Source organism: Bacillus sp. UNC41MFS5 (genome assembly GCF_000686805.1).
In genome coordinates this window covers 1-54,133 of record NZ_JMLP01000025.1, presented here as the reverse complement: position 1 = coordinate 54,133, position 54,133 = coordinate 1, and the positions used below count along the sequence as shown (strand labels likewise).

General features: G+C 38.9%; 47 protein-coding genes and 3 pseudogenes. 43 read left to right on the top strand and 7 right to left on the bottom strand.

Going from position 1 to position 54,133, the window contains the following annotated elements; genetic code table 11:
- The 3 genes from BR30_RS35895 to BR30_RS0113265 all read right to left on the bottom strand — a co-directional run.
- Positions 1-590, bottom strand: a 590-nt coding sequence (locus BR30_RS35895) for an IS110 family RNA-guided transposase (RefSeq protein WP_231507711.1), incomplete at its 3' end; no start/stop codon positions are given.
- A 128-nt stretch (positions 591-718) separates the two neighbouring features.
- Entirely contained in the window at positions 719-898 is a 180-nt protein-coding gene (locus BR30_RS37855; protein ID WP_035445531.1) for a hypothetical protein, read from the bottom strand.
- 900 nt (positions 899-1,798) lie between these two features.
- Positions 1,799-2,761 carry a helix-turn-helix transcriptional regulator gene (locus BR30_RS0113265; protein WP_026565436.1) on the bottom strand — a complete coding sequence of 321 codons (963 nt, stop codon included), beginning with the start codon at positions 2,759-2,761 and terminating at the stop codon, positions 1,799-1,801.
- Positions 2,762-2,872: 111 nt separating this feature from the next.
- Here BR30_RS0113265 and BR30_RS0113260 point away from each other — a divergent pair, with 111 nt between their 5' ends.
- From BR30_RS0113260 to BR30_RS0113090, 35 genes and pseudogenes are all read left to right on the top strand, one after another.
- Positions 2,873-3,352, top strand: coding sequence for a GyrI-like domain-containing protein (locus BR30_RS0113260; protein ID WP_026565435.1), 480 nt, complete (start codon positions 2,873-2,875; stop codon positions 3,350-3,352).
- Positions 3,353-3,364: 12 nt separating this feature from the next.
- Positions 3,365-3,829, top strand: a complete 465-nt coding sequence (locus BR30_RS0113255) for a hypothetical protein (protein ID WP_026565434.1) — start codon at positions 3,365-3,367, stop codon at positions 3,827-3,829.
- Between the two features lie 385 nt (positions 3,830-4,214).
- Complete coding sequence (locus BR30_RS0113250; protein WP_026565433.1) at positions 4,215-4,412, top strand: hypothetical protein; 198 nt, start codon at positions 4,215-4,217, stop codon at positions 4,410-4,412.
- 280 nt (positions 4,413-4,692) lie between these two features.
- A pseudogene (locus BR30_RS37850) lies at positions 4,693-4,839 on the top strand (amino acid permease); the annotation flags it as partial.
- Positions 4,840-5,039: 200 nt separating this feature from the next.
- Complete coding sequence (locus tag BR30_RS35220) at positions 5,040-7,976, top strand: fibronectin type III domain-containing protein (RefSeq protein ID WP_051633610.1); 2,937 nt, start codon at positions 5,040-5,042, stop codon at positions 7,974-7,976.
- Between the two features lie 287 nt (positions 7,977-8,263).
- Positions 8,264-9,766, top strand: coding sequence for a pectinesterase family protein (locus tag BR30_RS0113235; RefSeq protein ID WP_231507710.1), 1,503 nt, complete (start codon positions 8,264-8,266; stop codon positions 9,764-9,766).
- Between the two features lie 25 nt (positions 9,767-9,791).
- Positions 9,792-10,589, top strand: coding sequence for a rhamnogalacturonan acetylesterase (locus tag BR30_RS0113230; RefSeq protein WP_026565430.1), 798 nt, complete (start codon positions 9,792-9,794; stop codon positions 10,587-10,589).
- Positions 10,590-10,647: 58 nt separating this feature from the next.
- Positions 10,648-12,006 carry a glycoside hydrolase family 28 protein gene (locus tag BR30_RS0113225; RefSeq protein ID WP_035445529.1) on the top strand — a complete coding sequence of 453 codons (1,359 nt, stop codon included), beginning with the start codon at positions 10,648-10,650 and terminating at the stop codon, positions 12,004-12,006.
- A gap of 124 nt (positions 12,007-12,130) precedes the next feature.
- Positions 12,131-14,734, top strand: coding sequence for a right-handed parallel beta-helix repeat-containing protein (locus BR30_RS33440; protein ID WP_051633609.1), 2,604 nt, complete (start codon positions 12,131-12,133; stop codon positions 14,732-14,734).
- 181 nt (positions 14,735-14,915) lie between these two features.
- Positions 14,916-15,863 carry a carbohydrate ABC transporter permease gene (locus BR30_RS0113215; protein ID WP_026565428.1) on the top strand — a complete coding sequence of 316 codons (948 nt, stop codon included), beginning with the start codon at positions 14,916-14,918 and terminating at the stop codon, positions 15,861-15,863.
- Position 15,864: 1 nt separating this feature from the next.
- The gene (locus tag BR30_RS0113210) at positions 15,865-16,698 is read left to right on the top strand and encodes a carbohydrate ABC transporter permease (RefSeq protein WP_035445528.1); all 834 of its coding nucleotides are present in this window, start codon (positions 15,865-15,867) and stop codon (positions 16,696-16,698) included.
- A gap of 52 nt (positions 16,699-16,750) precedes the next feature.
- Positions 16,751-18,094: an ABC transporter substrate-binding protein gene (locus tag BR30_RS0113205; RefSeq protein ID WP_026565426.1), complete on the top strand. Its 1,344-nt coding sequence runs from the start codon at positions 16,751-16,753 to the stop codon at positions 18,092-18,094.
- 200 nt (positions 18,095-18,294) lie between these two features.
- Positions 18,295-19,410: a glycoside hydrolase family 88/105 protein gene (locus BR30_RS0113200; RefSeq protein WP_026565425.1), complete on the top strand. Its 1,116-nt coding sequence runs from the start codon at positions 18,295-18,297 to the stop codon at positions 19,408-19,410.
- A 21-nt stretch (positions 19,411-19,431) separates the two neighbouring features.
- Entirely contained in the window at positions 19,432-20,742 is a 1,311-nt protein-coding gene (locus tag BR30_RS0113195) for a pectate lyase family protein (RefSeq protein ID WP_026565424.1), read from the top strand.
- A gap of 179 nt (positions 20,743-20,921) precedes the next feature.
- Positions 20,922-22,721, top strand: coding sequence for a sensor histidine kinase (locus tag BR30_RS0113190; RefSeq protein WP_026565423.1), 1,800 nt, complete (start codon positions 20,922-20,924; stop codon positions 22,719-22,721).
- Positions 22,714-24,294, top strand: coding sequence for a response regulator transcription factor (locus tag BR30_RS0113185; protein WP_026565422.1), 1,581 nt, complete (start codon positions 22,714-22,716; stop codon positions 24,292-24,294). The genes BR30_RS0113190 and BR30_RS0113185 overlap by 8 nt, the downstream gene beginning before the upstream one ends.
- Before the next feature lie 318 nt (positions 24,295-24,612).
- Complete coding sequence (gene uxaC / locus BR30_RS0113180; protein WP_026565421.1) at positions 24,613-26,043, top strand: glucuronate isomerase; 1,431 nt, start codon at positions 24,613-24,615, stop codon at positions 26,041-26,043.
- A gap of 91 nt (positions 26,044-26,134) precedes the next feature.
- Positions 26,135-27,133: a LacI family DNA-binding transcriptional regulator gene (locus BR30_RS0113175; RefSeq protein WP_026565420.1), complete on the top strand. Its 999-nt coding sequence runs from the start codon at positions 26,135-26,137 to the stop codon at positions 27,131-27,133.
- A gap of 72 nt (positions 27,134-27,205) precedes the next feature.
- Positions 27,206-28,675: a tagaturonate reductase gene (locus tag BR30_RS0113170; RefSeq protein ID WP_026565419.1), complete on the top strand. Its 1,470-nt coding sequence runs from the start codon at positions 27,206-27,208 to the stop codon at positions 28,673-28,675.
- A gap of 19 nt (positions 28,676-28,694) precedes the next feature.
- Complete coding sequence (locus tag BR30_RS0113165) at positions 28,695-30,188, top strand: UxaA family hydrolase (protein ID WP_026565418.1); 1,494 nt, start codon at positions 28,695-28,697, stop codon at positions 30,186-30,188.
- Between the two features lie 105 nt (positions 30,189-30,293).
- Positions 30,294-31,124, top strand: coding sequence for a 5-dehydro-4-deoxy-D-glucuronate isomerase (gene kduI / locus BR30_RS0113160; protein WP_026565417.1), 831 nt, complete (start codon positions 30,294-30,296; stop codon positions 31,122-31,124).
- A 55-nt stretch (positions 31,125-31,179) separates the two neighbouring features.
- A complete protein-coding gene (gene kduD, locus BR30_RS0113155; protein ID WP_026565416.1) occupies positions 31,180-31,962 on the top strand; it encodes a 2-dehydro-3-deoxy-D-gluconate 5-dehydrogenase KduD in 783 nt (260 codons plus the stop codon).
- Positions 31,963-32,049: 87 nt separating this feature from the next.
- Positions 32,050-32,895, top strand: a complete 846-nt coding sequence (locus tag BR30_RS0113150) for a sugar phosphate isomerase/epimerase family protein (protein ID WP_026565415.1) — start codon at positions 32,050-32,052, stop codon at positions 32,893-32,895.
- Positions 32,896-33,101: 206 nt separating this feature from the next.
- Positions 33,102-33,455, top strand: a complete 354-nt coding sequence (locus tag BR30_RS0113145) for a Na-translocating system protein MpsC family protein (RefSeq protein ID WP_026565414.1) — start codon at positions 33,102-33,104, stop codon at positions 33,453-33,455.
- 143 nt (positions 33,456-33,598) lie between these two features.
- The gene (locus tag BR30_RS0113140) at positions 33,599-34,636 is read left to right on the top strand and encodes a Nif3-like dinuclear metal center hexameric protein (protein ID WP_026565413.1); all 1,038 of its coding nucleotides are present in this window, start codon (positions 33,599-33,601) and stop codon (positions 34,634-34,636) included.
- Positions 34,637-34,650: 14 nt separating this feature from the next.
- Positions 34,651-35,706, top strand: coding sequence for an ABC transporter substrate-binding protein (locus tag BR30_RS0113135; protein WP_231507709.1), 1,056 nt, complete (start codon positions 34,651-34,653; stop codon positions 35,704-35,706).
- Positions 35,707-35,725: 19 nt separating this feature from the next.
- Positions 35,726-36,502 carry an ABC transporter ATP-binding protein gene (locus BR30_RS0113130; protein ID WP_051633612.1) on the top strand — a complete coding sequence of 259 codons (777 nt, stop codon included), beginning with the start codon at positions 35,726-35,728 and terminating at the stop codon, positions 36,500-36,502.
- Between the two features lie 10 nt (positions 36,503-36,512).
- The gene (locus tag BR30_RS0113125) at positions 36,513-37,370 is read left to right on the top strand and encodes an ABC transporter permease (RefSeq protein WP_231507708.1); all 858 of its coding nucleotides are present in this window, start codon (positions 36,513-36,515) and stop codon (positions 37,368-37,370) included.
- A 157-nt stretch (positions 37,371-37,527) separates the two neighbouring features.
- Positions 37,528-38,022, top strand: coding sequence for a MarR family winged helix-turn-helix transcriptional regulator (locus tag BR30_RS33435; protein WP_051633607.1), 495 nt, complete (start codon positions 37,528-37,530; stop codon positions 38,020-38,022).
- A gap of 223 nt (positions 38,023-38,245) precedes the next feature.
- Positions 38,246-38,701 carry a CBS domain-containing protein gene (locus BR30_RS0113115; RefSeq protein ID WP_026565409.1) on the top strand — a complete coding sequence of 152 codons (456 nt, stop codon included), beginning with the start codon at positions 38,246-38,248 and terminating at the stop codon, positions 38,699-38,701.
- 99 nt (positions 38,702-38,800) lie between these two features.
- Positions 38,801-39,541 (top strand): GTP pyrophosphokinase, encoded by a 741-nt coding sequence (locus BR30_RS0113110; RefSeq protein WP_026565408.1) that lies wholly within the window; start codon positions 38,801-38,803, stop codon positions 39,539-39,541.
- A 129-nt stretch (positions 39,542-39,670) separates the two neighbouring features.
- Complete coding sequence (locus tag BR30_RS0113105) at positions 39,671-40,216, top strand: HD domain-containing protein (protein WP_026565407.1); 546 nt, start codon at positions 39,671-39,673, stop codon at positions 40,214-40,216.
- 79 nt (positions 40,217-40,295) lie between these two features.
- On the top strand, positions 40,296-41,264 hold the full coding sequence (locus tag BR30_RS0113100; RefSeq protein WP_026565406.1) for an MBL fold metallo-hydrolase: 969 nt from the start codon (positions 40,296-40,298) through the stop codon (positions 41,262-41,264).
- Positions 41,265-41,683: 419 nt separating this feature from the next.
- Positions 41,684-42,142: a hypothetical protein gene (locus BR30_RS0113095; protein ID WP_026565405.1), complete on the top strand. Its 459-nt coding sequence runs from the start codon at positions 41,684-41,686 to the stop codon at positions 42,140-42,142.
- 183 nt (positions 42,143-42,325) lie between these two features.
- Positions 42,326-43,432: a lactonase family protein gene (locus tag BR30_RS0113090; protein WP_026565404.1), complete on the top strand. Its 1,107-nt coding sequence runs from the start codon at positions 42,326-42,328 to the stop codon at positions 43,430-43,432.
- A 10-nt stretch (positions 43,433-43,442) separates the two neighbouring features.
- On the opposite strand, the gene BR30_RS0113085 is transcribed toward BR30_RS0113090, so the two are convergent.
- The 3 genes from BR30_RS0113085 to BR30_RS0113075 all read right to left on the bottom strand — a co-directional run bounded on the left by BR30_RS0113085 (position 43,443) and on the right by BR30_RS0113075 (position 46,092).
- The gene (locus BR30_RS0113085) at positions 43,443-43,694 is read right to left on the bottom strand and encodes a hypothetical protein (RefSeq protein ID WP_026565403.1); all 252 of its coding nucleotides are present in this window, start codon (positions 43,692-43,694) and stop codon (positions 43,443-43,445) included.
- 486 nt (positions 43,695-44,180) lie between these two features.
- On the bottom strand, positions 44,181-45,455 hold the full coding sequence (locus tag BR30_RS0113080) for an IS110 family RNA-guided transposase (RefSeq protein WP_026565402.1): 1,275 nt from the start codon (positions 45,453-45,455) through the stop codon (positions 44,181-44,183).
- Positions 45,456-45,708: 253 nt separating this feature from the next.
- Complete coding sequence (locus BR30_RS0113075; protein ID WP_026565401.1) at positions 45,709-46,092, bottom strand: hypothetical protein; 384 nt, start codon at positions 46,090-46,092, stop codon at positions 45,709-45,711.
- Positions 46,093-46,331: 239 nt separating this feature from the next.
- Between BR30_RS0113075 and BR30_RS0113070 the strand changes: the two genes are divergently transcribed.
- The 6 genes and pseudogenes from BR30_RS0113070 to BR30_RS33420 all read left to right on the top strand — a co-directional run bounded on the left by BR30_RS0113070 (position 46,332) and on the right by BR30_RS33420 (position 51,836).
- Positions 46,332-46,790, top strand: coding sequence for a DinB family protein (locus tag BR30_RS0113070; protein ID WP_026565400.1), 459 nt, complete (start codon positions 46,332-46,334; stop codon positions 46,788-46,790).
- A 129-nt stretch (positions 46,791-46,919) separates the two neighbouring features.
- The gene (locus BR30_RS0113065; RefSeq protein WP_026565399.1) at positions 46,920-47,249 is read left to right on the top strand and encodes a hypothetical protein; all 330 of its coding nucleotides are present in this window, start codon (positions 46,920-46,922) and stop codon (positions 47,247-47,249) included.
- Between the two features lie 353 nt (positions 47,250-47,602).
- The gene (locus BR30_RS33430; protein ID WP_035445526.1) at positions 47,603-48,862 is read left to right on the top strand and encodes an Nramp family divalent metal transporter; all 1,260 of its coding nucleotides are present in this window, start codon (positions 47,603-47,605) and stop codon (positions 48,860-48,862) included.
- 177 nt (positions 48,863-49,039) lie between these two features.
- Positions 49,040-49,600, top strand: a complete 561-nt coding sequence (locus BR30_RS0113055) for a CBO0543 family protein (RefSeq protein WP_051633606.1) — start codon at positions 49,040-49,042, stop codon at positions 49,598-49,600.
- A gap of 295 nt (positions 49,601-49,895) precedes the next feature.
- Positions 49,896-50,614 (top strand): annotated as a pseudogene (locus BR30_RS33425) (MBL fold metallo-hydrolase).
- 175 nt (positions 50,615-50,789) lie between these two features.
- Positions 50,790-51,836, top strand: a complete 1,047-nt coding sequence (locus BR30_RS33420; protein WP_231507707.1) for an endonuclease/exonuclease/phosphatase family protein — start codon at positions 50,790-50,792, stop codon at positions 51,834-51,836.
- 255 nt (positions 51,837-52,091) lie between these two features.
- On the opposite strand, the gene BR30_RS0113040 is transcribed toward BR30_RS33420, so the two are convergent.
- Positions 52,092-52,658, bottom strand: coding sequence for a TetR/AcrR family transcriptional regulator (locus tag BR30_RS0113040; protein ID WP_026565397.1), 567 nt, complete (start codon positions 52,656-52,658; stop codon positions 52,092-52,094).
- Between the two features lie 165 nt (positions 52,659-52,823).
- Here BR30_RS0113040 and BR30_RS0113035 point away from each other — a divergent pair, with 165 nt between their 5' ends.
- Positions 52,824-53,432, top strand: coding sequence for an NAD(P)H-binding protein (locus tag BR30_RS0113035; protein ID WP_026565396.1), 609 nt, complete (start codon positions 52,824-52,826; stop codon positions 53,430-53,432).
- A gap of 12 nt (positions 53,433-53,444) precedes the next feature.
- Positions 53,445-53,788: pseudogene (locus BR30_RS38865) on the top strand (DoxX family protein).
- Positions 53,789-54,133: the final 345 nt, after the last annotated feature.

Here is a 54,133-nt window from a genome sequence, read left to right as displayed (position 1 = left end):
GGAAATCGATAACTCCAAGCTGCTTCTACAAGCAACCGACGAACATGACGATTACCTGTTTTGGTAATTTTACCTTGCCTTCTGATTTCACCACTAGAACTTTCACTTGGAATTAACCCAACGTAAGACATTAATTTTTTGGGAGAAGTAAATCTCTTAAATGATCCTATCTCAGCCACAAGACTAGTAGCTGTAATCGTAGCTATTCCCCTTAATGATTGTAGTGCTTGAATCATTGGCGCATGGTAACCTTCGGTTGATTGTAATTTTATTTCTTCCTCTAATCGTTTTACCCTTTGCTCAATTTCTTGTAGATGGTGCAGATATTCTTGAAATACTACTTTAGATGTGGAACGTTCAAACTTTAGAGTATTTAACCATTCACGATATCTACGAGTCCACTTTTTCCCATTGAAAGGAGGGTCAATATCGTTCCGTAAAAGGAATTTAGATAATCGATGTTTAGCTCTTAATTCATCCTCTTTGGCATCTTCCCGAGCCCGAACTAAATCCCGGAGGGCTTCATCATCTTCTGTTGGCACATAAACAGGTGTTAATTCGCCGGCGCGAAATAACTTTGCTAGTTTAATCGAATCCCTACGGTCTGTTTTGATGCGCTCTCCTGGTTTTTTTAGGGATTAAAGATGGGGCGATCACTTCACACTCAATTCCTAGGCTAAGAAAAAGTCGATATAAACCATAGCCAGTTGGTCCAGCTTCATAGCACACTCGAAGATTCTCTTTTTTCTCCAAGTTTTTTTACTAACTTTCTAATGGATTCCGGAGTGTTGGGAATCATTCCCCAATACCTTGGCTCATCACGACCTTCATCTGCAATGGCAACGGCAATTTTTTCTTTTGAAACGTCTAAACCTACATATTTTATGGTATCCTGCATAATAACTAGCTCCTTCCGTAATGTAGCTCTGATTTGGTTTGTTTTTTCCAGTAAACAGTGTAACCAAATTAACCTACGGTGTTACGAGTAAGGAGCTAGTTTCGTTCATGATAACTTAAAGTAAAGGGTGCTTTAACATAATAAGAAATAATAATAAAGAGCCAATAATATGCAAGTTTTTATGCACTGCTTGCGTATTTTGGCTCTTTTTACATTCATAAAACATACTGCCATTCCTAGCATTTTTTAATTGCCGAATACAGGTTTAGCAAACAAAATGACGGACAAACATTCCGTTTTTACTTAATCATATCAAAAGTTAGGTAGCCCTTTCTCAACAAAGAGAAGGGCTTTATCCTTAATATAAATTGAATTCATAATATTGGTTAATAAATAATAATCAAATAATCCCTTCCTCATTTATAATTAAATTATGCTAAAAACGAATATATGAATGAGGGGAATATACATGAGGTTTTCAGATGCTTTTATAGACATGGATAAATTTTTACTTAAAAACTTAAATTCGATTACTTGCAATGAAATTTTTCAAATCAAAAAAGACTTTTATAATATCGTTCGAACACTTAGTGGTAGTACAGCCAACCTAACTGGAATTACTGAATTATTAGTGTTTAGATTTCTATACCATGTCCTTGGGATGATAGGAGAAGTAATAGAAAAGTCAGTTCATAATAATAACCATAGTTCACTCCTCGAATAGGGAAGAATAATTAAAAGTCCTGTTCCGATCTTTTTGCGTGAGCAAATATTCATCTAATGTAAACAGCACCATCCACACAAAATGGAATGGTGCTGTTTCTATTTAAAGAGATTACCTCACTTGATTTTGTCACGGTTCACTGTAACGCATCTATATGTGGTTTTAACTAGTGGTAATTATGGGGAATATAGGAATAATCTCTCTTTTATACCATCCAAGACTTCTTCCGGCATTTCCCTGACCTTGATATCCCCACCAAGGAAAAGCAGCCAATTGGTTATTTCGGCCATTTCTTCTGTGTTATTAACATTGATAAACGTCTTTAGAACGGCTGTGGTTTGGTATGGATTTGTATAGGAAATGGATACTTTTAAAGGATGGTATTTTTTGAACTGGGCAATCGCCCTTGGACCCAATTCAAGGACCAGATTGATTATATTTTCCTGCTTGTTAAGTCTTTCCAAAATCCTTTTCTCACTTAGTCCTTGCTTCGTTGTGTATGGTTCTACATTGGTGAGATTGTCGACAGGAAAAATTCGTTGCTTCTCTTCCATTAAGTCAAAGCCTTCAATCAGCCAAAAGCTTTTTTCACGATACAGGTGTAAAAGATAAATGGGGTAAGACTTTATTATTTTCTCTTCTTCAATAGTAATTAATAAATAACGATCCACCAGCAGGAGTTGGATTAGTTTTTCTAACATCGGATGGGGAAGGTCTGACAGATCAAGCAGGTCGGGATTATGGGGGTTCGTCCCTTCAAAAAGCAAGATTTGATTTAACACTACAAGGTCTTCTTGCTGGTTTTCTGAGATGAGGCCAAGTAATTTTTCAGCTAACGACTGTCGACTCTTTAAATAGGGGAGTTGTTGATTTCTTGTGGCCATAAAGGCGATAAAAAGAGCTCTGATTTCATTATCCGTAAAGCGAACTGTGGGAAGGACAGAGTTGCTCATGACAAAATAACCCCCATCCCTTCCAACTTCAGCGACTAGCGGCATCCCCATGGCTTCAATTTCTCTGATATCCCGAATAGCAGTTGAACGAGAGATGTTAAATTCCTGCATAATTTCAGTAATGGTAAAGTGGGCACGGTTGTTGATATACCGCATGATGGTATTAATCCGTTCAACTTTTTTCATCGTGGCCTCCAAAACAGTATCATTTTTTGACATGATTTAACGCTATTATAAACTCATCAAGTGAAAAGAGAAATCATTTGATTCCATTATAAAAAAAGGAAGGTTTTGAATATGACAAATTATACTATAGAAGAAAAAGACAGCTTTACCGTGTTAGGTTTTGGAACAGAGCTTAAGAGTGATTACACGGACTATGCGGGCATAACCAAAGAAAAATCGGACTTTTGGCAGGCCGTCAAACAAAATGGCAGGCTTGTCACGTTAAAATCTGTTGCGACAAATGACTACATTTTTGCTGTGAACGAAGCGGTGAATAACAAGATGATGCATTATGCCGGCGTTATGACAGAGACTTCGCTGCCAGAGGCAACCAGAATGATCCAATTTCCTAAAGGGGAATACCTAGTTGTTAAAGGGGAAGGGAACAGTGCGGAAGAGTTGAGCAATATGCTTACTGGTATTGCTTTCGGTCAAGTTTTGCCAGAAGCAAAGAATTTTGCCTATGTTGGCGGGCCAAATACGTCGGTTGTGATGGGGCAGCGAAACGGTTTGGTATTTGGTGAAATGTGGATTCCTGTTGTCAGGAAATAAGGAGGGACGGAAATGTCCTATCGTGTTGATTTTAAAAATGTATCTACGGTGGGTTTAGAGTCTTCACCAGTCGCAGAAGCGCTTGCTGGATTACGTGCGAATGAAGCCCGTTACTTTATGAATAAATACAAGCATGAATTTACGGTAGAACCAGCTAGCGAAAGCCAAGAAACCCTTGATTATGTGAACCAAATTTTAAAAGAACGTGCTATTGAGTTTGCGGCCAAACCATTAGAAACGTCGCTTTTTCAAGTGGAAAATATCAAATGGGCCTACGTCTTTTATGAGGATGGGCTAAGTGTCAATGTCTTGTATACGATTGATGGCCCTAAGCCGAAGCGGGCCGTTGGTTTTAAGCTTTCTGAGGGGATGGAGGTACCAAAGGAGTTAGAGGGGAAGTTTAAGTTTGCCAGGCAGAAGTCTAAACTAGCTGGAACGATTCGGGGTTCGTTTTTTGTCATTAAAGGAGAATATTAAAGTAAATAAATACAACAATTCATATAGCAGCGCTCTCTATCAAATAGAGGGTGGTTCAAGTAGTTCCTCTGACATTGAGTTAAACAAGGTATGGGGAGTACATGGACCTGTACGTTTATCTTATATCATTGTTTCAGATTTATAAACTATAAATTAAGAGTTCCAGATTCCTTAATAATGGGTTTGGAACTCATTTTTTATCGTTCTCCGACAGAAGACTCCTACTTCAATTTTGTAAAGGACGTAGCTGTGAGAAGGAGTGTATAAATTCAAAATATTGACAAATTTTAAAATGATTTATAGCTATATACATCATATAATTAAAGTAAGAAAGGAGAGCAAAGATTCAATAATTTCACCTAATCTATGAAAGAAGGTGCTGGAAATGTCACTAGCTCACTTTGATGATATCATTGAAATCTGTTATGGAATGATGGAAGAGGAAGAAACGTTAACCAAGGCAAAGCATGTGAATGAACGGTTAGATCTTATGAAAAATCGTATTCCAGAGGACCATCGGTGGTGGGAAGAGGCAATTAGAGAGAATTTAAATGAAAAAGAAAGAGAGGTATTTTATGTTTAAAAAGAAAAAGAATATAAGTTAATGATCCCTCGTTTGTTCCGAATCAAGGAAGATGGGGGATTATTTTTTTGTTGCTGTACCTAGCAAGCTGAACGGAACTGGATGGCAATCAGCTATTACCAGACACCTTCAACGGTACCATGAGGTTTTTAACGAAAAGGGACATCCTAAAATTATAAATGCAGACATTGGAAGATTTGCTGCATTTCCAAGTAATTTTCTAAAGCTTAAATTAGCCAGCATATGCCGAATCAATATAAAATAAAACTTAATAGACGGGGCATTTATTGGTTCAAAGGTTGACTGGTATGGTGTCTTGGTTTCTTATATTGGACTACCTCTATTCTTAATTGGTTATTTAGGCTATAAAAGTATTAACAAAACAAAAATCGTGCCATTAAAAAAGGCCGATTTCAGCAGAGATTAAGTATATATTTTTCATCTTTAGAGGAACACCTTGAGACTTCAAGGTGTTCCTGCTATTATAAGTTAATTTAAAATAAAAAATTCATAAAGATTTTTTGTAAAAATCTAAAAATATTTGATTATCCGAGAAAACGTTTTCAATTATAATGAACTATCAGGAGGGAGGAAGCTAAAAAAAATATAAGAAAGGTGGAAACATAGTTGAAGAGTCTCAAAATCAGTATCTCTATCATTTTAGTAACATTACTAGTATTCAGCCAACTTGGTGCAACAGCTCTTGCTGAAAAACAATTGGCTCCCAATGCACCCGCATCGCCAGTAAACTTACAGATTCCAAATCTGGCTTTTGACGAAGACAGCATCACCATTGTGTGGGATAAGCCAGAGAACTATCGTGATATTGTGGATTTTAATGTCTATATGAATGGGAAGAAAATTGGGAGTGCTTTAAAAGATAACGGCGGCCCTGCGAAGGCTTATATCGATAATTTCTATAAAAATATTGATAAAGATAATTTCCACGTTGATATTCTCATTCATAATTTTACCGTTGAAAATCTTAAACCGAATAAATCTTATAAATTTTATGTAACCTCCGTAAATGCAGATGGTATCGAATCGGCTCCATCTAACAAAATTACCGGAAAAACAACAGCTGTACCAGAGGTTTTCAATATTATGGATTTTGGTGCCACACCAAATGATGACACAAAGGACACGAAAGCCATTCAGGCAGCAATTGATGCGGCTACACCTGGAGCGAAAGTGTTAGTTCCGGAGGGGAAATTTATTTCTGGAGAAATATGGCTTAAATCTAATATGACGCTTCAGGTTGATGGGTATTTGCTTGGTTCTCCTGATGCAAAAGATTACAGCAGAAATTTCTGGGTATACGACTATTCAACAGATGAACGTTCCTATTCTCTCATCAATGCCCATACCTATGATTACGGCAGCCTTAAGAATATTCGTATCGTAGGAAAAGGAACAATCGATGGGAATGGATGGAAGTTGGATTCCAATTCTCCTACCATTGATGAAGCAGGAAATGAGCTTCCGCGCCTATTATCAGGTAGTAACACAAAGGTGACAGGCAATGTAACCGTTCAAGATGGACATATGAGTTCATTAGATTCGGCTTCTGATTCTACATATGGGATATTAGCAGCCGCTCAAACATATGCAGCTCAGGTGGATGGTATGAATGCAAAGTCTGCCTATTCTACACGCTCTAATCTAATTACGGTACGTGGTGTGGACGGAATGTATTATGAAGGAATTACGCAGCTTAATCCTTCCTTTCACGGGATTGTTAACCTTCATAGTAAAAACATTGTGGTAAATGGAACAACAGCCAAAACCTATGATGCAAACAATGCTGACGGGTTTGAGTTTGGTGATTCGCAAAATATAATGGTGTTCAATAACTTTGTGGACACCGGAGATGACGCGATTAACTTTGCTGCAGGCATGGGACGGGCAGCAGCAGATGAGGAACCTACCGGAGAGGCTTGGATTTTTAATAACTATATTCGCGAAGGCCACGGCGGGGTTGTCACAGGAAGCCATACGGGAAGCTGGTTCGAGAACTTTTTAGTGGAAGATAATATTATGTATAAAACAGACGTGGGACTGCGTGCCAAAACGAACACACCAATGGGCGGAGGAGCAAGAGACATCCTTTTCAGGGATAATGCTTTAGAAGGCATTGATGGGGATGGACCGTTTGTATTCACCTCTTCTTATGAAGATGCTAATGCTGCGATTCTTTATGAGCCGGCACAGCAAATTTCTCAATTTAAGGATATTCGGATTGAGAACACTACAGTGCGTAATCAAGGGGGCAGTAAGAAACAAGCAATCTTGGTAAAAGGAAATAACGACGTAGGGGAAGTCTATCACGAAAATATTACCTTCGAAAATGTTAAATTTGACAATGTTTTTTCCGCGAATATGGATTACGCGAAAGATTTTACATTTAAAAATGTTTCCTTTACAAACGTCAAAGATAATGGCGGAAACCCATGGAGAATTACCAATTCTACAGGACTTGTCTTTGAAAATACAACAGGAGCACCTTTAGATGCTGCACAAAAACCAGAATGGGCTAAAACTGCAGCTGTACAAGCTGTATCGTCCGACGATGGAAAGAGTGTTACCTTAACCTGGAATGGAGCTTCCGATAATATCGGAGTATCAGGTTATACCATTTATAAAGATGGAAAGAAAATTGGCACAGGATACACGACAACCAAAAACACAAGCTTTACAGTTAACGGTTTAACACCTGCAAAAGAGTACACATTCAAAGTGGAGGCAACCGATACAATAGGAAATCGCACCTCTGATGGTCCGGAAGTCAATGTAACAACAAAGGGAGAAGCAGATGTAACGGCACCAACGCTTCCAGAAGACACTAAGATTAAAGAATCAACCACGACGATTCCTGCAAATGAAACTTTTAGCGGCAAAGAAGTAGACGTTGTTTACCCTGGATTCACTTGGGCGTCGCTGGACTGGGAATCAGCAAGTGATGATACCGGTGTGGCCGGCTATAATGTGTATGCAAACGGGGAATTTCATGGCTTTTCTGAATCCAGCAACTATACGTTAACAGAACTTCAGCCAGGTACCAAATATGTAGTGGAAGTGGACGCTGTCGACCTCGCAGGCAATAAAACAAAATACGGCTCCTCCATGGATGTCAAAACAGCTGCCCCGTACGCGATGGGTGCCCCATCTTTTACTGGCGGGCTGAAAGCTCAGATTGGAAGGGATGGTACAAGTGTGTCCCTCTCTTGGAACAAGGCAGCCGCTAGGAACCAAGATGTTATTGGATACCGTGTTTATGTAAACGGAAAACCTGTTAAGCCTGAAGGGGTTGAGTTTTCACCAATTAATGGGGAAATGACAACAGCTGAAATCCATTACACGGTTACTGGCCTTAAACAAGGTAAACAGTATACATTTAAAGTGGAAGCTGTCGGACAGGGGATCAAATATTCAAAAAGGGAAAGATTATCCGATGTCATTCCGAACGGGCTTGAAAAGGTTTTAGGATATCGCTGGAGCGGCTTTGGACCAAGCGAAACCGTTCATTTAATACCTGGTAAGGCTATTAGTGAACAGGCAAAATAAGAATATCTATATAATAGAAGAAACAGGGTGTGATTTTAGAATCACACCCTGTTTTTAATGAATTTATCCCAATTTCAGGTCTTTATCAAAATGGGTGAGTAATTATGACTATAAATCAGGCTGTTGCAACCGAAACTATTTTCCTAATCTCTAAAACAGTTAAAAATATAAAACAGTTTTCTAAAAATTTTATATTCTCAAACAAAGACCTCACTTTCATAATTAGCCTTAGACTTTAAGAAAGGAAGGTAATCGAATTGGTTGTCTTTAAAAAGGGAAACAAAAAAATGATTCTCTCTTCAGTAACATTAGTAGCAATGCTAAGTGGATTTCATCCAGATCTAAGTTTTGCCGAATCTGCTGTGGCACCAAACTATGTTGAATCCCCGGCTGTTGCTTCTGCAACAGAAATTACAGCTGTGGATACGACTCAATTAATTAGCGGTCTTTACATGAAAAAGTTAAAAATTTTAGGCATGCTAGCGGGAGAGATGGAAACAGAATCTCCGGACGTTTATCCGCCAGGTAATAAAGTAAAAATGAAAGAAGTAGGTTTTATTGGTCATAACCAGATTGCTGTTACATTTGACAGAAAGCTAGAATCCATTAACGTAAATGACATCTCTTTTTTTAAAAATGGAGACCATCTTGAGGTAAAAAGAGCAGCGATGGCTGTAAATAAAGAAGGTCATACGGTTATCTTCTATGAATCCGCTACCCCCATTAATTCAGAATCCATCAACATGGAAGACAAAATTGTTGCCTCTGTAGTTAATGAAGACTCCACAGATACCAATGGAAATACTTTAAAGATCCATGATCACAAAAAACTCAAAGATATTACACCACTGTTGAACGAAATACCCAATTTATTGACCGTATCCAAGGACGGCCTGGCAGACTACTCTACTGTCCAAGGGGCAATTGATGCAATTCCTGCAAATAATACCGAAAATGTGGAAGTGTTTATCGAAAATTGTGTTTATAAGGAACTTGTTACCATCCCTAAGGATAAGCCTTTTATTTACCTTAAAGGTGAAAGCGTTTCCGGTACTGTCATTTCTTATGATAACTACTCTGGTAAGTCAAAGCCAGGCGGGGGAACTTATGGAACGACTGGAAGTGCGAGCGTTTATGTTTATGGAGATGATTTTACCGCTGAAAACATTACCTTTGAAAATTCATTTGATGAGCAAAGTGTGAATGTTAGTAATAAGCAGGCGGTAGCTGTTTACGCAAGAGGAGAACGCCAAACGTTTAGAAATTCCCGGTTTATTGGAAATCAGGATACATTGTACGTAAATGGCGGAACGCAATATTTCTACCAATCCTATATCGAGGGAGATGTTGATTTCATCTTTGGGCGTTCAAGCGCGGTCTTTGAAGAATGTGAGATTTTTTCCCTTGACCACGGCTCCACAACGAATAATGGATTTGTAACCGCTGCCAGTACACTGATCACCGAGCCATATGGATTCTTATTCCTTAATTCCAGGCTGTTAAGCAATGCTCCAGCAGGTACCGTTTATTTAGGCAGGCCTTGGCATCCTAGCGGAGACCCCAATGCCATCGGAAATGTGGTTTTTATGAATAGTTATCTCGGGCCGCATATCATAGCACAAGGCTGGACCGATATGTCAGGTTTTTCATACAAAGACGCTAGATTTTATGAATACCAAAATTATGGCCCGGGAGCTGTCATCAATGAAGATCGCAGGCAGCTATCGGACGAGGAGGCCAAGTGGTACACCATTGAAAATGTTCTGAAAGGCTGGAATCCTAAAGAGTAACTTTTAAAAATAGAGGAGGAGTATCATGAGAAAGAAATTAAAAGAAAAGATTCTATTGGTAACCATGCTTTTATTAACAGTTAGTACGTTTTTGGGAAATCTCCACTCTAAAGCTGCTATCGATGAAAACACCCACAAAAACAGGATAACGGTTTATCTGGTAGGAGATTCAACGGTTTCTAACTATGAAAACTCGTTAGTACCTAGAGCTGGCTGGGGACAGGTGTTCGATCGATTCTTTGATGATAAAATTGTTGTCAAAAATGAGGCTTCCTCAGGAAGGAGCTCAAAAAGTTTTATTGATGAAGGCAGACTCGATTCCATCTTAAATCAAATCGAAAAGGGAGATTACCTGTTTATTCAATTTGGTCATAATGACGAAAAGGTAGAGGATCCGGCTCGTTATACAGAACCGTATTCCACTTATAAAAGTTACTTAAAGCAATACATTGACGGTGCAAGGGCAAAGGGGGCAACTCCTGTCCTCGTGACTCCTGTTGAACGCCGGCGTTTTACTGAAGAGGGGCTAGCACGTGATTCCCATGGAGAATACCCTGCCGCCATGAAGGAACTTGGACTGGCAGAAAATGTACCTGTTATCGATCTTACCGCTAAGAGCAAGGCGTTATTCCAGGAGCTTGGTCCAGAAGGGACGAAGGGCCTTTTCCTTTGGCTTGATGCCGGCGAGCATGTGAACTATCCGAACGGTGTTCAAGATAACACCCATTTTCAAGAAGCTGGTACAGAACAGATCGCCCGACTTGTCCTTGTAGGAATTGAAGAATCCCATTTAGTGCCTTTACGTAATCACATTTTAAAATAAACAGATCACTAAGTTTTCAGAAAAAAGAAGCTGCAGCTGGGAAAGAGGAATGTAGATAATGATTAGTCCAACGCCATCGAGTATTTATAATATCAAACAATTTGGAGCCATCAGCGATGGGGAAACCAATAATACTAATGCAATTTCCCTGGCTATTGAAGCATGTGTGGAAGCAGGAGGCGGGACCGTTTATGTTCCCGCCGGGCGCTTCCTTACGGGCGCTGTCATTTTAAGGAGCAATGTGAATTTATATTTAGAGTCTGGATCCATTCTAGTATTCAGCCCTGACGAAACTCATTACCCGATCGTTCAATCCCGGTGGGAGGGGGTAACAAGGGAAGTCTACGCCTCCTGTATTTATGCCAATAATGCTGAAAATATTTCGGTAACCGGTCATGGTACCTTGGACGGAAGCGGGCATTATTGGTGGAGTCTTTTTCGGAGAAAGGAAAATCAATATCCAAGGCCAAAGCTGATTAGTTTCGACCAATGTAAACATGTCCTGATCTCAGGAGTGAAACTGATGGACTCCCCAAGCTGGACTGTTCATCCTCTTTGCTGTGAAGACGTCACGATCCACAATATCCGGATTGAAAATCCGAGCGACTCTCCAAATACAGACGGGATAAATCCGGAATCCTGCCGAAATGTCCGCATTTCTGATTGCCATATCGACGTAGGTGATGATTGTATTGCTATTAAGGCAGGTACAGAGGAAACAAAGGAACGTATTCCTTGTGAAAATATTACCATCACCAATTGTACGATGATTCATGGCCACGGCGGTATTGTATTTGGAAGTGAGATGAGCGGGGATATCCGAAATGTCACAATAAGCAATTGTATTTTTGAAGGAACAGACCGTGGCATCCGGCTGAAATCAAGAAGGGGCCGGGGTGGTGTAATTGAGGATGTGCGTTTCAATAACATTATCATGAAGGGTGTCATCTGTCCTTTTATCGCCAATTTATATTACCACTGGGGTCCACGGGGAGAAGAGAAATATGTTTGGGATAAAAATCCATATCCGATTACAAAGGAAACACCTGTATTTAGAAGGATTCATTTTGCCAATATAACCGCCCGTGACGTGAGTGCCGCTGCTGGTTTCTTCTACGGCCTTGCCGAAATGTACGTGGAGGATATCTCATTTGAAAATGTCTCTGTGTCAATGGCTGAACATGCAGAACCCGGGCTGCCTGCGATGATGGCGGAACTTGAACCAATGAAGCAAAGAGGTTTTTATTGCTGCAATGTTTCGAATATTTGCTTCCATCGGGTAATAGTAAGCAATCATGAAGGGCCGGCTTTCTATGTGGAAAACGGGAATGAGGTTGAAATTGAGGGATGTAAGTCAAAAAGTGTTCTTTCAACTGAACCGCTATTTATTTTTAATAATGTAAGTAATGTTGAGTAGTTAATTACTGTCAATTGCCTGTCTATTAATAATAAGGCAGGCAATATTTTTCCTCGTTACTCTATAAGATTATCAAAAATGGATTCAATGAAATTATTATAAAATTTAATATGGAGTGATAAAAATGAAGGCGTTAACCAAAATTCGAAGTGTTTTACTTGCCTTGCTTTTCCTTTGCAGCAGTATTCCAGCTGCAAATGCAGAAGAAACAGGCGGTAATCAGGAACCAGCCCAAAATGAGAATTTAGTTTGGCAAAGTGTTACATTTGGCCAGTCTACTGATTTGAATTTTGCCGCAAATGTTCTTCCAGAAAAAATTGGTACAAACTATGCAGCACCAGAAAAGCCAGGCACCATTGAAGGAAAAATCACCTTGGAGAGCAGGGGAGGAAAGCTGGCTCCTGGACACGACGGTTTAATCTTCTACTATACGAAGGTCAATCCCAATATTCATAACTTCGTCTTGGAAGCTGACATGACGATCGAACAGTTCGGTCCGGAAACCGGTGCTGGACCAAATGGTCAGGAAAGTGCCGGGATTATGGTCAGGGACACGATCGGTGCACCCCGGCAAGACCCTATGATCCTTGGTTATGAAGAAGTTCCAGCGGCTTCTAATGTTTTTGGAGTCGGGATGATGCGTAATGGTGTAGCTCCGATTTACAGGACAGGTGTCCTTTATCCATGGGGGAATCTCGGAAGTCAATTAAAAGCCTCTCCTTTTACAACCGATTCACAGTATAAAATTCCTGTTGGAACACCTGTTAAGGTAAGGCTTGAGAGGACTGACACTGAATTTATCATGTCTGCTACCTTTACTCATTTGGCTGAAGAAAAAATATTTGAACAAAGAGTCAAAGGAGCTGATCTTGTTCAAGTGATGGACAAGGATCATATGTATGTTGGTTTTTATGCAGCCAGAAACGCCAAAATGACGATTCAGAATGCAAAGCTGACTCTTAGTGAGGCCCATACTGTGCCTACACCGCCAACCGAGCCTGTACCGGACAAACCAGCGATGAGCTTACTTTCAGCGCCGGAATCTGGTTCACAACAGTATGATCTAAAGGCACTTGCCAATTATAAAGGTACAATTTCAGTAGTAAAAGATGGAGAAGAAGTAGTGAGCGGGGCAGCGGTTCAAAAGGATGAAGTATATTCATTCAGTACATTATTGGATAACGGAACCACCGATTTTACCGTTACCTATACACCAAGTGAAGGGCCATCAACCGCCCCAATCACCAAGAACATTACCGTAACCAAGAAAATTTATACGAACGGGGCAGGCTTATTTGTATCACCTAAAGGAACTAGTTCTGCTAAAGGAACAATTGATGACCCAGTTGACCTGGAAACGGCCATTAAATTCGCGATACCTGGTGAAACCATATACATGCGTGAGGGAGTTTATACCCCTGCTTCTATCATTAATATTAAGAAAGAATATAGCGGTTCTAAAGAAAAAGTGAAAACGTTAATGGTTTACAATGGTGAAAAAGTAGTGATTGACGGCCATGGGAAACTTGGTAATGTCCTACAATTAAATGGAGATTACTGGCGCTTATTTGGTATTCAGATTACGAAAGCGTCCTCAAGCGGAATGCGGGTCAGCGGTGACCATAATGTGGTGGAACAGATGCTGTTCAACTATAACGGTGATACAGGTCTGCAAATTAGCGGCAGTAGTTCCAATCCTGACTTTTGGCCGAAGTATAATCTGATTTTAAATTGTGAATCACATGATAACCGCGACATTTCTGATGAAAATGCAGACGGATTTGCCGCCAAGCTGGGTGTCGGTGTCGGAAATGTCTTTAGAGGAAACATCGCTCATCACAATATTGATGATGGCTGGGATTTATATAACCGTACGAATGAAGGAGCCAATATGCCGATTACGCTAGAGGGGAACATCGCCTATGCGAACGGTAAACTGAGCAATGGCTATAATGAAGATGGCAACGCAGGAAATGGATTCAAACTTGGCGGGGAAGGCTTGCCGGTGGCCCATATTGTCCGGAATAATATTGCCTTTGACAATAATATGGACGGTTTTACCGACAATTTTAATCCAGGTAAGATGGTGGTTGAAAATAACACTGCTTTTAATAATAAAAGATTTAACTATGTATTTCGGATCAATCCATACTTCACTGCTGAAGAACAGGGGACTTTTAAAAACAACCTTTCCTATCGAACTGCTTCAGGAGCGGTAAAGGATTTTATTTCAGGTAAAAATGATAGGACCAATTTCTTCTATGACGGATCGAAAACATCCAACAACGAGGGGATTGTCGTTTCTTCAAAAGAACTTGTCAATCTTGAGATACCTTCCAAATTTGAAAGAGATATAGATGGAAACATCCTTTATGGCAGCTTTCTTCGTATCTCACCTGATAGTTTCCTAAATAGCGCTGATACTAATAAAAGCTATGTTGGTGCACTGCCAGCAGATCCTGTGTCATTGGAGCTTAAAGGCCCTGATGCGTTAAGAGAAGGGGAATCAGCGAAGCTTGTTGTCGTTGCTAGATTCTTTAATGGCTCTGAAAAAGTTTTATCATCAGGAATTCAGTTCAAGAGTGAAGATATCGCCATTGCTGCAGTAGACCGGGGAGGCAATCTTCAAGCCGGCGAGAAAGGGAAAACTACTATTACAGCATTTTACCATGGCTTGGAGGCAAAGCTTGACATCCATGTTAAAAAAATGCCCCCAGGGTTAAAATAAACTAGTAGCGTAAAAGAAAAGAAGGCAGCTGCATATTGCTGCCTTCTTTTGTCGTGAACATATAAACAATATTTAAAAAGTTGCGAACATCTAAAAAAATCAAACAAACAGTGAAAGATATTGGATTCTTAGTGTAAGCGTTTTCGATTAAAATAAAAAACAAGAAAGGAGGATCAATTCAATGAATCTAAGACAAGAACTGGAAGTATCAGTAGTTTCTACTGAGAATAAGAAACCAATCAAAAAATTTAAACTAGAAAAATGGATACCTTATTTGTTTATTTTGCCATCAACACTTATGATTGTAACCTTTTTGTTCTATCCGATTGGGACGGTGTTCTACTACAGCCTCCAAAATTATGATATATCCGCTCCCTTTTATAACGGTTTTGCCGGGATAGACAATTTCAAGAAGATTTTTACGGAGGATAAATTATTTCTTCCAAGTTTGCTAACCTCTTTTAAATGGGTGGTTTCTCAGGTAGGCTTACAGTTGATTTTTGGCTTAATTGCAGCACTCCTTCTTAATCAAAAATTTAAGTTTAGAGGGATGATAAGAGCGGCTGCCTTTATTCCTTGGGCGATCTCGGGTGTGTTAGCCTCTGTAATGTGGTCCCTAATGTTTAATGAACATATGGGTGTAATCAATGATCTTTTCATAAGGTTGGGGATTGTCAGTGAAAGCAAGGCATGGCTGGCTGATAGCACTACTGCTTTTATATCGGTCGTTATTGCTGAGTTATGGAGAGGGGTTCCTTTCTTTGCTATTACCTTACTCGCTTCACTTCAAAGTATTCCAGAAGAACTTTATGAAGCGGCTAAAGTGGATGGTGCAAGCCGAGTGAAATCGTTCTTATATGTGACACTGCCTTCATTGAAAAATACCATTGTCCTGACAACGTTACTCCGTGTCATTTGGGAGTTCAATAACGTCGACCTTCTTTTCAACCTTACTGGCGGAGGGCCTGCACACAGTACCACAACCTTGACGATGTACATTGCTGAACAGGCAGTACACGGATCCAATTTTGGATATGGATCAGCACTAACAGTTGTTGCCTTTGGTATATTACTACTCTTTGCAATCATCTATTTACGCATTACGAGATATGATAGGGAGGGGAATTAACATGAATAAACAAAAAAGAGTGGACCGGCTGCTGACATTTAATCTGCCTCTCCTGGTTATGCTCGCTTTTACTCTCTTTCCGCTATACTGGACCATTAATACCGCTTTTAAGCATGAAGGAGATATCGTCAAGCGGCCGCTTGGATACATACCAGCCTCGCCGACCATCGAAAACTTCGTTACAGCGTGGACAAATGTAGGGTTTTCAACTTACTTTAAAAATAGTTTAATAGTTGGTGTATGTACAGTTTTTATCGTATTAATTCTATCAACATTATCCGGTTATGCCTTAAGCAGATACAAGTTTAAGGGGAAGCGCGCATTCCTTCTTATGCTTTTATGCACACAATTTATCCCAAGGTCTATGTTAATTATTCCGTTGTTTATTATCTTTAAGCATATGGGGTTGATCAGTAACCCGCTTTCATTAATTATTACCTATGCAGCTGTTGAGATTCCGTTTACGACAGTACTTATGAATGGTTTCATCTCAAACGTTCCCAGGGAACTTGAAGAAGCGGCGATGGTGGATGGCTGTAACAAGCTACAAGCCATCCGCTATGTCATCTTTCCTCTTCTGATTCCAGGGATTGTAGCAACAAGTGTATTTACCTTCATTTACACTTGGAATGAATTCTTGATCGCCTTGATGCTGACAAACCAGCAGGGCAAGTTTACACTGCCAGTCGGCCTGAGCTATATGATGGGTGAATTCAATATCAACTATGGCGCTTTGGCGGCCGGAAGTGTAATCGCTTTAATTCCGGCAGTTCTAATGTTTGCCTATGCACAAAAGCATTTGGTTAATGGCATGGGTGGAGCTGTCAAAGGATAATGCAAGGGTTTAATATCAAAACAAATATAACCAATCATTGAGGGGGATTTTTGTGTACAAAAAGTTTTGGAAAACAGTTGCCGCTACATCAATGGCTGCTTCATTACTTCTTGCAGGCTGCAGTTCCGATTCCGGCAGCAGTAAAGAAGCAAGCACAAAGGAAAAGAAGACAGATCCAAATGAAAAAATTACGCTAACGTTTTGGGATGAAAATGCTGGACCGCAGCGTACACCAATCTGGGAAGAATTAATCAAGCGTTTTGAAGAGAAAAACCCAAATATTGACGTCGAATATGTCGGGCTGCCAAAAGACTCAGCAAAAGCAAAGTACGATGCATCAATCGCTGCTGAGGATACACCTGATGTAGGAAGTGTCCAGACTAGCTGGCTCCCAGAATTTGCACTGAGAGAGGCATTGCTGCCATTAGATTCCTATTATAGTAAATGGGAAGATAAAGACAAGATTAATAAAGGTGCAATCGACTTCAACAAAGAAGTCGTTGCTGACCACAAGTTATACGGCATTCCATATACACAAAACCTTGATATTCTTTGGGTTCGTCCTGACTGGTTCAAGGAAAAAGGGACAAAAGTTCCTGAGACATGGGATGAGTTCTTCACTGCCGTTGAACAGCAATCTGACAAAGCTAACAACCGCTATGGTTATACCATTCGCGGAGGAGCTGGCGGCTCGTTCCAATTACAGCGTTTAATGTATGCCTACTCGGGTAAAGAGGACTACATTAAAAATGGTAAAAGTACAATCAACAGCAAAGAGCATGTTGAGTTCCTTAAGAAGTATTTTGACCTGTATAAAAAATACACACCGCAAAGTGATATCACAAACGGATACAAAGAAATGATTGCTGGATTCGATACAGGAGCCGTTGCGATGGTTCAGCATAACATTGGTTCTTTCGGCGAACATAAAGAGGCATTAAAGCCAGATCAGTTCCAAGCCATTCCACTTCCAAAAACAGCTGATGGCAAATATGTAGCAGAAGGCGGAAACACGATCGGAATCAGTGTATTCAAAACAACAAAACACCCGGAAGCAGCATGGAAATTGGCGGCATTCATGAATTCAAAGGACAGCCAATCTTACTGGAACCAGCAGGTTGGACAGATTCCTACGAACTCTGATGTATTAAGTGAACAATGGGTTAAGGATTCTCCACATATTCAAACAGCTTTCAAAGTTTATGATGATCCTAATACCATTCTTTACAAGCCGCCGTTCTATCTTCCTGAATACCGATCCATTCTCGATACAGTAGTTGATGCGGGAACACAGGCTGTAATGAGCGGAAAAATGACGGTTGAAGAGTTCCTTGATGAGTGGGCAAAAGCCATTGAAGACGCTCAAAAGAAATACGATGAGCATTTCAAGAAATAAACAATAAAAATAAAGCCGTCTAGAAACTACTTTCGAGACGGCTTTATCTCTTCCAGTTGAAAAAGGGGATAGTATCTATATGCCTTCCAACAAATTACATGGTGTGAAGACCCTTGAGGACGAATCTATTATTCTAGATATCTTTACACAACAGCGATAAGATTTTATTAAATAATTCGGAAATAACAGGAGGCACAATCATGAGTTATTCAGAAACCAAAACAACAAATGTAACGGCAGAGATGGCTTTAGAGATGGCTGAAAAAGCATCTAGAACATTGATGAGAACGTTTACACCGGAAGAACTGCCGCCGGCAAATGTGTGGCACTATCATCAGGGGGTTTACCTTTACGGGATGCAGCGTGTTTGGGAGAAAACTCAAAATCAAGAGTATTTTGATTATCTTAAAAGCTATATTGATAATCTCCTAGATGAAGAGGGCAATTTCCTGTTTGAGCGGGACCAGCTGGACTCTATACAAGTAGGGATTTTATTATATCCTTTGTTGAAGGAGACGAAGGACCAACGTTATAAGAAAGCAGCAGATAAACTAAGACAGTTATTCCATACCTTGAACAAAACAAAAGAAGGAGGTTTCTGGCATAAAGACAAATATCCATATCAAATGTGGCTGGATGGTTTGTTTATGGCGGGTCCTTTTGCTTTGATGTACCAGAATGCCTTTAATGAACAAGGGTTAGACGACATGGTTTTATATCAGGAAAAGCTCATGCGGAAAAATATGAAGGATGAAAATTCTGGACTTCTTTACCATGCCTACGATGAAAGCAGAAAGATGCCTTGGGCAAATCCTGTGACAGGGTGCTCACCGGAATTCTGGGGACGTTCGGTTGGCTGGTATGGCACAGCGCTGATTGATATCCTCGATCTTCTTTCAAAGGATTATAGTGGAAGAGGAGAATTAATTTCGTCCTTACAAAGTCTTATTAAAAGCCTTGTAAACTATCAGGACGAAAAAACCGGGATATGGTATCAAATTGTGGACAAAGGAAACTTTGAGGATAACTGGCTGGAATCATCCTGCTCCAGCTTATTCATTTATACCATTGCCAGGGCAGTTGAGCAGGGGTACGTGGGTAAAGAATACCTTGAAGCTGCAATCAAGGGATACCAGGGGTTATTAAATGAGATGATTGAAGTCGATGGTGACTCATTGACGATGAAAGGAATCTGTATCGGAACTTCCGCAGATGTGTATGACTACTACGTTTCTCGTCCAGTGTCCGAAAATGACCTTCATGGTGTTGGTGCCTTTATTTTAGCCAGCATGGCACTAGTAAATATCATTAAATAATAAATTAAAGGAGTGTTCTGGATGAAAAAAACATTTAGCAGTCTTTTAGCGGTATCTTTGTTGGCAATGGGTATTTCTTCGGTTTCAGCATCTTCGTCTGATTTGGGAAGGGAAGTTCTTGCGCCGAAGGATGGCTGGGCCGCATATGACAAGGTAACCACTGGCGGGGCAAACGCGGTTGCCAGCCATGTTTTTACCGTAACAAATAAAGCCGAGCTTCTTAAGGCTCTTGGCGGCGGCATCGATAACACCCCTAAAATTATTTATGTTAAAGGTACAATTGACTTTAATGTAGATTCAAAAAACAATCCAATCGAACCTGAGTATTATGCAGATCCAGCGTATGATTATAATGCCTACCTTGAAGCCTATAAGCCTATTGTATGGGGACACGACAAGGAAGTGTTTGGTCCGCTCGAGGATGCACGTGCACGCTCCGCTCAGAACCAAAAACAGCAGATAGTGGTTAATATTGGCTCAAACACATCGATTATTGGACTGGGCGATGATGCCAAAATAATCGGTGGCAGCTTTATTATGAGCGGAGTGGAAAATATCATTATCCGCAATATCGAATTTCAAGCACCTGTTGATTTCTTCCCTCAATGGGATCCGACAGACGGCGATTTTGGTGAATGGAACTCCGAATATGATAATGTAACGATAACAAATGGCACTCATCATGTCTGGATTGACCATAACAAGTTTACTGATGGAGAACATCATGATGAGGACTTTGGGGAAATTTTTGGAAGAACCTACCAGCAGCATGACGGGTTGCTTGATGTGACGAATGGCGCTGATTATGTAACTATTTCCTACAATGTGTTAGAGGATCATGACAAGACCTCGCTTATCGGCTCCAGTGATAGTAAAAAGAGCGACGAGGGACACTTAAAGGTCACGATTCACCATAACTATTACAAAAACCTGACACAGAGACTGCCAAGGGTCCGTTATGGCCAAGTACATGTTTACAACAATTACTATGAGTTTAATAAAGACTCAGATTATCAGTTTGATTATGCTCTAGGCGTTGGCGTAAACTCAAAAATTTATGCAGAGAACAATTATTTTGATTTTGATTATGATATTGATCCTGGAGAAATTATCAAGGATTGGAAGGGCACTTCGATTTATGAAAGTGGATCTTTTGTAAATGGAAAAAGCTCCGCGAATGAAGTCGATTTAGTAGATGCCTTTAATCAATCACATACAGTCCAGCTAGATGAAAATGTTGGCTGGGAACCAGCCTTGTTTACGAAAATCCATCCGACACAGGCAGTCCCTGCGCTTGTAAAAGCTAAGGCGGGTACAGGTAAACTAGAATAGGCTGTAAAGAAACCCATAAATTTTTTATGGGTTTCAGCCGTTTTGTGATGGAAGTTTTAGGATGCGAGAGAAAACCCATTTACCAGTCTAGAAAAATAATGTATTTTTAATATTAAGATTATAGTAGAAAAAGGAATGGAGAGGAAGTTGTTGATTTGGAAACGCTTCCTATATTGCCTATGAGAAATAAATTCGTCGTATTTATTAAAAAATATTTTTTATTTTCCTTACGATCCACGATCATTTCGTTATTTCTGCCGGTTATGATATTTTTTATTGCATTTACCGGCTGGATTTCCTATCAGCTGGCTGTGACCCAGCTTGAGGAAAATGCTTATAAAAGTGTAGATAATACGGTATTCCAGACTAAGTCCTATTTAGAAAACAGACTCTATGATGTATTCGAACGGCTGGTTGCTTTCTCAAACGACCCGAAGACATTAGACCTGATAGATTCTGAATTTTCTGAGGTGGATCCAAACGATTACATTTATTTGAACAATTCATTGAAAGTGATTCATCTAAACTACAACACGATTATCGAATCTATTCTTGTTGATATGCATAATGGAAAATTTACTTTATATCGCAGTGATTTCCGGAAGAATTTCAATCAATTTCCTTACAAGAAATATGCAGAACAATATCGTGGCAGCAAGCAAGGGTTTTACTGGCATAATGAGCATCTCGATGATATTTTTGCCAGTAAATCAGAAGTGGTAAGTGTTTTTAAGTTGATAGGCAACGATAAATCCAAAGCAAATGGTATCTTGCTCTTTAATTTACGGAAGAGTTTTTTTGAAAACGTTCTAAATAAATCATTAATTGGGGAACATGGCTATCTTACCCTTGTCAGCCGGGACGGAACCTTTAATTCGAAAACAGTCGCAGACAAATACCGTTTGAATTCAAAGGAATTAAGCTATCTGCAGTCATTGCAGGATGAAAAAGGGCGATATGAGTTTCAAAATGCAGTTGGAAAGAACATGACGATTATCTACGATACAATCGGTGTGAATAAGTGGAAAGTGGCTGCTATATTCCCGACGGACGAGATATTAAAGAAAGTCAATTATATAAAAATTGTAACAGTAATTGTTATTTTAATGTTAACAGCAATAGCTATTTTAATTGCTAACTTTTTGGCTAAATACATTACCAATCCAGTCTCTGTCCTAGTTTCGCAAACGAAACAAATCAATGAAAATAATTTAAATATTACCTTCTCTCATAAAGGTCCTAGAGAAATTGGAATTTTGAAAACAGCATTGGACGATTTATTGGTTAAAATTAATACGCTCCTGGAACAAATTAGACTAGAACAGGATGAAAAGCGGCAGCTCGAGTTCTCGATTATGCATGCACAAATTAATCCTCATTTTCTATATAATACCCTTTATTCCATAAAGGGCTTATCCGATATGGGAATGAATAAAGAAGCCAGCAGTATGATTACAGCACTGTCCAATTTTTTTCGTATTAGTATCAGCAGAGGGAAAGAAATTATCACTTTAGAGGAAGAAATTGCTCATATCCAAAATTATCTTATCATCCAGGAAATGAGATATGGAGATGATTTTTCCTATGAAATTAATATCAATCCCAATCTGTTACCCTGTAGAATTGTAAAACTGACACTGCAGCCTCTGATAGAAAATGCCATCTATCACGGAGTTAAGCAAAAAAGGGGCAAGGGGAAGATCATTATAAAGGGATATGAAATCAGCGATATGGTATGCCTCGAAGTAATCGACAATGGCTCTGGAATCGATAGCGAAAAACTAAGTGTCATAAAGGAAGAGCTTCAGAGCAAAAGGGGCAATTCCCCGACCATTGGAATTGGTCTAAGAAGTGTTCATGAAAGAATCAAGCTGCATTTTGGGGAAGCCTATGGGTTATCGATTGAAAGTGAAGCAGGAGCAGGAACAAAGACCCTGGTAATGATCCCAAAAACAAGGGGGGACCTAACTAATGTATAAGGTTGCAATTGTTGATGACGATCGAATTATCCGTAAAGGGTTATCCAGTGTGATACCTTGGACGGAACATGGATTTGAATTGGTTGGTGTGGGGGCCGACGGTGAACAAGGTCTTGAAATTATTAAAGAACATAATCCTCATATTGTCATCTCCGACATTCAAATGCCCTTTATGGATGGGCTGGAAATGACGAAAGAAATCAAAGAACATAATCCTAAAACAAAAGTCATTTTGTTAACCGGCTATGAGGATTTTAAATATGCCCATGAGGCAATTAAATTAAAAGCTTATGATTATCTGCTTAAACCAGTTGAAACTAGTGATTTGATTGAAAAACTGAAACAAGCGTCGTTAGAAATAGATCTTGAGCTTCAGAAAGAAAATCAAATCACCGAGAGTCAATATTATATTCAGCAGCAGTTTCTTAAAAGGTTAAGCCTTAATGACTTTACGAATGAAGAAATAGTTAAAGAGTTTAGTAAAATAGATATAGAGCCTAAGGGGACCCATACAGCGGTACTGTATGTCAAAATGGACCAGACAGATTTTGGAGGTCAGGCAGACATGGAAACTGTAAAAGACGGTATCATGGAACATTGCCGAAAAAACCTTGAGCTTTTTAAGATGGAGGGCTGCGTTGTAAACGCTGAAACTGAGCATTTTGCCGTCTTTCTATTTGGGGCGGATTTACCAGCAGAGGATTTTACCGATGCTATTTCTAACGTAATACATGAATTCCTTTCTACTGTACAAAAAGAGTTTCATACGACGATCACCATCACTAGTGGGAGAAGTTATCATAAACTGGCAGACGTTTGCTGCTCCTATCGAGAAGCAGTAAAAGCGATGGGCTTCCGTCATGTAGTAGGGATCAATCAAGCTTTTTCTATTGAAGAAATAGAATCGTCAAACCGAGAGGAAGTGGCTGAGCAATTAAAAATTGAAGAAGATTTATTTCGATATATTTCACTCGGTCTTCCGGAGAAAGTGACGGAGCTCCTAGAGAATGTAAAAAATGACCTTGTGACAAATAAAAGAGTATCCTTGCAGGAAATCGTTTTGTTTGCGGTTAGAATCATTAGTTTAATATTTTACGAATCATCTAAGATCGCAAAAAACTGGGATGATACAAAGTTTGAAAATGTCGAGAACAGGGTAGTAAGATTGCAGACCATTGATGATATCCTTTCGGAAATAAAAATAATTGCGGTTGATTTAGCCGGGTTTGTAAAGCAATTAAATGGAAATCAAAAACACACACTGGTTGATAAGGCAATCGACTTCATTCGTGAAAATTACTACGTTCCCAATTTAAGCCTTCAAACCGTGGGAGAAGAAGTTCATGTCAGCCCAGCCTATCTTAGTAATCTCTTTAAAGTAGAAAAGGGTTTTAACTTTGGAGATTTTCTCCTTGAAACGAGGATGAAAAAGGCGATGGAACTTTTTCAGAAGATAGATTTGAAGACCTATGAGGTCGCTGAGATGGTAGGGTACTCTAATCCGCAATACTTTAGCAGCAGCTTTAAAAAATATACCGGTTATTCTCCGGTCGAATTTAAAAAGCTAAAATAGGCAGATGATTTTGGCGATGGAATTAACATAATGGCCCTGTAAAATAACGAGTTCAGCCTTGGCAAAAGGGAAAATCCGGCCCTTTATGGCAAGGCTAGGGCTATTGCTCCTTCAACAGGTGAGTTAATTGGACTTATGGCTGTTTACGTTGTAGTAACACGCAGAACAAAAATGGTTGCGGCGGGCGAACAGAAAACTATTTAGTTTCTTAAAAATGTTAACGTTATCATTTCTTATTTACATTTTTTACTTCATTTGTTAGACTGAATTTAGAGAAAAATGTTAACGTTAACAAATATCTAAAAGAAGGTGCTTAAAGTGGAAAAATTCATGGGTCCCAATTTTTTATTGAAAAATGAAACCGCTGTCTCTTTATATCATAATGTTGCGAAGGATATGCCGATTATTGATTATCATTGCCACTTAAGTCCAAAAGAAATCTATGAAAATAAGAGATTTAAAAATATAACAGAAGCATGGCTTTATGGTGATCATTATAAATGGCGGGCGATGAGGGCAAATGGGATACCCGAGGAGTATATTACCGGGGACGCCAGCGATTACGAGAAATTTTTGGCGTGGGCAAGAACTGTTCCAATGACAATTGGTAATCCGTTATATAACTGGACACATATAGAGTTACAACGATTTTTTGGCATCTATGATATCTTGAACGAAAAGAGTGCACCTTTAATCTGGGAAAAAACGAACGCTTTATTAAATGGGGAGGGCTTTACTGTCCGTGAATTAATCCTGAAGTCTAATGTACGAGTAATTTGTACAACAGACGATCCGGTCGACAGCTTGGAATACCATGCGCTGTTAAAGGAGGAGAAGGATTTCCCGGTTAGTGTTGTACCCGGATTCAGACCTGATAAGGGACTTGAAATAAACCGCGAAGGTTTTCTTGAGTGGGTTGAAAAACTTGAGGAAGCTTCCAACATTCAAATTAACACGTTTGAAGATTATCTGGCTGCATTTGAAGCCCGTGTACAGTTCTTTCATGAAGCAGGAGGCACTGTTTCTGATCATGCATTAGACTCCATGGTCTTTGAAGAAGCCGCCTTTGAGGAAGTGGCTCAAATTTTTGAACAAAGGTTATCTGGCAGTTTGGTTCCACTGGAAGCCGAAAAGAAATTTAAGACTTACACACTTACATTCCTTGGTAAGCAGTATGCAGAGTTGGGCTGGGCGATGCAATTCCATATTAATGCTCATCGGAATAACAATTCGAGAATGTTTCAGCAGCTGGGTCCTGATACCGGATATGATTCAATCAATGATGATCAAATTGCCAAACCATTGGTAAGGATTCTTGATTCCTTGGAGCAAGAAAATAAACTTCCCAAAACGATCCTTTATTCGTTAAATCCAACCGATAACTATGTGATTGCCAGCGTCATCAATAGTTTTCAAGATGGAAACACTCCCGGGAAAATCCAATTTGGTACAGCATGGTGGTTCAATGATACGAAGGATGGTATGCTTGACCAGATGAAGGCATTGTCTAATGTAGGTCTCTTCAGCAAGTTCATTGGAATGCTAACAGACTCGAGAAGCTTTTTATCTTATACAAGACATGAATATTTCCGCAGACTTGTATGTAACTTAATTGGAGAATGGGTCGAGAACGGTGAAGTCCCATATGATATTGAGCTGCTAAGCACAATTGTCCAAGGCATCTGCTATGACAATGCTAAAGACTATTTTAATTTTAAAATCACAGAACCAGCCGGAAGCCTAAATTAAACTATTAGGATGATTTTATGCTGAAGAGGCAGTAGTAAGGGAAAAAGGCCTTAATTAAATGGTTTGATGTTGAAAAAGGAAGGTTACAAAGATGGTTACCATAAAGGATATTGCTAAATTAGCCAATGTATCACATACAACGGTGTCGAGGGCACTTAACAACAGCCCGTTAATTAAAGAGCCGACAAAAAGAAAAATCCTTGAGATTGCCTCTCAACTGAATTATACTCCAAATTTTAATGCAAAAAGTCTGGTGATGCAGAAATCCTATACAATTGGATTATTTTTAACCAGCATCAGTAATGGTACATCTGCCAGTTTTCTTGCTGATACGATTAAGGGTGTCAATAGCATCATAACGCAGGATTATAACCTGTTCATTCGCGGAATTGATGACTATCAAGACTATTCCAGTGTTAATCCGCAGCGGTTTGATGGAATTATCCTTATGAGTCAAAGTGTCCAGGACAACTCCTTTATCTATCATGTATTACAAAAGGGAATCCCTCTCGTTGTCCTTAACAGAGAGGTTGAAGAAGATCAGCTCATCAATATTATAAGCAACGATACCGAAGGGTCACGCCAGGCAGTGGAATACCTGATTGAGAACGGTCATCGTGATATAGCGATTATCGAAGGAACCCCAAACTTCAAATCAGCCCAAAAGCGAAAAGAAGGATACCTGAAAGCCTTAATTGAGTACGGCATTCCCATAAAAAATGAGTATTCGGTTCATGGAAATTATGATATGGAAAGTGGATACCAGGCAATGGAAAGATTGTTGTCTTTGAGGCTTCCTCCGACTGCAGTATTTTGTTCAAATGATGATATGGCCATTGGGGCAATGAACGCAGTATTTGCGAAAGGATTAAAAGTTCCTGATGATATTTCCGTGTTTGGCTTTGATGATATTGGATTCTCACAATATACAACGCCAAGACTAACAACCGTAAAACGTCCTATAGAACAAATAAGCATTCATGGTGCAAAAAAAATGCTTTCGCTTATTCTCGGAGATGAGCAGGAGGCTGAAAAGATTCTCTTAAAAACCGAACTGATTATTAGAGATTCGGTAAAAAAAATGATATAAAGAACCCCCTTTATTTTTCGAAGGGGTATATCTAAAAATGTTCACGTGTGCATAATGTGAGGAGTGGGGACTATGCAAAAGTTAAATCGAAAGAATTATAAAGGATTCCGTACCTACCCTGAAAAGATTCTTCAATTTGGGGAAGGAAACTTTTTGAGAGGTTTTGTTGATTGGCAAGTTCAGATCCTGAACAAGAAAACCGGCTTCAATGGCAGTGTCGTAGTCGTTCAGCCAAGAGGCTCTGAAAAGATAGAGAGGTTAAACTGCCAGGAAGGATTATTCACGCTTTTTTTACAGGGGATCAAGGATGGCCGTCCTGTCAATGAACATATGGTGATTGATTCAATAAGCCGTGGCATCAATCTTTTTACAGATTATCAAGAGTATATAGAGCTCGCTGCAAAGGAGGACCTTCGTTTTATTATCAGCAATACAACAGAGGCTGGCATTGCTTATGTTCCAGAGGATAAATTGAAGGATCAGCCTCAGAAGAGTTTCCCCGGAAAATTGACTGCCTTTCTCTATCATCGATTCCAAGCTTTTTCCGGGGATCCGCAGCGCGGCTGTATCATTATTCCCTGTGAGTTGATTGAAAATAACGGGAGGGTGCTGAAGGAGGTTGTACTAAAGTATGCCCAAAACTGGAATCTTGGCAGCGGGTTTATTAATTGGATCGAGCAGGCCAATACGTTTTGTTCGAGTCTGGTTGATCGAATTGTTCCTGGATTTCCTTCCGATACCATTCATGAAAAAACGGCGGAGCTTGGCTATCAGGATGAATTAATGGTAGTAGGTGAACAGTACCATCTGTGGGTAATAGAAGGACCGGAATTTATAAAACACGAACTTCCTGTTCAGGGTACGGGTTTAAATACGTTTATTGTAAACGATTTAACTCCATTCCGTACTCGTAAAGTCAGGATTCTAAACGGAGCCCACACCGCGATGACACCTGTTGCTTATTTATCTGGAATAGATACCGTTGAAGAAGCAGTTAGTGACAAAGAAGTAGGATTATTTATTAGAGATCTGATAACCGAGGAAATTATCCCTACACTCGAAGGGGATGATGCGGAACTCCGGGTCTATGCCGAGGAAGTCTTAACCCGGTTTGCCAACCCATATATTAAGCATTATTTAATGAGTATTTCCTTAAATTCGGTGTCCAAGTTTATCACAAGAAATTTGCCTTCACTTATTGATTACATAAAGACGAATAACGACCTTCCAATCAGAATGGTTTTTGCTTTGAGCTGTCTTATTTTCTTTTACCGTGGAAAACGAGGCGAAGAAAACATCCATTTGCAGGATCGAACTGAAACAGTGCAATTCTTGCAATCTACTTGGGGCATGTATGAAAAGCAGGAAATAGAGTTGCACGAGCTAGCCGAAAGAGTACTAAGTGAACAGAAACTGTGGGAAATGGACCTAAATATGATTTCAAATTTAACTACTACGGTAACGAAACAGCTCCGTCATATCGAAGAAATGGGAGTAAGGAATGCGCTAAAAGAATTATCTAAAACATCAATAAATAAGTAAGTGGGGAGGGCTGGGATAGATGAGAGATTATCTTAAAATTCATAATAACGATAATATCATTCTAGCTTTAAAAGATTTACAGAAGGACCAACAGCTGGATGTGGACGGGGTAACGATTCAATTAAAAGAAGTGATTTACCGGGGACATAAGGTGGCCATTAAAGAGATAGTGGAAAATGAAGAAATCATCAAATACGGGTACCCGATTGGCCATGCCTTGACAAAGATTGCACCCGGCGAACTTATCCATACCCATAATACGAAAACCAATTTATCCGGTACCGAGGAATACCAGTACCATCCAGTTCAAACCGCAAATCCATATAAAGACGAAAAGAGGACCTTTAGGGGATACCGACGTGAAAATGGGTCAGTAGGGATTCGAAATGAACTTTGGATTGTTCCGACAGTAGGTTGTGTGAATGGAATTGCAGAAAAAATTATTAAACGATTCGAAAAATATGTGGGAGACAACAGCCCCTTTGATCATGTGCTCGTTTTAAAGCATAGTTATGGATGTTCCCAGCTGGGAGATGACCACGATAATACAAAACAAATTTTGGTGGATGCTGTCAACCATCCAAATGCAGGAGGAGTCCTTGTTTTAGGGCTTGGCTGTGAAAACAATGAACTCCCAGAATTTAAAAAAGCACTAGGAACGGTGGACGAAAATAGAGTTAAATTTCTAATCTCACAGGCGGTTACGGATGAAATTGAAGAAGGCTTTAAATTAGTAATGGAACTCTATGAAGCCGCAAAACAGGATAAAAGGGAGGATATCCCACTTTCAGAATTAAAAGTAGGTTTAAAATGCGGTGGTTCTGATGGTTTCTCTGGTATCACGGCTAATCCGCTGCTTGGCAGATTTTCTGATTACCTTATTGCCCAAGGCGGCACGACGGTTCTTACCGAAGTTCCGGAAATGTTTGGCGCAGAAAAAATTCTAATGGAACGTGCAGCAAATGAAGAGGTATTTCACAAGGTAGTCGATTTAATTAACGACTTTAAAGAATATTTCCTGCAGCATAATCAGCCAGTTTATGAGAACCCATCGCCTGGAAATAAGGCAGGCGGGATTACAACCCTTGAGGATAAATCACTTGGCTGCACGCAGAAGGCTGGCACGTCAACGGTTGTTGATGTTCTAAAGTACGGGGAGGTTCTGAAAACAAAAGGACTAAACCTTCTTAGCGCACCTGGAAATGATTTAATTGCTTCAACAGCGCTTGCTGCCGTAGGATGTCATATGGTCCTGTTTACAACAGGAAGGGGGACGCCGTTTGGAACCTTTGTACCGACTATGAAGATTTCTACCAATACGCAGATTTATGAGACAAAACCTCACTGGATCGATTTTAATGCCGGAACACTATTGGAAGATCATATTTCGGCGGACCAGGTCCTGAATAATTTTGTTGATTATATTGTCAATGTGGCAAGTGGTGAAATGGTGAATAACGAAAAGAATGACTTCCGTGAAATCTCCATTTTTAAAAGCGGTGTGACATTATAAAACTGTGTTGTTTTTACTCTCTAAGTTTATTTTCTAAGGAGCAGTCATGAAAAACTAGGATCTTAAATTTTCTTAAATAAATTGATGGTAAAGGAGAAATAGAAGATGGAAACACGTTACGCAATTCATCCGGAAGATATGAAAAAATATACAACGGAAGAGTTAAGAAGAGAATATCTAGTAGAAACCCTTTTTGATCCAGGACGGGTTCACTTAACCTATACTCACAATGACCGCATGATTTTCGGAGGGGTCACTCCGGCAGATGACAAATTGACAATCAAACTGGATAAAGAATTGGGCGTTGAATATTTCCTTGAGCGCCGCGAACTTGGAATCATTAACATTGGCGGGGATGGGACTGTCATCCTTGATGGGGAAGTATATGACATGAAGGCTCGAGACGGATTGTACGTTGGAAAGGGAACCAGAGAAGTACTGTTCAGTTCAAAGGATGCCAGCAATCCAGCTAAATTCTACATTAATTCTACCCCGGCTCAACATTCGTATCCTACGGTTAAAATCGATATCAATGAAATTGTGCCTCTTGAAACAGGTGAACCTGGTACTTTAAACGAGCGTAAAATTTATCAATATGTTCATCCAAATGTATGCGAAAGCTGCCAGCTTCAAATGGGTTTGACGATGCTATCCCCGGGCAGTGTATGGAATACCATGCCATGCCATACGCATGAACGCCGTATGGAAGTATATCTATATTTCGATATGGAACCAGAAACACGCGTCTTTCACTTTATGGGTAAACCGGACCAAACAAGGCATTTAATCCTGAAAAACGAGCAGGCGGTCATCTCTCCAAGCTGGTCTATACATACTGGGACAGCCACAAGCAACTACACATTCATTTGGGGTATGTGCGGAGAGAACATCACTTATACTGACATGGATTTTGTAAAAATGGAAGATTTGAGATAACGTTTCACTTTCATGGGAACATAATTTGAAGGAATAAAAAGCGGAGGGTAACAGAATGTCTAATGCGCTTAATGCTTTTTCACTAGATTTTTTCAGCCTGAAAGGAAAAGCAGCCATCGTAACTGGGGCCAATAAGGGTCTTGGGCAAGCGTATGCTGCTGCACTAGCCAAGGCAGGGGCTGATGTTTTTGTAGTCGCACGAAGCGGGGATTGGCAGGAAACAAAGGAACTGATTGAAGAAACCGGGCAGCGCGCTGTATTTTTCCAAGCAGACTTAAGTGACAGGACAAAGGTGAAACAGGTAGTTGCAGAATGCCTTAAAGTATTCGGAAAAATTGATATCCTGGTCAATAATGCGGGTACCATCCGCAGGGCTCCGCTGCTGGAGTACAAAGAGGAAGATTGGGATGACGTCATGGAAATCAATCTTAATTCTTTGTACCTCCTCAGTCAGGAGGCAGGCAAGGTTATGGTCGAACAAAAATCAGGAAAGATCATCAATATTGCTTCCATGCTTTCATTCCAGGGTGGTAAATTTGTTCCACCTTATACGGCCAGCAAGCATGCTGTAGCCGGACTTACCAAGGCGTTTGCCAATGAATTGGCCGAGAATAATATTCAAATTAATGCCATCGCACCAGGCTATATTGCAACAGATAATACTGCACCAATTCGTGCGGACGAAAAACGCAATGCGGAAATTCTTTCCCGGATACCGGCCGGTCGTTGGGCTAGCCCTGCAGATTTGATGGGGGTTGTGGTCTTCTTGGCTAGTGAGGCCTCTAACTATATGAACGGACATGTGTTAGCCGTTGATGGAGGCTGGCTTGCCAGATAAACTCGGCAATCGCCAAAATAAAAATCAAAAAGCCGTACCAGCCTTTTTTGGTACGGCATCTTTATAGAACGAGAGTGGTGTATTCAAATGAATTTAGGGATTAGAGCCCATGATATCGAATCAAAATCGTTAGAAAAGATGGTAAATGATATATCCGTAAAAGGATTGACGAGTGTTCAACTTGCTTTAAACAAGTCCTTGCCGGCGTATTATCCTGGATTAGGCAGTCTATCGCCAGGTCTTGCCCGCCATATTGGAGGCGCCTTTTCAGGCAAAGGACTTCAGATTGCCGTTTTGGGCTGTTATTTTAATATGATTCATCCAGACCCAATAGAGAGAAGAAAAGGGATGGATTGTTTCAAAGAGCATCTAAGATTTGCAAGAGATTTTGGCTGCAGCATAGTTGGAACAGAAACAGGAAACGTCAATGCGGAGATTGTTTACACAGTAGAAAATTTTAATGAAAAGCCTTTTATGGAGGTAGTTGAAAGTGTTTCAGAACTTGTAAAAGAGGCTGAAAAATTTGGTGTCATTGTAGGAATCGAAGCGGGAGTGAATCACCCTATCTATTCTGTCCAAACCTTGAAGCGTCTAATTGATAAAATTGACTCTCATAATCTCCAAGTAATTTTTGATCCGTACAATCTTTTGACCTTTGATAACTATATGAATCAGGAAGAAATTTTTGAAGAGGCATTTGAATTATTGGGAGACAGAATGGTTATATGCCATGCCAAGGATTTTATTGTTAAGGGGAGCTCACTAAAACAAGTTCCAGTAGGACAGGGTTTGTTAAATTACGATAAGTTATTTAGCTTAATTAGGAAAACAAAACCATTTATAGATATCTTGATAGAAGGAACCAAAGAACCGTTTATTGATGAGAGCATTATGTATTTGAGAGGGAAATATTCAAAGGCACATGCCTTTTAAAGGCCGAGAAAGTAGAATATCTAAAAAGCCTACGGTCACATAATGGAAGGTGCGTTAAAGCTTTACTTCACCGGGGGACTGACCCCAATGAAGTGTTTGTAAATATTTTAATATTAAGAATATTGACAATAGTTTTTATCCAATGTATATTATGAATATGTACAACCTTTCTATGATGAATAGTAAACATAAATAGAGGTGAAAGGATGAAGCTGCAGCTCTCCGCTAACCAATTGAAACTTGAAATTATTAAAATCTACAACACGGTGAATCAAGAGCTGTTTGGAATCGGGATCAAATCACAACGGATTGAATTGATGGGGGACAAGGTATTTATTTATGCCCTACATAAACGGATCCCCGCTTTAAAAGTATTGGATGAATCACAGCGATTATTGACAAGAGCAGTCGATTCTTCGATCATCGATGCTTACAAAGAAATACTAGCTTCAAAGATCGAAGAAACTCTAAGTCTTCCGATCCATGTTATCTTTAAGGACTATGATCCACGTACAGAACAGGCGTTGACGGTCATTATCTTTAAGGAACCGATCGAATAAAACAGAACGATTAGCAGGTTTAGAGCCCATTTTTGAGAGGCTTTCAAACCGCTTATCATGAAACGAACTAAAGCTTACTGCTTTGGTGTGTTTTCATGGTAAGCGGTTTTTATTTTTTTATAAACGTTATAGGAGGGAAGAAAATGATAAATATGCAGAGTGAGTGTACCATCCATGATGTGTTGCAAGCCTTGAATGTCATTACCAAAGGGCGGATGGTAATGGATTGGAATGAAATTGCCAAAGGAAGCAATCCATTTGTATTGATGAAGACGTCCAATATCCCTGGAAAAAGCGTAGTTGAAATCCCAGGACTTGTGTATGGCGATATGAATGCTCCAGTAAAAAAAATCGGAGTGGCCATGACCATGACGGAATGTGGAATTGAATTAGCGTCGGGGATGGGGCTTGATCTACTGGTCGTCCATCATCCGGTTGCGGATGCGGCCAATTCTGGCGGGGTTCCCTTCGCCCAGTACTTACCCCTTTACAATCTATCCGTCATTGAACTGCATGAAGCCTTTCATGGGCTGCATCCCGGATTAGCCTATCTGCATGGACATCAGAAGCTCAAAACTGATACTAGCTTTGGAGGAATTCATGGGAATGTCTTGCACAAAGGAATTGCCTTGGAAGAAATCCAAACAGCAGGAGATATTCTGAAGCGGCTCGATGGATACATCGGACGCCAGTTTGATTCCACTTTATTAAAATCCGAGCAAGAAATCCGCTCCACTGATTTTCTGGAAGAGGCGACATTAGCCAATCCAGCGGGGATTCTGAATGGAAAGGAGGACACTCCTGTCAAGCATATCCTTCACTTTTTCCCGCATACCGGGTTTACCGTCGAACATCTTCACCAAGCTCTTGACCTGTATCCGGAAACCGATACGATCATTGCAAGCATCAGCCGAGTACGGGAAGATCATCCATTGGTCTTGGAAGCGAAACGCCTGGGGCTGACCTTTATTATCGGAAATCCACACTCAGTAGAAATCTTAGAAAATGGCCTACCTCTAGCATATGCCCTGGAATATTTGCTGCCTGAAATCGAGATTTATGTTCTGCGAGAGCGGGTTACCGCGATGCCGCTTGCCTACGCCGGACATCAGGAGATTCAGAATTATGGAAAGGATATGGCATTAAATTATTTAGTTTCTAAGAAATCAATCAAAATTTAAGGGGGAAGTAAACGATGAGCAAAAAGAAAAAAATCACAGGATTCATGATGGCCTGTTTTACCGCACTCTCGTTGATGTTAACCGGCTGTGGGAATTCCGCACAAACCACAAGCTCAAAAGAGGGTACTGTCCCAAAACAAAATGGGGATAAACTTACACAGGTTCGTTTTTCAGAAGTCATCCGTTCCATCTTTTATGCCCCACATTATATTGCCATGGAGAAAGGATTTTTCCGTGACGAGGGTCTAGAAGTTGTTATGACGACTTCCCAAGGCTCGGACAAAGGGGCGGCAGCCTTACTGTCCGGAACGGCAGATGTTTCGCTGGTTGGTCCTGAGTCGGCTGTGTTTATCTTTAATCAGCACGGGAAACAGTCCTTAAAGGTGTTTTATCAGCTGACGGCAACGGATGGCTCCTTCTTATTGGCACGAAACCCTAAGAGCCCGTTTCAATGGAGCGATTTAAATGGCCAAGCCGTGGTGAGCTGGAGGCCGGGAAGTTCGCCGGAGATGGTGATGTCTCAAGTACTTAAGAAGAATCAAGTCGGGAAGTCAAAACTAATCACCAATATTGCCTCCCCTGCCATGGTTGGTGCCTTCCAAAGCGGTAAAGGGGAGTACATCCAAGTATTCGAACCTCTTGCTTCTATGCTGGAGCAATCAGGTAAGGCCAAATTAGTCGCATCCATGGGGGAAGCGTACGGGTCTTATCCGGAGACATCGTATGTGGCAACCAATGAATTTATGAAGAAGAATCCTGAAATTTTACAAAAGTGGTCGAATGCCGTTTACAAGGCTACCCTATGGCTGAATGAACATTCTGCTGAGGAAGCAGCTGCCGCTCTTGAGCCATATTTCGAAGGAACATCCAAAGAGTTAATCCAAAAATCAGTGGAACGATATGCCAAGCAAAATTCATGGGCTAAGAACCCTGTTTTGGACCAGGCTCAATTGGATAAACTCCAGGACACACTGGTTGAAAGCGGGGTACTGCCGTCAGATCAAAAGGTCAAGCATGGAGATATAGTTGAGACAACCTTTGCAGAGAAAGCTGTACAAAAAGGAAATTAAGGGGAAGGAGCTGAAAGTAATGACGCAAATCGAACTGCAGGACGTATCCTTGCATTACTTTACACCAAAAGAGGAGACAAAGGCTCTGCAACATATCAATCTCTCGATCCAGGAGGGAGAGTTCATCAGCATTGTCGGTCCGAGCGGCTGTGGGAAAAGCACTTTGCTTTCCCTCATTTCGGGGATGATTATACCGACAGAAGGAGAGGTCAGGCTTTTCGGTGAAAAAGTGAAGGAGCCGTCCAAGCGAATCGGGTATATGCTGCAGCATGATCACTTATTTGAATGGAGAGATATTTTGAACAATGTCCTAGTTGGGGCTGAAATCCGCGGAATGGATCGACATGAAGCGAAGGAACGTGCCCTGGATCTCTTGCACCGCTATGGCTTGGGAGAATTTGTCCATCACAGTCCGAAACAGCTTTCTGGGGGAATGCGGCAACGAGTCGCATTAATACGAACCTTAGTTGTGATGCCGGAGATCTTGTTGTTAGATGAACCATTTTCTGCGTTAGACTATCAAACCCGTTTGAATTTATCGGATGAAATTTCCTCCATCCTACGCGAGCAAGGGAAAACGGCCATCTTAGTCACCCATGATATCTCCGAGGCCATCTCGATGGCTGATCGAGTCATCGTGATGTCCCGAAGACCAAGTACCATTCAGTCCGACTATCGAATTGAATTTTCCAATGAACACGGAAGGCCTTCTCCTTTTGAGACGAGGGAGACCCCAGAATACCATTCATACTTTAATACCATTTGGAGGGAGTTGGAAGAAAATGTCCGTACCTAACCCTAAAATATTGCCAGCTTCAAGCGATGTCGCAACGGAACCTTTCATTCAGCGGGTACCAAACGAAAAATCGCCCAGCGTTCAATATTCATCCTATTTACGTAAGCAGCGGAATCGAAGCCTATCAATCCGCATGGCACAATGGCTAGTGCTCATCGTGTTTTTAGGAGTTTGGGAATTAGCGGCAAACATGAGTTGGATTGACACCATGTTAACAAGTAAACCTTCCCAAATTTTTGCTTCTTTTAAAGACTTGTTAATCAAAGGCGAGATCCTGCATCACACGTGGATTACCTCGAAGGAAACTATCTTAGGTTTCATCGTATCTATGGTAATAGGAACCCTCCTAGCCATCCTGCTATGGAGTTCCCGTTTTCTTTCCGAAGTGGTCGAGCCTTATATTGTCGTGCTGAACGCTTTACCGAAAGTTGCACTTGGTCCCATTTTCTACATCTGGCTCGGAGACCAGCTATCAATCTATGGAATGGCGATTGCTATCTCAATCATCGTCACCGTTATCATGATCCACTCCGGCTTCCAGGAGATCTCGAAAGGCAAAATGAAGCTGATGGAGTCCTTTGGCGCTACACGCTGGCAAATGTTGAAGATGGTCGTTCTTCCAGCCAGCATCCCCAATTTTGTGGCGACGATGAAAGTGAATGTCGGGCTTACCCTTGTTGGAGTAATTATGGGTGAATTCCTCTCTTCCAAAGCGGGTTTAGGCTTCCTCATTACATACGGAGGCCAAGTGTTCCAAATGAATCTAGTGATGACCAGTATTACCATTTTGGCTATTCTTTCCGTCGTGATGTACTGGTTAGTAAATATGGCCGGCAAAAAATTGCAGAAAATCTACCATTTTGATTAAACTAAGATAATAAGCGGTAGATGTATACTATTTCTCCAATGAAATTTTTCTGAGCAAACTTTACAACTTTTACATGTTGCTACCATATTAACGCGTTGACAAAGAATAATAAGCCACCTTATAATTAGGTGGCTTATTATTATGCAGGGGTGATACATTGAACAACAATATAAATCCAAATGTAACAATGAACCCTTTTATTGGGGATCGTCACTTTGAAGTATTAATTCAAATATTGGGAGTGGCAAGAGAGTTGGAATATGAGGTGACTTCCAAGTTATCGTATTTCGGATTGTCCAATGGAAAATTAAAAGTTCTAATATCCGTACTAAACCATGAACGTCCTCTTAACCCTTCAGAGTTAGCTGATGAAACAGGAGTAACCAGGTCCACGATGACGGGTTTACTAGATGGTCTGGAAAAGGATGGTTTTATTAGAAGGGATATTCTCGATGACCGGAGAAAAACAGCCATTTATTTAACTGAAAAAGGAAGTAGCGTTTTGAACACATTATCGCCCTTATATAGTAACCATGTTACAAATATTTTCTCAAAGACAACCGAAGAAGAACAACAGCTCTTGGTGAATTTGCTAGTAAAAATTAAAGATGGCTTACACGAGGCAAAAAAACATAATATTTTCCCGACATAATGAATCTCTTGGATACGGTTTGCATGGAAAAAAGTATCATGGGGCCGTATATTCTGATAGTTCGGTGCCGTATTAATTGTACGGTTCCAACTAAACTTTTTCAGCAGGTTTTTATGTAGGGTATTGTTAAGAAATGAAGGTAATAAATCCACTTTAAAGAAAGGCCAACTAGTTACGGGTTAATGTGCAATAATTCACTAAACTTTGCATAGGAGAATAAATAATGAAAGCATATGAGATCATGATTCAACAAGTCTATAAAGTAAAGGAAAACGAATCAGTGCAATCGGTCATCGAGAAATTCATTACTTATGGTATCAGCGGACTTCCTGTGGTCAATGACAGAAATGAAATAGTTGGGTATGTGAGTGATGGTGATATCATGCGATATATTGGCAAGCATGAGGATCGATTTTTTGATACTTTTTCCTATAGCTTCACTATCCAGGGGGATGATGAGGAATTCGACGAAAGAGTACAAAGATTGCTAAATAAGAATGTTCTTGAAATTGCTAAAAGAAAAGTTCACAAAGTTTCATGGAATGAAGAAATAGAAAATATTGCAGCCCTCTTAGGAAAAAGACAAATTAAAAAGCTGCCGGTAGAACGAAACGGGGTGTTGGTTGGGATCATTAGCCGAGGGGATGTCATTCGGCATTCATTTAAAGCTATTATTTAGGATCGTTTTGGCAAAATAAAACAAAGGGTCTAAGATAAGATTGGAACCGTATATCTATTTAAAAATTGATCAGTTTTGTTTAAAGGAGACATTTTATTAATGGAAGAGTTAGCCCTACAGCATATGATTAAGCTAAGGAATATTATAAACGAATTAAAACGGTTTTCATTGATGTATAAATTTGGATTGGATGAAATGAATACAAAAATAAATATTTTAAAAGAAGAATTTATTCACATCCATGAATATAACCCAATTGAACATACAAATTCAAGGCTAAAATCACCAGAGAGTATTCTAAAGAAGTTGCACTCGAAGAACCTTAGTATTTCTTTGGAATCCATTAAAGAGAATATTAAAGACATTGCGGGGATTCGGATTGTTTGTCCCTTTATCACGGATGTCTATAAAATAAGTCAGATGATTGAAAAACAAAAGGATGTAGAGTTAGTAAAAAGGAAGGATTATATAAAGAATCCAAAACCGAACGGTTATCATAGTCTCCATCTAATTATTAAAATCCCTGTTTTTATGTCAGACAAAGTAGAAATGGTGTTCGTGGAACTGCAAATACGTACAATTGCCATGGATTTTTGGGCAAGTCTGGAACATAAAATATACTATAAATATGACAAGGAAATACCAGAGTGGATAAAAAATGATTTAAAAGAGGCAGCACTTTCAGCTTCTGAGTTGGATTTCAAAATGGAGAAGATAAATAATGAAGTAGCTACCCTCAAAAAGAGAGGAGATGGAGAAGCTGTTCCAATTATTTTCGATGAAACACTGAATATCCCTCATACTTTAATAAAGTCCATCTTTAAAGATGAAGAAAACTAAGAGGGCTACCAGATATGGAAGCTGTTTCCAAGTACGAATACTGACAAGGGACCCAGGAAATCTGATGCATTTTCCGAATCAATATAAAATAAAATTTATAAAAGTGGAAATCACAAGGGGGAAATCCAGATGAATATCGTTCAAAAAGCAATAAATTTTGCAGCAGTAGCCCATCGAAATCAGATGAGAAAAGCAACAGATATTCCCTATATCTCTCATCCTTTTGCTGTGGGGATGCTTTTGCAAAAGGAGAAGTGTTCAGATTCTGTTATCGCTGCAGGTATCCTTCATGATACTCTTGAAGATACCGATACAAATTATGAAACTTTAGTAGAGAATTTTGGAGAATATATTGCGAATTTAGTAAGAGCTGCTTCTGAACCTGATAAAACCCTCCCTTGGCAGGAAAGAAAACAACATACCATCGATATACTAAAAGAATTATCTATAGAGGAAATACAAGTCATCACTGCTGATAAACTACATAATCTGCAATCCATTAAGGAAGACCGAGAAACGATTGGCGAGAAGGTGTGGGAGCGCTTTAACCATGGCATGAAAGATCAGCATTGGTATTATGCTAGTATTGTAAAAGAATTAGCACCTAGAAAAGAAGAATTTACACTGATACGCGAGTTGGATGTGGAAGTAATATCTGTGTTTGGGTCTTTATAGTTCCCTTCAAATGTTGAAATTTACGCTCTTAAATAATGGATATGTAAGACCTACTCTATAAGCAGGAGAAACCCAATAAATGAAAAAATACGAAAATCAATTACCGACTACAATGACGATGGGATGGAAGTCGATGATTAGCATGCTGAGAGATTCTCTCACACGGGCTGCGAATGGGAGACCCATGGCTGTAATCGATGCGGAAACATTCCTACCAGCTGAGACTCTTTCAATCTCTGATGCTCCTCGGGTCACATGGTTTGGCCACTCGGCTTTTTTTCTCGAAATAGAAGGCAAGAGACTTTTATTTGATCCCATGTTCGGTCCTCGTCCTTCACCTGTTTCGTGGGCAGGTACCAAGAGATACAAAAATAATCTTTCTGTGCAGCTGGAGGATTTTCCGACACTCGATGCAATCATTATTTCCCACGATCATTATGATCATCTAGATTACCAATCCATTCGTAAATTAAAGGGTAAAGCATCGCGGTTTTTTGTACCGCTCGGTGTTCGTCAACGTTTAATCAAATGGGGCGTTCCTACAGAAAAAATTACCGAACATGCTTGGTGGGAGGAATTGGAATTCAAAGGACTCACACTGGCTTGTACACCGGCAAGACATTTCTCTGGAAGGGGATTATTTGACCGTGATTCTACCATGTGGTGCTCGTGGGTAATTGCAGGCCGGGAGACGAAGATTTACTTCAGTGGGGACAGCGGATATGGTCCTCACTTTAAAGAAATTGGCGAAAAATATGGTCCGTTTAATTTAACATTGTTAGAATGCGGGCAATACGACGAGCGATGGTCCAGTATTCATATGATGCCGGAAGAGACGGTACAAGCTCATTTGGATCTTGGAGGACAGTTGTTAATTCCCGTTCATTGGGGTGCGTTTACACTTGCCTTTCATGCTTGGACAGATCCGGTGGAAAGAGTAACAGAAGCGGCATTAAAACACCAGGTCAATATTTCAACACCTAAAATAGGGGAAACGGTCGTAATTACTTCAAAAAATTTTCCGACTAAGCAGTGGTGGAGGATTTAATTAGAATACCACGGTAATTATTCACTAATATTTTAAAATAATCTAAAAATAGATAGGGACGGAAATCAATTACTTGTTCATCTGAGGGATTCTTTCTAGAAGATACGGCTGTCTTAAAGTAAGCCGTTCTCTTTTGAGGTACTCGCATAGCCAAAAGCAAGTATAAAAAACAGTTATGAGTTAATAATCAGTAGATACTACACACTTACGGAGGCACGATTTTATGTTCGACGGCAGAATTTTATCTGCAAACCTAACATTGTGAAAATATGTACTTAACAACGGGTGCAAGAGTTGAATATCTGGCTGCCATTTTCGGCAGTCTTTTTCTTATAGTGCTTACTGGCAGGTTGAACAAGGACTAATACCAGAATAATTGAACAATGATAAGATAAAAATAGTTAAAAAAGGACATTTTTATGATTGGACTTATTTTTGCAGTTATTATTTTTAATTTAATTGCTTTTAAAACTAACAAGCGGCTTACTAAAAATCAAATTGTTCATATTTGGTCGTTCACGATTTCTTTACAGATTATAGCTGATTTGTATATTGACCAAAAATACCACGGTTATTGGTACTTTACACAAAATGTTTATTGGGAATCTTTACCAACCCTTTCAATGCTTTTACCACCTGTTAATATGATGTTTTTGAATTGGTATCCATTAAACTCTACATTGTTAAAAAGAATTCTTTATTTTATTTATTGGTTAATATTTATGGCGATATATGAAGTAATAGCATTACTTCCAGAACCTTGGGGGTACTTCAATTATGGATGGTGGAAATTGGAGTTTTCTATTATTGCAGACCCTATATTGTTAGTAATTTTACTTAATTATTATAAATGGATTTGTAAGATTGAAAAAAGTTAACTACGAGTGTCTAACCTAAGATTGAAGCTGTCATTTTGGCAGCTTTTTTTATTGTGCAAAAGGGGGAGGTTAGTGTGATAAGTGGACAATAATCCACCTATCTTTTGAACCAATTTACTTCAAATTGGGGAATTGAAATTGCAAATGTACCATATAAAGTAATGAAAGGAGGAGAGTCATAAAATGCAGATAATGAGTGATATTCGTGCGAGTGTAAGTATGGTTTACATGATGACCAATAATGAAGTAAGGAATCAAGTCATTGCCTTTTACAGAAACATGAATGGCATGCTTACCTTCGTGGGATCCTTCCCAACATATGGCAGAGGGACTGGTACAAAGGAAGTCTCCACTGCAACAGCAAACGATGGCGTCGATCCCCTTGCGTCACAAGGCGCCCTAACCTTGTCGCGTGACGGGCGTTTCCTGCTAGCCGTTAATGCGGGTAGTAATAATATCAGCAGTTTCATCATAACTGACAGCGGAGCACCCTTTCTCGTGGATGTGAAGCCATCTGGTGGTGCTCAGCCCAATAGCGTGGATGTGTTTGGTAATCTTCTCTATGTTTCCAATGTAGGTGATCCCACCAATAATTTTTCCTCCAATATCACCGGTTTTCGCATAGATGCTAACGGACGCCTTACTCTTATTCCCGGATCAACCCACTCTCTCAGCGCCTTCAATGCCCAGCCGGCGCAGGTTCTATTCACTCCAGATGGTAGCAAAATCCTTGTATCCGAGCTTACTTCAAACCATCTCAGTGTATTCCATGTGAATCAAAATGGTACGGTTACAGGACCCGTCGTTAATGATTCTTATGGTCGAGGACCATTGGGTTCTTATTTTCTATCCTCTGGGATCCTCTTAGTTACTGAAGCAGATTCAAATGCCCTGTCATCCTATTCAATGAGCAACGACGGTATCCTTCATGTGATCAGTGGATCTGTACCAAATGGATATAAAACTGCATGCTGGGTTGTTACAACAAAGGATGAACGTTTTGCATATGTTACCAACACTTTAAGCGGTACCATCTCTACTTACCAAATCGATCCCAATGGAGGATTGTCGGTAGTAAGACATATTACCAGTACACCACCAGGTACAGCCCCAGGTCTTCCGATGGACGTTGGTGTGAGTAAGGACGGACGGCATTTTTACACCCTTAACGGAAATCAGGGTACAGTGTCAGTATTTAATATCCAAGATGATGGCAGTCTAGTAAGATTGCAGGTTGCTGCCTGGACTAACATTCCTTACTTTGGTTCACAAGGTTTAGCTGTTCTTTGATTCTATTGGTTCAACATACTTCACGCATAAAAAATACAGGAGCTGGTAAAAACAAGGCTGCCGACATATTTATTTTACCACACATATTTTGTTTAATTTCGCCATATTGCTTTTTCAATTCCTGTTGAATTGAGGGATAAAGCATAATGAAAATCAAGTCATCACGCACCTGTACATCATTTTTAGTTACGGTTTCGGCTTTGACAGGTGAATAAGAGAAAAGAGAGAAGCAGGCGATCAATATTAAAAGGCTTTTTTTCATAAAAATCCTCCATTCCAGGTTTCTCTTAGAATGAACAATTAAAGAAATTCTTATTAAGCTCCCTCAGTTAGATACGATTATCTCTCAAATACTCACTTATTCGCAGGATTTCAAATCACTTGAAAGAACGTAGGGGACTGATCAAATGAGTTTTAATAATTCTGGCTGCATGGAGGCGTACTTAAATAAAGGAGGTAGTTTTAACTCCAATAATTTCCATATAATGTACGTATTCTCCACGCCACCCTTGGAGGTTTTCGCTCCCATGTCTCAACGGGTCAAATGCCCTCTCATTCCTTCGTCATACCTATCCAAGTGGTAGAGGCCGGTCTTTCTAACGGAATGGGTCAGTGCCCTTTTGCTTAATAAATCCGGTACTTCGTACTTTCTTTGAAATCCTACGAATAAGCCAATATTCGAAAGATATTAATCTTAAAGTTATTAGTTATTCTGTTGTTACTATAAAAGAATTAATTTTTGTTTAAGTTATGCAGCAATTGGTACTATTGGTTTTACTTTGTGTGGACGATAAGATTCATTTTTTCGGGCTATTCCAACTAAAACTCTTGCGAGTTTATGAATTAATTTCATAATCGATTTCATTTTTTTCATCTTTTTCACTTTAACATTGTTAGCGTGCAGCTCTTTAAAATCAGGGTTGTTCATGACTAGACTCATAGTTGCTAAGTACAAGAAGCGTCTCAAACGAGATCTCCCACGTTTAGAGAGGACAATCTGACCTTTCCATTTACCTGAACTAGCCTCTGCCAGATGTAAGCCAGCATGACGCAATAAAGAGTTACCGTGTGCGAATCCGCTTAGATCTCCTGCTTCTCCTAAAATGCCTGCAAGGGCAATCTCGCTAATCCCATTGATGGCAAGTAACTTTCTCGCGAAAGGAATTCGTTTAAGGACGTCAGTGACTTCCTTTTCAACTCGTCCAAGTTGGGCTGTTGCTAGATCAAACTCTTCAATTAATTGTTCGAGATGTAGTTTATAAGCATCAAGTGCTTGTCGCGTTCCAACTGAATGCTTAGCTAATTCAATTAATTGTTGTGCTTTTTTTAACCCAGGTTGTCTCTTCATTTGAGTTTTCCAGCCTTTAACGATATCTAGTGCTTTCATTGAACGAAGTTCATTTGGTGTAGGGAATAAGCGAAGAGTGGCTATTGCACCTTTCCCTTTAACATCTTTGAATACCTGTCGAAGTTCAGGGAATACAATATCTACCCATCGGTTAATTTGATTGATAGCACTAACTAGTCTTTTAACCGTCATATCACGGTTAGACATTAACACTCTGAGTTTTTCAAAGGCCTCTGAAGTAGGACGAATAAAGGAATAGTAACCATTCTTGACCATATCAGCGATAACAAGGGCATCTTTTTTATCACTTTTGGATTGGGAATTATCACGGTTTTCCTTATTCTTTTTTACCAGATGGGGGTTAACAGTTACTGCTTCAATATCTTGATAATATAGCCATTTTGAAAGGTTAATCCAGTAATGTCCTGTAGGTTCCATACCAACTATTGTGGAATCAAATCCTTTTAAGGATTTTAACTGCTTAATCCATTGTAGTAATTTCGCAAAACCATCTTCATTATTTTCAAATGTAAGAGGCTCTCCGACTACAATCCCACGGAAATTCACAGCTCTAGCTACATGCAATTCTTGAGCAATATCTACACCAACTACAAGGTGCTTATCAGAAATTCTCTCTATTAGTTGATTTTGCTTGTCTTGCATTTTAAACTTCATATAAGGGCTTCCTCCTTAAGGTTTTTGAGTTAGAGTTGTGTCTATACTCATATCTTACTGAGGGGCCCTGTTTTTTTCAAAGTTAATAATTAGTGATCTACAGGAATTCTAACGGGTGCTTTTGTTAAGGATGTTGATCGCTGCGGCGGTCTTTTTTTCTTGTTGAACTAACGGGGCAGTTTAGTTGAGGAAGTAATTAATGATTAAAGTCGCATTTGAGACAAATTGTACAATAAAAAACAGGAGATTCCTGTTATTCTTTCATAAATCTTTTTCTTAAAAAAAATAGTATATGAAAATATGTATAAATTGCAATTATAGCAATAATAATCATTTCTACATTATTCCAATTTAAATACAACCCAAAGAATCCTGCTGCAAGGCTGTAAAGTAAGAATTGAAATAAGTATAACTTTTTGGTATTGGACACAACTGTTAATTTTATAACAAAATCAATCAACAAAGTAACAGGTATACCACAAATAAAATAAATTAGAACTTCATATGCTGCAACGAATATTGCATTTCCCCATTCATAATTATCATCGATGTTGAAGTTCAGAATTGCAAGGCTTAACAGTGAAGACAATGGAGCAGAAAGAACAATAGCAATTAATATAATAAAGAATTTTTTCATAATAGCACCTCTAGGAGTATACTACCATTTTCATTGTTTTTAGTTAATACGTATTTCGAGAAAAATGTGCAGCAAATGAGAAGGTGCTTCTTCAACTAACGGGTGCTAGAGTTAAAGAGGGAACTGTTGAGGCAGACCCTTTTCTTGTTGTGCTAATGGGGCAGGTTAGTTTAAGAAGGGATATTAATGTCTTTAGTCGAATATTGTTTTTTAGATACATATTGAAGGGGTGAAGGCGTGTGGAAGATATAATAAATGGAATAAACCACTGGATACAAACATTACCGAAGGTATATAACTTAATGTCAGAAACAGAAATATCAAATCGCCCATTACCAAATAAATGGTCCAAAAAAGAGATTTTAGGACATCTATGCGACTCTGCAATAAATAATATTAATAGGTTTATAAAGATTCAGTACGAAGAACAACCATTTGTTATCCAATCATATAATCAAAACCAATGGGTAATACTTCAGAATTATCAAGAAAGACCACTTGATGAGATATTAAACCTTTTTTTAGCATTAAATAAGCAAATCATAAATACTATATCGAATATTCCAAAAGAGAGATTATCAAATCTTTGTGATATAGGAAATAATCAACAAGAAACATTAGAGTGGCTCGTAAAAGATTATCTTAAACATATGGAACATCATATTAACAACCAAATCCTTATTAAAAATAATGCCTAATATTGATACTGCTTCTTTAACTAACGGGTGCTTATGTTAAGTAAAGGAGTTGCTATGGCTGCTCTTTTTTTCTTATTGTGCTAGGATCAGCTTTAGCGAGCGATGAAATATTCTTAATGAGGGATAATTATGAATACCAATGAATTAAGAGCATGGGCTCAAAAACATGACGTAGAAAAGAAAACAATTGATTGTTTTTGGGAGGCTATGAACTCTTATGAAGAACAAGAAAATGAACCTTTCTTTGAGGCTGATATTGATAAAAGTCAATTGGTGCTAAATCTAAATAGTGTTGGTCTTTTCATCGATGCATGGAATAAGGACTCCTATTTTCAATATGGTTTTGACTATATAATTTCTTATTTACAAGTCATTTATAGCGAGGAGCATTTAGGTGCTTACAAGTTGTTTTTTAAACTGGATGGGGAAATTTTTGATGATAGTTTTTCACCATTTTAAGGTTCTTCTTCAACTAACGGGTGCAATAGTTAAAGATTAGATCGCTGCGGCGGTCTTTTTGCTTGTTCAGCTAACGGAGCAGGTTTGTTGAAGAAGAATCTCAAATAGCATAGCCTGTTAAAAAGAAAGCAAACTAAAATAGTGGTGCCGATAACGAAAAAAATTTGGAAAAAATACTACTCCGATATCTTTAAATACTGTATTTATTATTGTTGGTATCTAATCAATTAGAAAGCCCAATAACTTCATTATGTCGGGTTTGCAACCTGAGACCCCTAAAAAGCATTAGCGAAAAAAAGTTTACCGAAAATAAACTATAAGTTCGGAAAAAAGAAGGAGGTTGGACCCAAAAATTGTCTAACTCTTTGAATAGAACTTCTAATTCTCCTGTAAAAGGAGATTCTAATGGAATTAAAAGATTGCTGCCTTTTTTAGGTCCTGCGTTTATTGCTGCTGTGGCATATATCGATCCAGGTAATTATGCAACAAACATTTCGGCAGGGTCTAAGTATGGATACACATTATTATGGGTCATTTTAGTCTCTAATTTAATGGCTGTTTTGATTCAAACGATGTCTGCCAAGTTAGGGATTGCAACAGGTAAAAACCTCCCTGAAGTTTGCCGAGAAAAATTTTCAAAGAAGACTTCCATACTTTTATGGATACAAGCTGAACTTGTCGTTATGGCAACAGATCTGGCAGAATTTATTGGTGCATCGCTTGGAATCTATTTACTCTTTGATATCCCACTTGTTTTCGCCGCTATTATTGCAGCCATTGGTTCATTCGTCATTTTGGAGATTCAAAGGCGAGGAATGCGTCCGTTAGAAGCTGTTATTACAGCTATGATTTTTATTGTTGTAATTGTTTTTGGGGTTCAAGTTTTCTATGCAGCACCAGATGCAACGGCAATTCTCTCTGGTCTTTTCACGCTCAAATTTCAGGATGTTGATAGCGTTTTATTAGGGGCTGGGATGCTGGGAGCAACAGTGATGCCACATGCCATTTATCTGCATTCTGCCTTAACACAAAATAGAATTGTCGGAGAAACTGAAGAAGAACGGAAAAAGATTTTTAAATATGAGTTTGTAGATGTCATTATTGCGATGATTATTGCAGGTGGGATAAACGCGAGTATGTTAATCGTCTCAGCGGCATTATTTAATAAAAACGGACTTAATGTAAGTGATTTAGAAGTTGCTTTTAATGAATTTGGAAAAATACTTGGACCCTTTGTGGCAATATGTTTTGGAATTGGATTGTTATCCGCAGGATTATCAAGTTCTTCAGTTGGTACTATGTCAGGTGACATCATTATGCAAGGCTTTATTAAACGACGCATACCTATTTATTTGAGACGATTTATAACAATGATACCGCCGTTAGGAATAATTCTAATGGGAATTAATCCTTCTAAAGCTCTTGTTATAAGTCAAGTTGTTCTCTCTTTTGGAATTGCTTTTGCTTTAATACCTTTAATAATGTTTACAAGTAACAAAAAACTAATGGGGAAACTTGTAAACCATTTAGTAACTTCAATCTGTGCGTGGATAATTGCCGTACTTATTATAAGTCTTAATTTATTTTTGTTATATCATACTTTTATTAACTAAAGAACGTTTTTACCTCCTATTTATTCTAAGTTTCTTTTTAAGCTTACGGGTCAAGAGTTGACGATTCAGCTGCCAAAAATTCTTGGTGGCTTTTTCTTATTCAGCTAACGAAGCAGGATAGTTAAACAAGGATGCGGAATACTATTGCTATATATTCTTTTTAAAGGTGAATAAAAAATGACACCATTAATTAGTAAAGAAGAAATTATAAGCTCTAATAAGTTTTTTCAAAGAATTCATCAAGTAGAAGTGGATTATGCAAACTATTGGAAAGAACATACGTTATGGCAGTGGGAATTTTGGCTCTCAGTAGCATTATCAATAATTCCTTGGCTAGTATGGATAAAACTGCGAAAGCGTGGAAGTGAGGCAAGATTACTTTTAGCTGGAAGTTTTGTGTTAATAGTAGCGTCTTGGTTTGATTTTTTGGGACTTGTTTTTGGACTCTGGCATTATTCTGGAAGAGTATTGCCTACCATACCATCGTTTTTACCTTGGGATTTTACTTTAATACCTGTCACTCTTATGCTTTGGCTACAATTTAAACCAACTCTAAACCCCTTTTTTAAAGCAGTTATTTATTCCGCACTGACTTCTTTTATAGGTGAACCTTTATTTGAATGGATTGGATTTTATACTACTGTAAAATGGAGTGTTTTTTATTCTTTTCCAATTCATATTATTATCTATTTAATTGCTTATCGCATTAGTAAGGCTAAATCATTTGATCCTTTGTAATAACTTAACGAATAGATTGTGAGTAAATTCACTTATACTAACGGGGGCAAGAGTTAAGGATCGGGATGGCTGCGGCGATCCCTTTTTCTTATTGCACTAACGAAGCAGTTTAGTACAATTAGACATTAACTAAATGTAAATGTAATGGTGAAATTTTTTGAAAATAAATATTGACAAAAAATTTTATTTATGGTATAATATTAAATTTGTATATTGAAAATATCCTCTTTGGATGGTAAATTAATCCTAAGTAATTTTTTAGAAAAAACTTACTTATAATTTGGGAGGAGATTAAATGAGAATCGATAAAGGATTGGCAATGTTAGAATTAAAAATTCAAGGTTTCGGATTAAACCCAACATTGATATGGGATAATGAAATGGCTATTTTAGTTGATACTGGTATGCCTGGACAATTGGAACAAATACGTCTTGCTATGAGTGAAGTCGGAGTCTCCTTTGATAAATTGAAAGCCGTAATTATAACTCATCAGGATTTAGACCACATAGGTTCCCTCCCAGAAATACTAAACCAATCCAATAACCATATAGAAGTGTATGCAAATATTTTCGACAAACCATATATTGAAGGAACGTTACCTCTTATTAAAACAGACCCGAATCGAATGAGTAAAGAACAATGGTCATCATTACCAGAACAAATGCAATTTTTATATAAGAATCCTCCGAAATCAAAGGTAGATAAAACATTAGAAGACGGTGAAGAACTTTCATATTGTGGTGGTATTCAAATTATTTTTACACCAGGGCACACTCCTGGTCATATTAGTCTCTATTTAAAGCAAAGCAAAGCAAAGCTCTTGTCGCAGGTGATGCTATGGTAGTAGTAGATGGTGTTTTACGGAGACCCATACCACAAACGACATTGGATTTGAAAACTGCAATTGACTCTCTTGAGAAATTTTTAGACCTTGATATTGAAAAAGTGATTTGTTACCACGGGGGGTTATGTAATATTAAGGATAAAAAACAAATTGGAGACTTATTGAGCTAACGGGTGCTTTAGCTCAAGAACGATTTTGTTGCTTCTGCAGCATTTTTTCGTTGTTCCACTAAGGTGCAGAATCCTCCAATAATTAAAATGTATAGTTACCCTAGTGATATTGCCGTTACAATGTGCTATCTTGCCTCATCTAATATTAGTATATTTAAGAAATGAGGTGACTTTTTTGAATCGTAATGTTTCGTTTTTAACGTGGAACATCTATTTTGGAACTATCTTATCGCCTTTAGTAGGAACCACTCCAGAGGAACTCCCACAACGTGTTACTGAGGTCTTTAGACTGTTTCAAGCAACAAATTTTCCGGTACGAGCAGGGGCTATTGCTGATCAAATTGCAAGAAAAAAACCAGATATAATAGGTCTTCAAGAAGCAGCAATATGGCAACTTTTGTTACCTCAAAATTCTGAAGTAGCAGTAGAGTATGATTTTGTTTCGATCCTTCTCAAGGAGTTAAAAAAAAGAGGATTGCATTATGAGGTTTTAGCAATAGTAGACACTACGGATGTTACGTTACCTAGTAGCACCGGCTTCAACGTTCGATTTGTAGATCGAGATGCGATTTTGGTGCGAAAAAATTCAGGACTTACGTTCTCAAATATAGAAACAGAGAATTTTGATGCTTTTCTTACCGTTCCAGTTGGCGGTAATCCTGAGAAACTCCTGTTTGGTTTTATATCTGTTGATGTCGGAATATTCGGAAAGAAATTTAGACTCGTAAATACTCATTTACAACCCGCTGCCGACCCCGTTACACTTCAAATACAACTCGCTCAAGCTGATGAACTTTTAAAAGGCCCAGGAGACACTGATCTTCCCTTAGTATTCATAGGGGATTTCAACTCAAATTCTGACGGCAGTGGTCCAACTTACAACAAATTGATTAGTGAGGGTGGATTTACAGATACATGGGAAATCGCAGGAAAAGGCGATGGATTTACATGTTGCCAGGATGCTGATGTATTAAATTTGATCTCGCAACTATTTGTTAGAATAGATTTAATTCTCTTTCGAGGCGATTTCAAAGTTAAAAAAGTGGACGTTGTAGGAGAAAAGCAAGAGGATCGTACACCAACGGCACTATGGCCGTCCGACCACGCAGGAGTGTTTGGAAGTTTACATTTAGAGGATCATCATGATCATCACCATGATGAAAGCAGTGATGAGAGTAGTGAACATCATCACCATCATCCACCTCATAAAAGAAAGCCGTGACGAGAGTAGCGACTAATTTTTGAAAGTCAGATTGACCGTTTCTTGATTAAAAAGGAGCGGTCTAATTATTTTGGATAGATAATCCTTATTAAAGTAACGGGTGCAAGAGTTGAAGGTCCAGCCGCCATTTGGTGGCTTTTTCTTATTGAAGTAACGAAGCAGGTTAGTTCAACAAGTGTTTCATTACGTTGTTAATCAAAACGTAAAATTAAGTTTAACAAGTATACAAATAAAAAAGAAGGTATAAACCTTCCTTTATCGATAGGTCATCCCGTTTAATAAATAGGGCATTGCTATTTTTATATATTTCTCGGCTGATAACGAGCTATTATGATGCCAATCAACACAAGCTCCGTAAATACCCCAACTTAACATAACTGCACCAATTTTTAATGCTTCCTTTTCACTTTTAAGGTCTTGTTTTAATAGTAGGGAATAAAATACAGTTTCCAATTCTTTTTTAATTTTATTTTCAATCATAGTACTAAATGATTCATAACTTTTTTTACATTGTGTCCTTAAATCATTTTGAAATTTAGTAACTGAAAGGAAGATTTTTGTAATTGACTCTTCATCTAATTGGTCGTGACAACTCAATTTCTCTTGTATATTTTTTAATATGTTTTCTGAAAGAACGGCATCTTGTAAATCGTACTTATCTACAAAATGAGCGTAAAATGTTGCTCGATTAACTGTTGCTTCATCGGTGATGTCTTTTATAGTAATGTCTTTGAAATCTTTGAGTTGTACCACTTTGATAAAAGAATCAATTAAAAGTCTTCTAGTTCGTAAAATACGTGGGTCTACTTTTGATATTTCCATTCTAATCCCTCTCTTTTTAAAAGATAAAACAACAATTAAAACCATTTGTTGTGTAAACGACAAAACGAAAAAACTGATGATTGAGAAAGAAATTATCTTAGATTACAATAAATTATACAACAAGTGTTGTTTAAACGAAAGGTGTTTTGAGAGGAGTAATCAACATTGAATATTACTTTATTTGGTGCGAATGGGTTAATAGGTCAGCTGGTTTTAAAAGAGGCTCTTGAAAATTCAATTTCCATCACGCATAAAAAGTTAAAAGTTATCGTGGGTGATTTATCACATAAAGAAAAAGTAGAAGAAGCTATTCGAGAAGCAGATGTTGTGATTAGTACACTTGGTCCAGCGTTAGATAAATCAAGAAAGGTTAAGAGCTTACCAATAGCAGCTGGACATAAGAATATCCTTAGCATTATGGAAAAACTGGATAAAAAACGAATCATCACTTTAGGTACACCAACAGTAAAAGCGAAGGAAGACCAAAATCAATTTGCAACGGTGGTTCCAGGAATATTGGCGAAATGGTTATTTCCAACGGGCTATCAAGAAATGAAAACCATCGAACAGCTTATTAATCATTCTAACTTAGATTGGACCCTTGTTCGAATTATTAATCCAAATGTAAAACATAGTAGTCAGGAATATACCATTTCACTAGGCGACACCAAAGCTAAAATGGGTGTCACAAGAGAAAATGTAGCTCAATGTATTTATGACATTGCAAAAAATAATATATTTATCAAACAAATGCCGATTGTGTTTAATAAATAAGGGGGAGTTATAATGACAATTTTAGGATGGGTTTTACAAGGTTTATTAGCTGCAATGTTTTTAATGGCTGGGTTTGGAAAAGTGACAGGCTCAAAAATGCACCGCGAAGCATTTGTTCACTGGCGTTTACCACAGTGGTTTCGTATTGTTCTGGGTTAGTGGAGTTAATTGGTGCAGCATTATTAATAATTGGTTATTGGCAAAATGATTTCGCAATTGCAGGGGCATTATTAATTGGTGTGACAGCCATAGGAGGATTAATTACACATTTACGTGTAAAAGATGGATTTAAAGAAACATTTATGATTGTACTACTAGGAATAATTGCTTTTTTGTTACTATTTATTATTATTTAACTGGTAGTAAGTTTAGTTTATTGTTCAACTAAAGGAGTGCGATTCTTCAAATTGAAGGTCGCATTTTTTCTTATCCACAAGAAAGATTGTGAAATATTGTACTGATATGAACGAAACTGTCAATGCTCCCTACCAAATTGGTTTTGGTTTCGGTTTATGTGCAACTCTAAGAAGAGAAGCGTTTTTCGGCTTCTTTGCTTTTTAGTTGGGTTTCAGCCTTTTCAAGGCTAGGGAATCTCCTTCTCAGCTTACTAACTGCTCCTCAATCTCCAAATTGGCTGTCAAGTGCTCTCCTTGACAGCCAATTTGGAGATTGAGATACTTTTTAAAGCTGAGAATGAATAA

Bases quoted from the DNA above. Each gene is read 5' to 3' on its own strand.
- BR30_RS37855 (WP_035445531.1), bottom strand. From the start codon at position 898: ATGCAGGATACCATAAAATATGTAGGTTTAGACGTTTCAAAAGAAAAA.
- BR30_RS0113265 (WP_026565436.1), bottom strand. From the start codon at position 2,761: ATGAAAAAAGTTGAACGGATTAATACCATCATGCGGTATATCAACAAC.
- BR30_RS0113260 (WP_026565435.1), top strand. From the start codon at position 2,873: ATGACAAATTATACTATAGAAGAAAAAGACAGCTTTACCGTGTTAGGT.
- BR30_RS0113255 (WP_026565434.1), top strand. From the start codon at position 3,365: ATGTCCTATCGTGTTGATTTTAAAAATGTATCTACGGTGGGTTTAGAG.
- BR30_RS0113250 (WP_026565433.1), top strand. From the start codon at position 4,215: ATGTCACTAGCTCACTTTGATGATATCATTGAAATCTGTTATGGAATG.
- BR30_RS0113235 (WP_231507710.1), top strand. From the start codon at position 8,264: ATGATTCTCTCTTCAGTAACATTAGTAGCAATGCTAAGTGGATTTCAT.
- BR30_RS0113230 (WP_026565430.1), top strand. From the start codon at position 9,792: ATGAGAAAGAAATTAAAAGAAAAGATTCTATTGGTAACCATGCTTTTA.
- BR30_RS0113225 (WP_035445529.1), top strand. From the start codon at position 10,648: ATGATTAGTCCAACGCCATCGAGTATTTATAATATCAAACAATTTGGA.
- BR30_RS33440 (WP_051633609.1), top strand. From the start codon at position 12,131: ATGAAGGCGTTAACCAAAATTCGAAGTGTTTTACTTGCCTTGCTTTTC.
- BR30_RS0113215 (WP_026565428.1), top strand. From the start codon at position 14,916: ATGAATCTAAGACAAGAACTGGAAGTATCAGTAGTTTCTACTGAGAAT.
- BR30_RS0113210 (WP_035445528.1), top strand. From the start codon at position 15,865: ATGAATAAACAAAAAAGAGTGGACCGGCTGCTGACATTTAATCTGCCT.
- BR30_RS0113200 (WP_026565425.1), top strand. From the start codon at position 18,295: ATGAGTTATTCAGAAACCAAAACAACAAATGTAACGGCAGAGATGGCT.
- BR30_RS0113195 (WP_026565424.1), top strand. From the start codon at position 19,432: ATGAAAAAAACATTTAGCAGTCTTTTAGCGGTATCTTTGTTGGCAATG.
- BR30_RS0113190 (WP_026565423.1), top strand. From the start codon at position 20,922: ATGAGAAATAAATTCGTCGTATTTATTAAAAAATATTTTTTATTTTCC.
- BR30_RS0113185 (WP_026565422.1), top strand. From the start codon at position 22,714: ATGTATAAGGTTGCAATTGTTGATGACGATCGAATTATCCGTAAAGGG.
- BR30_RS0113175 (WP_026565420.1), top strand. From the start codon at position 26,135: ATGGTTACCATAAAGGATATTGCTAAATTAGCCAATGTATCACATACA.
- BR30_RS0113170 (WP_026565419.1), top strand. From the start codon at position 27,206: ATGCAAAAGTTAAATCGAAAGAATTATAAAGGATTCCGTACCTACCCT.
- BR30_RS0113165 (WP_026565418.1), top strand. From the start codon at position 28,695: ATGAGAGATTATCTTAAAATTCATAATAACGATAATATCATTCTAGCT.
- kduI (WP_026565417.1), top strand. From the start codon at position 30,294: ATGGAAACACGTTACGCAATTCATCCGGAAGATATGAAAAAATATACA.
- kduD (WP_026565416.1), top strand. From the start codon at position 31,180: ATGTCTAATGCGCTTAATGCTTTTTCACTAGATTTTTTCAGCCTGAAA.
- BR30_RS0113150 (WP_026565415.1), top strand. From the start codon at position 32,050: ATGAATTTAGGGATTAGAGCCCATGATATCGAATCAAAATCGTTAGAA.
- BR30_RS0113145 (WP_026565414.1), top strand. From the start codon at position 33,102: ATGAAGCTGCAGCTCTCCGCTAACCAATTGAAACTTGAAATTATTAAA.
- BR30_RS0113140 (WP_026565413.1), top strand. From the start codon at position 33,599: ATGATAAATATGCAGAGTGAGTGTACCATCCATGATGTGTTGCAAGCC.
- BR30_RS0113135 (WP_231507709.1), top strand. From the start codon at position 34,651: ATGAGCAAAAAGAAAAAAATCACAGGATTCATGATGGCCTGTTTTACC.
- BR30_RS0113130 (WP_051633612.1), top strand. From the start codon at position 35,726: ATGACGCAAATCGAACTGCAGGACGTATCCTTGCATTACTTTACACCA.
- BR30_RS0113115 (WP_026565409.1), top strand. From the start codon at position 38,246: ATGAAAGCATATGAGATCATGATTCAACAAGTCTATAAAGTAAAGGAA.
- BR30_RS0113110 (WP_026565408.1), top strand. From the start codon at position 38,801: ATGGAAGAGTTAGCCCTACAGCATATGATTAAGCTAAGGAATATTATA.
- BR30_RS0113105 (WP_026565407.1), top strand. From the start codon at position 39,671: ATGAATATCGTTCAAAAAGCAATAAATTTTGCAGCAGTAGCCCATCGA.
- BR30_RS0113100 (WP_026565406.1), top strand. From the start codon at position 40,296: ATGAAAAAATACGAAAATCAATTACCGACTACAATGACGATGGGATGG.
- BR30_RS0113095 (WP_026565405.1), top strand. From the start codon at position 41,684: ATGATTGGACTTATTTTTGCAGTTATTATTTTTAATTTAATTGCTTTT.
- BR30_RS0113090 (WP_026565404.1), top strand. From the start codon at position 42,326: ATGCAGATAATGAGTGATATTCGTGCGAGTGTAAGTATGGTTTACATG.
- BR30_RS0113085 (WP_026565403.1), bottom strand. From the start codon at position 43,694: ATGAAAAAAAGCCTTTTAATATTGATCGCCTGCTTCTCTCTTTTCTCT.
- BR30_RS0113080 (WP_026565402.1), bottom strand. From the start codon at position 45,455: ATGAAGTTTAAAATGCAAGACAAGCAAAATCAACTAATAGAGAGAATT.
- BR30_RS0113075 (WP_026565401.1), bottom strand. From the start codon at position 46,092: ATGAAAAAATTCTTTATTATATTAATTGCTATTGTTCTTTCTGCTCCA.
- BR30_RS0113065 (WP_026565399.1), top strand. From the start codon at position 46,920: ATGAATACCAATGAATTAAGAGCATGGGCTCAAAAACATGACGTAGAA.
- BR30_RS0113055 (WP_051633606.1), top strand. From the start codon at position 49,040: ATGACACCATTAATTAGTAAAGAAGAAATTATAAGCTCTAATAAGTTT.
- BR30_RS0113040 (WP_026565397.1), bottom strand. From the start codon at position 52,658: ATGGAAATATCAAAAGTAGACCCACGTATTTTACGAACTAGAAGACTT.